Raw genomic sequence first — 57671 nt, 5'->3', positions numbered from 1 at the left:
TATACCGTAACGCCTGTTGGCGACTGGGCAGGCAACTCCCAGGTCGAATTGGCGGTATAATATTTTGGATAAGGCGGACTGTTCAACTTTTTGCATAGATAATTGGGGCTCGGCATGACGCGAGAGGGCTACTATTCGGGGAAAGGTGCTGGTAAGCGATGCTGCGCGTCGGTCTTCTTTTTCTTGCCTTCACGTTGTCTGGATGTGAAGGGGGCGCGAACGACCTGCTCAAAAGCGAAGAGCAGCAAACAATCGAAGCGGTAAACAAGGAGATGGGAGAGTTGAATCAGGCGTTGTTACAGGCTGTTCAAAATGGAGATCAAGATCAGATCAAGAAGCTTCTGGCAGATGGAGCAGATATAGATGCCACAGATGATAGAGGCAGAACTTCTGCCATGATCGCGGTTCACACCGACCAACTTGAAATTTTCCAATTACTGGTTGAAAAAGGAGCGAACATCAACATCCGGGATCAGCGTCTGGACAATCCTTTGCTATACGCTGGCGCAGAAGGAAAGATTGATTTCGTAAAAGCAGCGATCGCAGCTGGCGCAGATACGACGATTACCAACCGTTTTGGCGGCACGGCCCTGATTCCTGCAGCCGATCGCGGACATGTGGAGGTCGTTCGCGAGCTGCTCGCCAACTCCGACGTCGATGTAAATCACGTCAACAATCTGGGCTGGACCGCCCTGCTGGAAGCCGTGATTTTGGGCGACGGCGGAAAAAATCACCAGGAGATTGTGAAGCTGTTGATCGATCACGGTGCTGACGTTAACCTGGCTGATCACGATGGCGTGACTCCCTTGCAGCACGCGAAGAAGCGCGGGTATCAGGAAATGATCGAGCTGCTGACAAACGCTGGTGCGAAGTGACAGGGTGTATCCTGCAAGAACGAAAAACGGGTGCTCATCAGAAGCTGATCTTCTGTCGAGCACCCGTCTTTTCTGTGAAAAACGTCTCGACGTTTTTCACAAAAGTGGATGTGACCGCTTGCGGTCAAACAAAACGGTCATGACCGTTTTGTTATTGCTTGTTCACATCGATAAATGGCATGGCGCCGCCAGTGACATTCGGCATTTTGCCGTCCCATTTGCGGATCGCTTCCAGCTGCGCTTCGATCTGTCTGAGCTGGATCAGCTCCGGCGTTACTTCCTGCTTTTGCAAGCGGAGTGCTTCCGCCTGCGCTTGAGCTTTGGTAATCTCCTGCTCTTTCTCGATCTTGATGCGCTCGAGATCCAGCTTGGATTTGAGCGCTTGCTGCTCGGCGATCTGCTTGGATTCAATCGCACGGTTAAACTCTTCGCTGAAGGTAAATTCACGGATGTTGATTTCATCCAGCACAATGTAATAGGTCGAGAGCTTCGTGGTCAGCAGTTCCTTCACTTTAGCGCTCACTTCCGAGCGTTTGGAGATCAGTTCCTCGGCTGTATACTGAGCCGTCACCGCTTTGAGCGCCTCGGCTATGGCCGGGTCTACAATGCGGGTATTATAATCCAGGCCGACCTGCTGATACAATTTGTTGACGCTGTTGGCATCCAGGTGGTGGTTGACCGCTATCGTTGTCGATACGGTTTGCAGATCGCGTGATGCAGATGTCTGACTCGTCTCTGACTTTTGCACACGGACCTCGATCGGAATTACTGTTTGAATAAACGGAATCTTGAAATGAAGACCTTCTTGCAGCACTTTCGGCTGAACAGCCCCCAATTGCAGCACAATACCGCTATGGCCTGCTGAAATTATTGCAAAGGATTGTGTTCCCAACAATGCGATGACAGCAATCACTAAAATCGTAACAATCCATTTTCCTCCCTGTTTGAAGGAATTCATGTTGACTACATTATCGTCGCTCATATTCCGCCTCCCCTTCTGATGTTTCTGTACTCTAGTCTATACGGGAAAGGGGGACTGAAGTTTCAGATTCATTCGTATTTTTGTCCCATTGACTCAGAAAAGAAAGCAGTTCCCGATTTACCTGCTCGGAACCTTTGCCCAGCCATATCAAATGCCCCCAGGTATCGAGGAGACATAGCTGTGCGTTCGGCATGTGCTTAGATGCGCGATGGGCGTGTTCGAGCGGAACCGTTCCATCCTGCAGACTATGCATGATCAGTACGGGACACGTCACGTTCTGCAGATGCTGAATCTCAATCTGTCCGGGGTGTACAAGGTCAATCATGAAGCCATGCCCCGACCGCTGACGACGATTCATTGCACGAAATGCCTCCAAATCTTCGGGCAGGAGATAAGATTCGACTTCTCTCCAGGGCAGCTTCGTAAAGGACGAGGCCATCTGTTTGAACATGTAACGTGGGAAGCGGTCGGTCACGGATGCAAACAGCTTCCAGACATAGGCCTCCACTCCGGGTCGAAACAGAATTTTTGCCGCCTTGTACTCCTTGTCTTTTGAAGTCAGCCATGGGCCTGTCACCGCTGATTGCAGTGTCAGTGTACATATTCGCTGCGGGTATTGGGAGGCAAAGAATATGCCGCTTGGTCCGCCGGCAGAGACCGCGATGACATGGAGCTTTTTGATTTGCAAATGGCGAAGCAATTCTTCATACGCCTGACAGGCTGTCCTGAGGCTTTCTCCGAGCTCGCGGGAAGTCTCGCCATACCCTGGACGTGACGGCGTGATCAGGGAGTAGCCTGCATCCAACAGCGCCTGATAGCCAAACTCTTCTGTGCAATTGGAATGACCGCCATGCAGCACGAGGATTGGCTGCCCTTCTCCCCGAATAGAATATTGAAGTCTGGTTCCCTCTGACAGGGTAAGGAATTCAATTTTCAAAACGAACCCTTCTCTCTTTCTGGCATCATCGTGAGCAGATTGGATTGCGTCTATCTTACCTATTATTTGGCAATGCGAAAAGGAGAATGTCGATGAAAGAAAAGGTAATTTCCCTCATTGAGAAATATGGTTTGGAAGAGATGAAAGAAACCATCCTCGCTCATCTTCATCCCTGCATCTATCTGCTGCCGCAGCGAACCGAATTTCCTGAGTTAGCCAAGAGCCGATTAGGCGGATATCCCGATTTTCCTCCTGGCTGGAGCTACCCGTTGTACAATGGTGAACCGCTTGTCTTCATCGGTCAGCTCAACCTGGAGGAAATCCAAAACTTAGGCATAGCCAACGAACTGCCTGCGCGCGGCCTTCTCTACTTTTTCTACGAAGCCAAGGAGCAGTCGGTATTTGGGGAGCTCGAAAATAGGGACGGTTGGCGCGTCTTGTATTACGATGGCGATCTCTCCGCCGTACAGTCCGTTCCTTATCCCGGTACCGACCAGGAATACGGGGTACTTTACGCCAACCATCTGCAGATGAAAAAGGGACTGTCGCTTCACGGGGACGGGATCAAGGTTCCTGACGCCTTGTGGGACACGTATTACGACGAGTTTTTGCCCGCCTTTGCCGAGATCAACGGCTCGCATACATGGAACCACCAGGTGCTGGGCCACCCGAACAACATCCAGGGCGATGTCTTTGAGGAAGTAGACTACCTCCAGGGCAAGGAAAATGGCGGCCCTTACACCCTTTTGCTGCAGGTAGATACCGATGAGGATAACCTCGGGATTATGTGGGGGGATGTCGGTACGATCTACTTCGTCCTCTCTTTGGAAGATTTGAAAGCGAAGCGCTTTGAGAATGCGTTGTTTTCGTATCAATGCTGCTAAAGAGAAATGAAGGCTCCTGTTCTCTGAAAAGAGTATCTAGGACTCTACGTTTTAGGGTATAAAGTGCTTCTCAGACTGGGTTGACAGCTGGCGAAGTCAATGCTAGCATTCAATACATTAAACTGTAGGAGGATCGTTATCTATGCTACACTCCATGCGTATTCGATAAGCGGGCAATAAAAAAGCGATTTTTCCACAACTGTGGGCTTTTTTGAGCTGCTTATTTATACGTTTGGAGACATAGATGCCGATTTTAGATAGCTTATATTTGCTATGCTTTTTTCGCTGTGTCCGCACTCGTAATTTCATGCAGATCAAAGCCTGCTTTTGTGGGCTTGGATCTGCATTTTTTATTGCCAAAAACAACCCTCAATCAGAGATTTTGGACAGTAAAAGGAGAAAGGAACGAATACTATGCGACATATGCGTTGGAACTTCTTTATATAATCCTTCCTTCAAAAATCGCAGGCAATCCTGCGAACAGAAAACTGCGATTACTGAAGGAGGTTACAAATATGAGTGCATTGATAAAAGCAAAAGATATTCACGTAGAATTTATGGGTCGGGAAGTATTAGCGATTGATCATTTGGAAGTTCATGATTATGATCGCATCGGTCTGGTCGGTGCGAACGGAGCAGGAAAGAGCACGTTGCTGAAAATATTGCTGGGGGAGATTGCCTTGCCACAGGGGAAAATTGTGAGGGACGGTAATTTTGCCTATATTCCGCAATTGGATGATGTTGTCGTTCATGAGGAAGTGGATCCCGCATTGCTGGGCAAGCTTGGCGTAGACAGACTAGACCTGGAGCAAATGAGCGGCGGCGAAGAAACACGGCTAAAAATTGCACAGGCTCTATCAGAAGGAATGCACTGTATCTTTGCGGATGAACCGACGAGTCATCTCGATCGGGAGGGTATCGACTTTTTGATCAAGCAGCTCGCATTTTTCACGGGCGCTTTGCTCGTGATTAGTCATGACCGGTATTTTCTTGATCAGGTCGTCGATAAAATTTGGGAGTTAAAAGACGGAAAGATTAACGAATATTGGGGCGGATACTCTGACTACTTGTCACAAAAAGAAGAGGAAAGAAAAAACCAGTCTGCACAATATAGGCAGTTTATCTCTGAACGAGCCCGGCTGGAGAAAGCAATCACCGAAAAAAAGAACCAGGCCCGCAAAGTAGACCAAAAGGCGAAAGGAGCTTCAAGAAAAAACAGCTCTGAAAGCGGCGGCCGACTGAGCCATCAAAAAACGGTGGGCAGCAAGCAGAAGAAGCTCCATAATGCCGCAAAAAATATGGAGCATCGAATCGAATTGCTTGGTGATGTGAAACCTCCAGAGGTGATTCGTTCCGTCCATTTCCGTCAGAGCGAATCATTAGAGCTACACAACCCCTTTCCAATCGTAGGGAACGAGCTCTGCAAACAGGTAGGCAACAAGGTCATTTTCGAAAAGGCGTCTTTCCAATTTCCGCTGGGTGCCAAGATAGCGGTGACGGGTTCAAACGGAACGGGAAAAACAACCCTTTTCAAAATGATCATGAATTGTGAAGACGGCATCTCTCTATCACCAAAAGCAGCAATCGGATACTTCGCGCAAAACGGATACAAAGTTGACCGTCATCAGGGCATCATGGAGTTCATGCAGGAAAACTGTGATTATCAGATGTCGGAAATTCGCACTGTACTGGCATCTCTGGGATTTTCTCAGCATGACGTACGAAAAGAGTTGTCTGTTTTAAGTGGCGGGGAAATGATAAAATTACAGCTTGCCAAAATGCTGCTCGGGCGATACAACATCTTGCTTATGGATGAACCAAGCAATTTTCTCGATCTTCCTGCAGTGGAAGCACTGGAAAATTTGATGAAAGACTACGCAGGTACCATTATTTTCATAACACACGACGTCCGCTTGCTGGAGAACGTCGCGGATTTCGTATACGAGATCAAAGATAAAAAAATCATTCGGAAGTGCTAAGAAGTTGACTGGATGATTGGATCCGATAAAACAACGGCAGCTTCGGACCTTATTGTCTGTCCAAAGCTGCCGTTGTTTCTTTTGACCGATGTTATTCTAACGTTCGTGATGCATCGCGACGACGGCGGGTTTGGCTGCTTTCGCCAGGCTTGCCGCCAACAGCAGGGCGAGAAGCAAAAAGCCTGTGATCAAACCGACTACGCCAGCCCAACCATAGTCAGACCAGAAGACGCCTCCGGCCGTACCCGCTACACTCGAACCAGCATAGTAGAAAAACAGGTAGAGCGAGGAGGCCTGCGCCTTGTCCTCCAGCGCACGTCTGCCCACCCACGCGCTGGCGATGGAATGGCTGCCAAAAAAGCCGAAGACAAGGATCGGCAAGCCAAGCATTTTTACCCACAGATTCGATTCCAGCGTGATGAGTACGCCGATCAAGGTCAGTCCCAGGGCGACGATCAAGATTTTTTGCCGTCCATAGGCGTCTGCCAGCTTCGCCATCCATACCGAGCTGACCGTCCCCACGAGATAGATGATGAAAATCCAGCCGACCAGCGTCTGGCTGAGATGATAGGGCGGCGCCGTCAGCACATAGCCCAGGTAGTTGAACAGCGCGACATTGCTCCCCAGAATAAGAAAGCCAATCCCGTACAGGCAAAGCATCCCACGGTCTCTCAGATGATGCCCGAACGAGAGCAGCAGTTTTCGCGGCTCCGGAGAACGCGGGTGAAAATGGCGGGATGGCGGCAAGCTCAGCCAAAAGATCAGGCAAGCCAAAAAGCTGATGAAGCTGATCGTCCCCAACGCCACATGCCAGCTAAAAAAGTCCGTCATCATCCCGGTGAGAATCCGTCCGAAGACGGCCCCCAACGAGTTGCCGCTGATATAGAGTCCCATCGCGACTCCCAAGCTCTCGCCGTCCATCTCTTCTCCCAGATAGGCCATCGCAATCGAGGGCAAGCCCCCCAAAGCGATGCCCTGAATCATGCGCAGCCACAAGAGCGTCTCAAAGCTCGGACTGCAAGCAGTCAGGACAGACATGGCAGACGCAGCCAGCAAGGATGCCATCATGACAGGCTTACGTCCCCACACTTCAGACAAAACGCCAAAAAACAGCATGCTGACCGCAAGCGAGATCGTCGTCACCGACAGCGAAAGGCTCGCCATCGTCGGAGAGACGCCGAAATCTTTGGTAAACTCCGGCATCAGGGGCTGTGTGCTGTACAGAATGGCAAATGTATTAAAGCCAGCGGCGAAAAAAGCGATATTCGTTTTTCGAAAGGCCTTTGTCCCTTTCTTGATGTGTTCCACTTGGATGCTACCTCCCCAGCTCCACACTCTCTTGTTTGTATCGTATCACCCATCATTTATAATGTATAATTTATTATTAGTATCAAAATGATGCATGACAGTAATGATAAAACAGGAGGTTTTTCTATGGAGTGGCAGCAACTCGAGTATTTTCAGACGCTCGCACGCGTACAGCATGTGACGCAAGCCGCAGAGCTTTTATCCCTGTCGCAGCCTGCATTGAGCCGTTCCATTGCCCGATTGGAAGAAGAACTGGGCGTCCCGCTTTTTTCCCGTCAGGGGCGCAGCATCTCCCTGAATCGCTACGGCCAGCTTTTTTTGCAGCGCGTACAGCGTATTCTTGCCGAATTCGAGAGCGGGAAGCAGGAGCTGCAGGACTTGGTTCATCCTGAAAACGGAGAGATCGCCCTCGGTTTTTTGCATACGTTGGGTACGAGCCTGATCCCTGACTTGATCGGCACGTTCCGGCTGGACTCCCCCGCCGCCCGTTTTCAGCTGATCCAAAACCACAGCTACTCCCTGCTGGAACATCTCGATGCAGGCGTGCTGGATTTATGCATCATTGCGGAGCCTACCGAAACCAAGCTTCCGATTCAGTGGACTCCGCTGTGGAGTGAAGAGATTTTTGCTTATGTGCCTCCGGGGCATCGACTTGCTGGACAAAAAAGCATTGTCCTGGAGGACTTGGCGGGTGAACCTATGATTTTCTTGAAAAAGGGGTATGCGCTGCGCAGAACGACCGACTCGTTATTCCAGCAGATCGGCATGACCCCTCATGTGATGTTTGAAGGCGAGGAAGCTGCGACGGCTGCAGGGCTTGTCGGCGCAGGGTTAGGCGTCTCCCTCTTGCCCGAGCTTCGCGGGATCGACACGAGCAAAATCGTCCAGCTCCAGATCCGCGAACCCGCTTGTTACAGGGTGATCGGCATGGCATTGGTGGAAGGCAGATACATGTCGCCTGCGGCCCAGCGGTTTCGGGCATTTGTGCTGCGCTACTTCGGGGTGCCTACTTCTACGCCAGCGCCTTCCGACATTTGATGATGAGCGTCGTGGGGACAGCGGCAGCTTTTTCGGCGTTGTACCAGCCCTTTGCATGCTTCTCTTTTTCCTCGTCCGAGAGGGATACCTCCTCCACCACCCGCTCGATGACAAAGCCCGACTGGATGCAGGCATTGAGGTAGGTGCTAACACGAAACTGCTGCATAATGGCCGTCTCCGGCCACGCCTCGTGCTTGTACGCCCCCTCTTCGAGATAGGATTTGGTCAGCACCAGATTTCCTTCCTGCTCCACAAAAAAACTGTCCCTCATCCCTTACGGACAAAAGACAGTTTTCTGCTGGCTGTGGATTAATGGGCCACTTCCACGTTTTTAAACTGGTTGGAAAACAGCTTCTGGTAGCTACCGCGCTTTTCCATCAGCTCTTCGTGGCTTCCCTGCTCGGCGATCTGTCCGCCCTCCACCACCATGATCGTATCGGCATCGCGAATCGTATTCAGCCTGTGGGCGATGACGAAGCTCGTGCGGCCCTCCATCAGCTTCAGCAAGGCTTCCTGGATGTGAATCTCGGTCCGGGTATCGATGCTGCTCGTCGCCTCGTCGAGAATCAGGAGAGATGGCTTCGCCAGGATCACCCGCGCGATCGCCAGAAGCTGCCGCTGTCCCTGGCTGAGATTGCCGCCGTTTTCGTTAAGCATCGTATCATAGCGCTTCGGCAGACGGTTGATGAATGTGTCCGCATTGGCCATGGCGGCCGCAGCCTCTACCTCGGCGTCCGTCGCGTCCGGCTTGCCGTATTTGATATTGTCCTTGATCGTCCCGGAAAACAGATAGGTATCCTGAAGGACAAAACCAAAGCTGCTGCGCAGGCTGTCCCGGGTGTATTCCCGGATGTCGCGTCCATCCAGATAAATCGTCCCGCTCGTCACATCGTAAAAGCGGGTCAGCAGGTTGACGATCGTTGTTTTCCCCGCTCCGGTAGGGCCGACCAAAGCCGTGATGCTTCCAGCTTGCGACTCAAAGCTGACATTTTTCAAGATGAGCTGATCAGGCCGATAGCCGAAGCTGACATTTTCAAAGACCACATGCCCCTTCGGATTGGTCAGCTCGACTGCCCCATCCACATCGGCTGGCTCGTCTTTTTCATCCAACACTTCAAAAACCCGCTCTGCTCCTGCCACGCCTGACTGCAGCACGTTGAAAATATTCGCCAGATCATTGAGCGGCCGGACGAATTGCCGCGAGTAGGTCAGAAAGCTGGCGATCACCCCGACGGTAATCATCTCGTCAATCGCCAGCACTCCTCCGACGATAGCGACCAATGCGAAGCCCAGATTGTTGATCACGTTCATGATCGGCATGAGAAAGCCCGACCAGATTTGCGCCCTCAAGCCTACCTTGCGCAGCGAGTCGTTGATCTCATCGAATTCCTGAATCGCCTTTTGCTCGTGATTGAACGCCTTGACGACCATGATCCCGGAGATCGTCTCTTCGATATGTCCATTCAGCTTCCCCAGCTGCTTCTGCTGGTCCTTGAACAGGACACTGGTTCTGCGCGCAATCGTCCGCGTGAGCAGATAGACGAGTGGAACTGTGACCAGGCAGGTCAGCGTGAGAATCGGGCTTAGCACCAGCATCATGACCAGCGATCCGACAATCATCAATGCACCGGACATCAATTGCGTCGTAGACTGGGAAATCGAGTTGCTGACGTTGTCGATGTCATTGGTCAATCGACTCATCAGCTCCCCGTGCGTACGGGAGTCAAAAAAGGAGACCGGCAGCTTTTGGAGCTTATCAAACAGGGCTTGGCGCAGATTTTTCACGACCCGCTGCGAGATTCCCGCGATGATCCAGCCCTGCAAAAAGGTTAGGATTCCATCCGCGATATAGGCAATGAGGAGGACGAGGATGATGACGCCGAGCACGCCTGTCAAAGCTTCCCCGCGTGTCATCGCATCGATGGACTCTCCGATCAGATAAGGCGCCGAAAGCATCAGCAGGGCATCGATCAGGACGATGACAAACACGAGCGGCAGCACTTTCTTTTCCTTGCCAAAGGACTGCCAAAGCCGCTTCATCGTCGCCTTGAAGTTTTTCGGTTTGCTTTGCGCTCCTCTGGCTGCCATCCCGAAGCGGTTGCCGTGCCGCGGAGCCATGACTGGCTGTTCTCTTGGCTGTTGTTGCTGTGCCATGCTAGCTTACCTCCCGTCCGAACTGGGAGTGGTAGATTTCCTGGTACACTCCGCAGCTTTGCAGCAATGCCTCATGCGTCCCGATGCCGACGACCTCTCCTTTGTCCAGCACGACGATCTTGTCGGCGTCCATCACGGAGGTGATGCGTTGCGCAATCAGAATGCAGGTCAGACCTTTTGCGTACTTTCGCAGGGACTCCTTGATTCTTCCCTCTGTCGCCACATCGACGGCGCTGGTGCTGTCGTCCAGAATCAGGATCTGCGGCTTTCGCACCAGGGCGCGGGCGATGGACAACCGTTGCTTTTGCCCTCCGGAAAAATTGACGCCGCCTTGACCGACACGAGCCTCATAGCCGTTCTCCGTAGCCGCCACGAAATCATGCGCTTCTGCCATCCTTGCTGCCTGCTCCACCTCTTCCGGTGTCGCGTCCTCTTTCCCCCAGCGGATATTTTCCAGGACGGTTCCGGTAAACAAGACCGTCTTTTGCGGTACGATCGCGATCGTCTCCCGTAGCTTTTTCGGATCGGCCTGGCGCACGTCTACCCCATCGACGCGCAGCGTACCGGAGGTCACATCGTAAAAACGCGGAATCAGCCCGACCAGAGTGCTTTTTCCGGAGCCAGTCGAACCGATAATCCCTACTGTCTCACCCGGCAGACATGTAAAGCTGACCTTCTTCAGAACCAGCTCCCCTCCAGCTCCCTCGTAGGAGAAGCTGACCTCCTCGAAGTCAATCCTGCCTTTCTCGGCGCTTGTCTCCTGTAGCGAATCATCCCAGGTCATCTGATTCTCTTCCGCAAACACTTCCCCGATTCGCTGCGCGGATGCCTTGGCGCGCACGAACAGATTGAACACCATGGAGATCATCATCAGGGCGAACAGGATCTGCGTCATGTAGTTGGTAAAGGCGATGATATGCCCCACCTCGATGCTTCCCTCTTCGACACCGTGCCCCCCGATCCACAGCACCGCCACAATCCCGAGATTGACCGCCAGCATGATCGCCGGACCGAACACGGACATGATGCGGGTAGCAGAGATCGTCTTCGCTTGCAGCTCTTCGTTGGCTGCGTTGAATTTTTCACGTTCAAATGCGTAGCGGTGAAACGCTTTGACAACCCGCACGCCAGAGAGGTATTCCCGCATGGTCCCGTTCACGCGGTCCAGGGCGGCTTGTACCTTTCCAAAAAAAGGGAAACCAATCTTCATATTCAACACAATAAACAAACCGACAATCGGCACGACTACTGCCAGCACGACAGATAATTGCAGATTCAGCTGTGCGGCCATGATCAGCCCGCCGATGCACAGCAACGGCGCTTTGACGAAAATCCGCATCATCCCGTTGACGAAGACTTGCACCTGGTTGACGTCGTTGGTGAGCCGCGTGACCAGCGATGCCCGATCGAACTTGTCGACATTGGCGAAGGACAAGGACTGGATTTTGCGGAACAGATCGGAGCGCAGCAAAGCCCCGAAATTCTGGGACACGTAGCTGGACAAGAGATTTCGCATCGTCGCAGCGACCGCTCCCAAGGCGGTAATCAAAAGCATCAGCCCGCCCATCTGCAAGACGTAATCCATGTCGCGATTCGCCACGCCCCGGTCGATCATCATCGCCATAATGGTCGGCTGCAGCAGGTCGCTTATTGCTTCCACGGCGAGGAAAAAGAAGGAGACTGCGATCGCCACGCCGTATTTTTTCAGGTATGTCAAGGTAAAACGCATACACTCACCCCATTCAAGATGCCAGAAACCGATGATTATTCTTCAAATTTTATCCTTTCGCATGGGAAATGAAAAGAGCGCGAGCGTAGCCTGGGAAACAGGAACGATTGGAAATCGTTGAAAATATTGAAAAAAGCACAACCTTTCATACATGAAGGCAGTGCTTTTTTTGCAAGCTGATTATTTGGATTCGACGAGGATCAGCTCGATGACTTCCTTATGACTCTTCCCTTGATCATCCGTCCAGGTAATCGTCAACACGGGATTGCTTGTGAAGAATTGCTGGATATCAGCATCGTACAAGCCGTCCTTGAACTCTTGCTGATAAGTATCCGAATGGGGGATATCCTCAAAAATCTTGATCGGACCATGGTCGAATTCGGGGTTTTTCAGGTTGCCTCCACGGCTCCCGTTTTTTAACTCGATCTCATAATTCACATGCTGGATCTGATGCGTGGATCGCTGGTCCAGCTTCCCGATAAAGATGGCCCCCACGTCTTTATCCGGCACGACATCCAGGACGATCTGCCAGTTGGTGGAATTGCCTTCGTATTTATGCGACCAGGTCTGCATCGAGCATGCCGTGAGAAGGAACGAGATGCATAAGAAGAGCCAGAGGTTATGAGGTTTGGACATGGGAACGCCTCCAATCTTGCCGTTGATCTCGCTCCATTTTCCATTATATAGAAGGTTCGGTCAATCCCTCTCCCTTTTTCAGACCGCGTTATTTCCGAAGAACAAAACCATCAATACGCTCCCCGTCGATGTCATATGCTTCATACGCTAATGCATTTTCTTGGATCCGAATGCCGGCAAACATGGGCTTGCCGTTTTGCAGATGAACGCGATGATAGAACTGATCGTCTTTTTTCTTATTCAATTTCCTGCCAGATGCATTCGTAACGACGTATACCGTCCCTGTGCCCTCTTCTGTAATTTGATTGCCTTTCAATGGATACGAACGGGAATATTCATGATTATGTCCTTGCAGCACGAGGTCGACGCCAAATTCATCGAAAAGCGGGACCCAATGCTCCACGATGGATTTTTTCTGCTTGCCTCCGTATGGCCCTTGATGCAAGGCGACAATGATCCATGGCTGATTCGTAGCAGCCAAATCCGCTCTCAGCCATTCCGCTTGCTTTTTCACTTTTGACTCAGTGTTGAGGAAAACAAAGTGAACCGGTCCGTAATCGAACGAATAGCTCGTTCCGGGATTTGCGCTTTTTTCCCCATTCTCGGGCAGGTTGAAATGGGAAAGAAACGGTTCTGCCTTGCCGTCTATTTCATCGTGGTTGCCGGTAACAGGCATGAGGGCGGAGCTGCGCAACCACGGCTCGGCATGACGAAAGAAGGAATACCAGGCGCTTTCGTCCTCTGGATCTTCTGTCAAATCGCCGTTATGGATGATAAACTTCGCATCCGGGAAGGTCTCAAATGCCCTGCCAAGCGTTTGTCCCCAAAGCTTGAAATCATCATCGGTGATGCCTTGCGAATCGGTGACATTGATGAAGGTAAACTCCTTCGTTCCCATTGCCTCGGTCTCGAATTCTGCTGGTTGGCTCCAGCCGTCCTTCTCTCCGTTGCCCACCCGATAGGTGTAGCGAGTGCCTGCTGCCAGATCGGTCGCCTCCACCTTGTGAACCCCACGCAGGACGCCATCCTTTGCTCTGATCTGCGAAGTCGTCCCGTAAAAAGTCAGGGCGTCTTTCCCGTCAAAGCTCGCAACCCCGGACCCTGGAGCAAGCTGGAGTACAGTAGCGGCATCGTGGCTCTTTGTATGCCAGGTAAAAGCACGGCTCGTCTGCGGATTGCCTTTAAAATTCGTCACGATGGAGTGAGGAGCAATGGAAGATGGTGATGGACTGCCCTGAATCCACTGTTTGATGGCAATTGCCAATACGATGATTATCAGTACAGCACCAATCAAGAGATAAACCTTCATCTTGTCCATAATGACTCCTTTCTGTTGCGGGCAAGAAAACATCCCGCCCTCACTTATGTCTGTGAAAACGGGATGTCCATGCCAATCGTTCTGTTATTTCGCTTGAATCACACCTGCTTCAAGCAGCTCGTTGACATTCAGCGATTTTTCATATGGTACCTCGAGCTTGCCTTCGTTGACCATTTTGATCACTTCATCACGGTACGGGCTCTCGAGATTGATGCCGATAATTTCCCAGTTGTTGTCTACTTCAGGAGAAATCTCTTTTTGCTCCTGGATATATTCTACCAGATAATCGCGAATGCTGCGCGGAGATTCCCAATCGCGGTTCGCGCTCACCATTTTGAAAGCCTTCAACGCACTGCTGTAGCGGTAGTTATTGACTGCCAGAGTGAGCTCCTCGGTATCAGACAATGGCTTGCCTTTATACATCACGTCTACAATTCGCTCTCCGGCTGGCTTGGACAAATCGATTTTGTAATCCACGCCGGCAAACATGTCATACAGGTATCCCGGCACTTCCGGATCGAAGCTGATCGAAATGTCTCCTTCTTTCCACTGATTATAGTGCTTGGCGGACCATTCCATGTAGTTCTTCAGCTCTGCTCCAGTGACCTTGACGGTATAGAGCGTGTTATCGAATTTGTAGATGTCAAAGATGTTTGCATAGGTAATATTGCCTTGCTTCAGATCGGAGGTGTCTTTAAAGAGAGCCGCTGCAGAAACATCTGCGCCAGTCGCTTTCAACTGAACTTTGTTGATCAAATCTACGACAGCCGTATCCCGCAGCTTGCCTTCCGGAATGCCGTTGATTTCGTTGACAGGCTGGAAGTCGGCTGTCGCGATTCCGAAGAGACCGCCGGAAGCACCTGCTTCGCCAGCGCCACCGCCGCCTGCGATGAATTGAATCGTCGCTTCATGCGCGTCCTTGATCAGATCGCGAATGGCTTGGTCTGGCTCGTAGCTCGCCATGTCTACCACTTCTACCTTGCGATCCACTACCTTCGCTTGACCCGCTTCTTTTTTTACTTCAAGATCGAAGCGAACCACATCGCGGCCGAGGTTGCGCGGACCGCCGACAACGGTTTGGCCGATTTTCTCGTTCACGATAATATGCATATGACCGACGAGAAGAGCATCCAGATCGGGAACCATCTCTACGATTTTGGAAGCCGCATCCGACCCGCCATCTTCATCAAATTCCGCAATCAAGCCTGAGTGAGCGCTGGCGATGAGGACATCGACTTTTTCTACCTCTCTCAGCTCTTTTGCATATTTCTTAACGGTTTCGCCCATGTGTTGGAAAGAGAGGCTGTCTACCTTCTCGCCATCCCAGCGCGGAATGTTCGGAGTGGTAACGCCGATGATGCCCACTTTGATACCATCCACATTGACGATTGTATAAGGCTTGACGAACTGATCGCCTTGCTTCGTAGTCGTATTTGCGCTCAGAACAGGGAATTTCAGTTCCTTTTGAATGCGATCAATCAAATCAAGTCCAAAATTAAATTCATGATTGCCCAATACCATGGCATTGTAGTTCATCGCATTCATCGCAACCGATACAGGATGAGTCACTTCCGGTTTTTTTCTGTAAATGTCATCCGTCAAAATATTCCCTTGATAGGTATCGCCGTTATCGATGAGCAGCACATGGGGAGAGGTTTCCTTCACTTCTTTGACATAGGTGGAAATTCTCGCCAAGCCGTTGTTGGCTGTCTCTTTGCTGTCCTCATATGTATAGCCCCAGAGATTTCCGTGAACATCCGAGGTTCCGAGGATGGTGATCGTTGTGCTTGCAGCTTCCGGCTTTTCAGCAGGCGGCGCTGGAGTAGCAGCAGGTACAGGTGCTGGCACCGGTTTCTCAGCTGGCTTGGCTGCAGCTGCTGGAGCCGGTTTTGCTGGTTGAACGGGTTGGGCTGCCTGCACAGGCTTCGCGGATGCAACCGCTGCTGCACCCTCAGGCAATTGCAGCTTTTGGCCGATTCTCAAAAAGTTTACATCTGGCAGCTTATTCAGCTTTTGCATTTCAGCGACGGTTGTTCCGTGGTTTCTGGAGATCCGCCACAGGTTGTCGCCTTTCTTTACCGTATACGTTTGGGCAGCGGCGGTACTCGCCAGCATGGTGGTGAAAAGCAGCACAAACGCAACGATGAGCCTCAAGTGCTTTCCTTGCTTCATGTTTACCTCCTCTAGAAATGTAATTTTTCCTGCATTTTCTATTATAAAGAATTATGTCGAAAATTGTCTAAATAAAAAAACGACATTTCTGCCGTTTCCGCGGTGATTATTCGCTTTCCACAAACGTGATTTTTTTCATCAATTTTCTGATTCCTCGCGGCAAAAAATAGGCGGAAGGAAAGGCCAGCGCAAAGGCAATCGGCCACGCTGTCAGCCATTTCGCTAGAAGGAGGGAACTGAAACCGAAGTTGATGAGCATCATGACGAAAGAAATGAAACAAGACATCCCCAAAGCCATAAAAAAAGTAAACAGCACATGTTCGTATTTTTTCTTGATTTTCAAACCAATCACCCTATTCGCATATATGGATTCGCAGTTCGCTGCGTCTTCGTAGTTGTAAATAACTCGTAGCTTACTGGAAACCAAGGAAGGCGTCAACCTTTTAAGTGTATTCGAAAAGTCCTGGACAGGTGCCCGAGCATTTTTTGGGGAATCTTAATAGGAGTGCCAGATGATAAACCTTTAGCAGAAAGAAGTGATGAGATTGGCAAAGCTGACCCCGTATTTTTATTCGCAGGACGCAAAAGCACAGGCACAATTCTATGTGGATGCATTGGGAGGGGAAATCGGCCACTACATGACATATGGTCAAGCCCCCGGTACCGCTGAAGCCATGAAGGACAAAATCATTCACATGGTTTTTACTGCGGCAGGAGTGGATTTCTATATCGCAGACACCATGCACGAGCCTGCGGGACACAGCAGCGGGTATGATCTGAACCTCGAATTCAAAACGGAGGAAGAAGCCAGGCAGGCATTCACCAGGCTTGCAAAAGGCGGCAACGTGATCATGCCGCTGGAAAAGCAATTCTGGGGCAGCCTGTTTGGCCGCTTGGAGGACAAGTTCGGGATCAAGTGGCAAATCAGCACAGAAGGCAATGGGCAACAGGGGTAAAATAAATGAAAAGCTCCCCCTCATGGTTGAAGGGGAGCTTTTCTTATGTTAGGAAATTTTCACCAAGCTGTAGTTTTTCTTTCCTTTGCGGATGATGATAAACCGTCCGCCAATAGCCAAATCTGCAGTCACTTCCAGCTCCAGGTCGCTGATGCGCTCTCCATTCACATAGATCGCGCCTTTGGTCAGATCCTCGCGCGCTTGTCGCTTGGATGGCTCGATTCCGACCTCTACCAGCCAGTCGACGATATTTTTGGATTCCTTGGAAGCCTCGAATGTCGGCATGTCTTTAAAGCCTTGTTCGATCTCGTCGGCAGTCAGCGACTTGATGTCGCCGCTGAACAAAGCAGCCGTAATCCGTTGCGCCTGCTCCAGCATCTCCTCGCCGTGAACGAATCGGGTCATTTCCTCAGCCAGCTTTTTCTGCGCTTCGCGTTTATGCGGCTCTGTCTCCACTTTTTGCGCCAGCTCGTCAATTTCCTCTTTGCTCAGGAACGTGAAGTATTTCAGGTATTTCACCACATCGCGGTCGTCGGTGTTCGCCCAGAATTGATAGAATTCGAACGGCGTTGTTTTGTTCGGATCGAGCCAGATCGCTCCTCCAGCCGTTTTCCCGAATTTCGTCCCGTCCGCTTTGAGCATCAGCGGAATGGTCAGCCCGAACGCTTTTGCCTCCGGTCCTTCTTTTTTGCGGATCAGATCGAGGCCGCTTGTAATATTGCCCCATTGGTCGGAGCCGCCGATCTGCAGTTGTACGTCTTCATTTCGGTACAGATGCAGGTAATCCAGGGACTGCAGGATTTGATACGAGAACTCGGTAAAGGAAATGCCGCTCTCCAGCCTGCTTGCGACAACATCCTTGGCAAGCATCGCATTAATGCTGAAGTTCTTGCCGTAATCACGTAAAAATTCAATAACATTGATTTTATGGGTCCAATCGTAATTGTTGACCAAGCGGATTTGGTTGTCGCCTTCCGTCACGAACAGCTTTTTCATTTGTGCGGTCAGCGCATCCACGTTCGCCTGGACTTGTTCCAGCGTTTGCAAGGAACGCTCGGTTTGACGGCCGCTCGGATCGCCAATGGTCCCCGTTGCTCCTCCGATCAGAATGACGGGCCGATGTCCGGCAAGCTGGAAGCGCTTGAGCACCATGAATGGAATCAGGTGACCAATATGCATGCTGTCACCGGTTGGGTCCACCCCACAGTATACCGAAATCGATTTCTGCTCCGTCAATTCGCGAAGGCCTTCTGCGTCTGTCTGTTGGTTAATGGCGTCGCGCCACTCCAATTCGTCGATAATGTTCATTGCCAAACCACTCCCTCAATTCAAAAGTTGTGCTAGTAGAATCATGATTGCGCGTTGAAAAAAATAAAAAATCGCCCCTTGTCTTAGACATAGGGACGATTGCATAACCGCGTTACCACCCAGATTGCACCAATGGCCGTTGTGCAATTGCACGCCATGATGCCGCTCTTAAGCGAGGTATCGTTCGCCATTCCGCTCAGCATTACCCGAGATACTCCAGAGTGTAATTCGCCAGCTTGCGTGTGTACCGGGTTCCATCAACCCCCGGCTTTCTAGAACAGGGACGAAGCGGCTACTGGTCTCTTTCAACGTATGTCGCATATTTGATTTCAGATTCTTAGAGATAGGATAGTGAATTCCCTCCCCAATGTCAACCTCTCTCGAAAAATGTTGGCTGAGGGCATTCAACCCCCCAACGAATTTGAATGCCGTATTTATGTCAGGTTGGCAGCCTACACCAAAGAACCTAGATCCGCTGCCATTTGATGAACTGGTTTTTTCACTGATCGATCGAGGTGGTACAAAAAAGAAGGCCGCGGCTGTTCCGTTACGAGCTTATGGACCAATCCGTTGCCGTTCAGCTCGTCCAATCTTGTGGACAGCATGCGCGGCGTCACCTGTTGCAGAGCAAGGCGAATCTCTTGAAACCGTTCGTACTCAAAATCGAGTGCGAGCAGGATCGGAATATTCCAGGCTTTCGCGGACAAACGGCCAAATCCGATCTCCTCTTCCGCTGCTTGAACCACTTTGGCCGCCTCGCGATACAATCTGCCTTTCTCCGTCAGCACATATTCCGGAAGCAAAGGATGGCGGCGCTCGAAAGGAGACAGGTGCTGGATCAAGCCTGCTTCGACCATCCGTTTCAAGTTATCACTCAGACGAGCCGGTGTGATGCCAAGATTCTTCTGAAGCGGCGTAAAGCGGCCGCCGCAGGATTCCAGTGCGAGCAGCACAGGCACGGTCCACTGACCGGATATTTCCTGGGATAACCGCAGGACGCGATCCTCTGCAATCAAAGCGGGGCCAGTGTCTCCGCAAGCATCAGGTTATGCCCGTCTGGATCAGTGAATGTTGCCAATTTCACCATGTCAGGGATCGTTTCGACTCCACCGACAAACGAGACGCCTTGCTGCTGCAAATGCTGCATGGCTTCCTCGATGTTGATTACTTCAAAGACAGTCGAGGATGTGGAAGGGACAACCGTTTCGGCTTCGGAAAACCCGATCACACAATCCGGGGTATTCGTACTAACCATCGCCATGCCGGACCCGACATCGTGAAAAATCGTCTCGAAACCAAGCTTCTCCGTGTAGAACGCAATTGTAGCATCCAACTTTGAAACGTTGTACCAAACAGTAACTCCGGACTTATACATAGCACACCCCCAGGTTTTTATACCGAAATTATACTAAGTATCTTTTCGATAGTAAAGGATTTTGTTGGAAAAATAAAAAACGGCCAAACGATTCGGCCGTCTAATTCAATCGATGCACCATCTCATACTTATTCCCGCAAGGATCTTCAAAATAAACCGCATAATAGGTCGGACTTATCGGAAATAACCGGGGACCGTCGTTATTGGTTCCGCCGCATTCCTGGACCAGCTTCGCAATCTGATCCACTTCAGCTTGATCCTTCGCCCAAAAGCCGATCAAATTGGAATTCGGTTGATGCTCCTTGTCTTCCGTGATTGCAAAATAAGGCACGTCAGGCAGTTTTCCTTCTGCGGCGAACACTCTCCAATTGGCGCTGTGAAACGTTTGGGTAAATCCCAATTCGGACAGAATCTTTTCATAAAAAGGCATTACACGCTGCAAGTCATGTACGCGAAGATCAATATGGCTGAACTTATTCATATGTCATCTTCCCTCCTCTTTTTCATTGCCAGCATCACTTGTTTTTTGCCGCATCGTATTCAATACCGTCTCCCAATGCTGCTTCATTTGTTCCCGTGTATCCTGGTTGTCCAGATTCTCCTGATGAAAGCTGATCGTGGTTCGGTCCGGCTTGTCGGATAACAGGCGGATTTGCAGCGTGGAAGGTTTCTCCCATTCCTTCTTTCCCCACCTCAAGCGAAGTTGGCGGTACGGTTTTACTACCCTGAATTCCCCCGTGATTCCCTCCACGCATGTAAAGGTTTCCCCCTCCGAAATGGCAAGGGACGGTACGCTTCCGATCCATAATTTCACCCCTTCGTTCGACGTAAGAAATGCCCACGCCCGTTCAGGAGTAATCGGAAGCGTCCTGCGAACACCGGCTTGGAAGCCCGCCGCGGCTGTCTTGCCAACGATCTTGCCTGATTCAAAATGCTGTTTTTTGTTCATCCTACACACCTCGCCCCTAGACGTTTGTTAGCACTCACTACCTGATCATTCAAAAAAAGATGGGGTTAAAGCCCTAACGAATAATTCAACACTCGACTTGATAAAATCATGCATGGGTATTTTTGTAATTGATGATGCACCAAACAACTGCGACATGAACGCACCGTAATTCATCCACATGAAAGTGATCGCCTGCGTCTCCGCATCGGTTGCAACCATTTTTTTCATTTTCTGCATCTCCGTAAAATAATTCGTAAGCAGCTCCAAAAGGATTCGGGGATGCTTCTGTGCTTTTTCGCGGATCTCAAACAATTCATCATCCTTCAACACGATGAGGAACAATTTTCGATTACGCTCCATGATTTCAAAATACATGTGGCTTATCATCAGTAAATCCGTACGTAAATCCCAGATGATTTTCTCTTGAAACACATTGGTCATTTCTATCGAATAATGATAGTGGTCAACAGCTTTTTCCAGCAAATTCTGCTTGCTCCCAAAATTGCGGAATAAGGTCATCTCACTGACGCCTGCCGCTGCTGCGATCTCCTTTGTGGATACACCTTTGTAGCCTTTTTCCGCCATTAAATCGATTGCTGCCAGCATCAATTTGTTTTTATTGTCCACATCCTCGCCTTCCCTTCTACAAACCAGTACGTTAGTTAGTACACACTAACATCCCTTGCTTAGAGAATACCGTTATTTACCAAGCAAGTCAATAAAAACGGGATAAACCCGAAACAAAAGCTATCTCTCAATCGTATTCTCTCTAGTAGGATACAAAATTTTACATTGAATCGAGGTGCAAGAAAAGATGGAAAGCATCTCTATTGTCCCCTACCGTCCCGAACTCGCCGCCGCAGTAGCCGATATGTGGAATGCCAGCCGGGATAGCTGGGGAGGCGGCAATTCGATTACGACAGCCGAACAGATCCGACAGGAAGAAGCAAGCTCCGATGCCCTCGCTGTCTATCTGGCGATGGACGGCGAAGCAGTGGTTGGCTATTGCAGCCTGGCAGAGTACAGGGAGGACACCGGGGCCTTATACATCCCGCTCCTGAATGTACGGCCAGAATACCACGGCAAAAAGGTGGGACGCATGCTGCTCGGGCGCGTGCTGGAGCAAACGGTTCAGCTTGGCTGGCCGCGGCTTGACCTCTACACCTGGGCCGGGAACACGAAGGCTGTACCGCTCTATAAGAAATTCGGCTTTTTCTGGGAAGACCGGGACGATTCCACCCATCTGATGAACATGATTCCCACGGTTTTGCGTACGGAAGCGATCGCTTCCTATTTTGAGGAGCTTGACTGGTATCGGGACTCGACGCGGGAGATTGTGGTGGAACCGGACGGACGCAAGGAAAACGGATTTGATTACTTCACCTACTCGTGGGAAAAAGGAGATAGGAGCCTGCGCGTGGAGTTTGAGCGCAGAGGCCGAGGCATGAGCCTCATCGAGACGGAGAATTACCTGTTGTCTGCCGAGGTAGAGAAGCTGGACCTGGTGTTCGGCCGGGAATACCAGATACACTACCGGATTGTCAACAAATCAGGCAAGCCGTTGCACCTCTCTTTGAAAGGGGAATCCAACGAAACAATCCGCTTTGACTATCAGCAGGAGCTGGAGGTTACGGGGGAAACGACGCTGTCAGCCAGTTTTTTCGTCGGTGAGATCAGCGAAGAGCAGAGCGTCTGGCGCACCCATCCCCGTGTCAGCACACAGATTCTCATTAATGGAAAAAGCGCGCTGTTTCAGGTGGGGATTCTTCCCAAGTTCCCCGCTTCCCTTTCCTTGCATGTACCTGGCCTGACCTACCCGGGACAGCAGGTGCGTTTTTATCTGGATGTGGAGAACAACTTCACCGAAGAAGCAGCATTTTCATTCGATTTGCCCTCACGTTCCTTTCTCCACATCAAAGAGCAGCCCCGCACACTCCGATTGCTCGGCAAAGAACGCATCTCCTACCCTCTAGTGGCTGAGCTCTATGAACATGGCTTCTACGAGACGGATCTTCGTGTGGAGGCAAAGCTGCAAAATGGCACCTCTGTCTCTTTTGTCAAAAAAATCGGTGCCGCCTTTACGGGATTAGGAGCCATGCTGTCGGGGGAAACGGAACAAGCCTGGGAGATTCACCATGGACGTCACTCCCTCTATTTGAACAAGGACGATAACGAGATTACCGTTGCCAGCGATTCCTGCCAGGAGCCGACCTATTTCAACTACCCCAAGATCGGCAGACCGTATTCCAGCGAGTTTTCCAAAAAGCGTGCCGAACGAGTAGAATTCATCCAGGAAAAGGGAGCCATTGGCATTCGCGCCACCTATCACTCCGGCGCTTATCCTCAAATCGCGCTGATTGGAAAAACACTGCTGTATGGAGACGGTACGGTCGTATACAACGTAGAGCTGGAAAATCTTTCAGCAGAGCGGACATCGCCGGAGCTTTGGCTGAATCAGGGCATTTCGCATCAGCTTCAACGCCCCATTCTGCCCTATCAAGGCCGCTATGTCGAGACACCATCCTCCTACGGGAGCGATACCGATTATTGGGATGGCGAATCCATCACGGAAAACTGGCTGTTTTCGAGGGACGAACCCGCGCCTTGGGGAATGTGCTGGCCTGAGGAGTACCGCCTCGATTTCCAAGGCTGGTACATCACGCTGGAAGACAACCTCGGCATTCTGCAGCCGCAAGAGAAAAAATCGTTCGGTCCTGTCTACCTTGCACATGGAGGCTTTACCGACTGGAAGGAGTTCCGTGCGTTCGCCCGACAAGAAGCACTTCCTGCAGAATTGTCCTTGACCGCCCATCTGGAGCTTGCAGCCAATGAACACAACCCGTTTGTCGCGGGCGAAGAATTTGGCGTGCTCGTCAAGGAGTACAAGCAGCAGTATCTGGAGGGAGAATTGACAGCTCGCCTGTCGAGTGAATCTCTTGCTGAACACACTCAGCGCTATACCGAGGACGAGGAGGCGACGGAATCCAGCTTCTCCTTTGCTGCCCCAAGAATTCCGTATGAAATCGTACAGGTAGAGGGGCATTTTGCTACACATGAAACCTCCTTGCGCAGCACCGTTTTTCCAGTTGGACAAGACAAAATGACGCTGGAAGTAACCGAGGAAGAGGGACAAACGGTCTACCTTGCCGACAATGGACCGTTGCGCATCAAAGCAGCGCCGGACTTTTTCCCTACGCTCTACTCCCTTGCCAGCGATGGACAGGAATGGCTAGCCAGCTCCTTTCCTGAGCGGAGGCCCCAATCATGGTGGAATCCGTGGACAGGGGGAATCAGCAACCATATTGAAGAACTGAGCGGGTTTTCACTGGTCAAAGAAGAGCGAACAGCCTCCTTCGTCGAGCTGACCGATAACAGGCAAAATACATGGCGGGGAATCAAGCTGAGCTACGATGTGAAAAAACAGGAAAAATATCGCGGGTTGACATGCCATCAGTATTACCTGCTGCTGCCCGGAGTGCCAGTCCTTTGCCATACGGTAGAGATCGTGCAAAATACCGGAACGTATTTTGCTGACAAGGGCTGGACGACTGACATCTTTTTGCATACAGGGGAGTCGGGCGAGAACGTCTGGTTGAAAACCACCGGAGCGAACGGCGAGGAGTTGACTTACCAACTGGCGCAGGGAGAGTTGAGCATTAGCGAAACCTCCGATTATCTGATTGGTTCGGCTTCTCGAAAAGACCGGATGCAGATCGTGACGGACCTGGATTCAGCTCAGATGCATACCTACTCCAACAAGGAAGTGGCTGTCGCCTCGATCGTGCGCAATCTGAATCTTGCAGACAAAGGCATCTCCTTTACCCCGCCCGTCTTTTTCCTGTTCGCGGACAAGTTGATTCCTTCTGATTCCTTGTCTGCCTTGCGGGCGATTCGATTCACCAATCCATCGAAGGAGGGTGCAGATTGAAGATCATTGATGCGCACATGCATTTGTCACATATCGAGGAGTTTAAACGGACAGCAGCAGAAAAGTCGTTTGTCGATTACTCGGTCGCAGGCATCCTGCAGGAATATGCCGAAAACGGGGTGGTGCTCGGCATCGGCATGGGGTTGACGGAGACGCAGCAGGACGGCTTTCCCGACGCGGAGGCTGTCACTCCGATGGGACTCGACTTGACCGACGAGCTTCCCCCACAGCTCGTCTACTGCCTGGGAATCAATCCGTTCAAGCTGGATGAAGCGGCGATGGCAAGACTCGAAGAAGACCTGCAAAAGCCCAATGCGGTCGGATTAAAAATCTACCTGGGCTACTATCCCTTCTACGCCTATGACAGCGTCTATGATCCGGTCTATAAGCTGGCCGCAAAATACCAGGTGCCGGTAGTCTTCCACACCGGTGATACGTATTCGGAGCGAGGGCTGTTGAAATACTCCCATCCGCTCACACTGGACGAGGTAGCCGTGAAGCATCGGGACGTTACCTTCATGATGGCCCATTTTGGCGACCCGTGGGTGCTGGATGGTGCGGAAGTGGTCTATAAAAACCGCAATATGTTTGCCGATCTATCCGGCTTGATGGTAGGCGATGCGGCCAATTGCCAGCGGCTGAAGGACTCACCGCTCTTTTTCGCCCATCTGCGCCACGCCATCACCTATTGTGATCATTACGACAAATTTTTGTTTGGAACGGATTGGCCCTTGGCTCCGGTGAAGCCGTACATCGAGTTCGTGAAAGAGCTGATCCCGGTGGAGCATCACGAGGATGTGTTTTACAAGACCGCATTGAAGGTGTTCCCCAAGATCAAGCCGTTGGTGGAGTAAATAGATGAGGTAGCAGCTGGAATGGGAAACTGCTCAGGCAATGAAAAGCCTGAGCAGTTTTCTTGATTCAGGCCCTCTGCATCGCATTGGCCCTGTATTGCCCTGGTGTTAGTCCCGTCCACTTTTTGAAAGCATTTTGAAAGGCGCTTGGATCGGAAAAATGAAGCAGGTAGGCAATCTCGGTAATGGGATATTCCTTTTTGTTCAAATACCCCAATGCTATTTCCTTGCGAGCATTGGCAGACAGTTCATTGTAAGACGTGTTCTCTTCCTTCAGCCTGGCTTGAAGCGATCTCGTACTCATATAAAAGGAATCAGCCGTCTGCTGCAGGGTAGGAAAAAACACCGGCATGCATGACAGCATCCATTGAAAGACCCTGTCTGAAAATTCCCTTCCCCGGATCAGCTTTTCCCTGATCTCCTCAGCAACGGGTTCAAAAGCTCTGCGCATCCTGGGATCTGCATACAAGATCGGATATTGCAGCACATCTCTGCTAAGCCGCAACCAGGTATCTGTGCCGCCAAAGCGGGGCTCTACCCCAAACAGGGACAAATACGGCCTGGTATCAGCGGGAGCGGCATGGGCGAATTGCAGTTCTTTTACAGGAATTGCGCGATTGCTCATGCGAACGATCAAATGATACAAGGAGCTGACCATATCTTCCAAGCAATGACGGGACATTTGCGTCGGGGTCTGTTTCAAAAAATGAAGGTAGACATCGTTGCCCCGCTCCTCCCATTTCACCTGATAGCCGCTGCATAAGATCACGTTATACCGCTGATAGGCTGTCAATGCATCGACGATCTTTTCGGAATGCATCATCACATAACCCAGGATGCCCATGTCCGCTACGTCCGTTAGCTGCCCCTGATGCAAGCCGAAGTGATCATCCTTCGTGTAGGTCGCGGCCTCTTGCATCAGACGGACAAGTTCCTGCTCCTCAATGCGAGCCTCCACATCCTGCAGCAGGTTGCTGTCAAAGGAAACCTGGCGGCAAAAATGCTCAAAATCATACCCTTTTTGAACGATCGTTTTCATGATCGGGTACACCATGGAAATAGCAAATTCCTGGACACTGCTCACCGCCCAAGCCTCCTTCTCCTTATGCGCCATTCAGCATGATTTTTACGTGTTGGCGCATACATCTGTCGCAATTATCAAGGTATGCTGAAAATATCTCGATTCCCATCATATCACAGATCAATGCAAAGGGATCTGAACGATCCAAGCATTCTAAAAGGAGGATACAAATTTGAAAATTCTCGTTATCAACGGCCATCCTGACCCGGAGAGCTTTTGCTCGTCCTTGGCTCGCGCTTATATGGAAGGAGCAGCGATGGGATCCGCAAATGTTCGAACGATTGACTTGAGCCAGATCTCGTTTGAGCCAAATTTAAAATACGGGTACCGGAAAAGAACAGAGCTTGAGGATGATCTGATAGAAGCGCAGGAATTCATCCGTTGGGCTGATCACCTTGTCTTTGTCTACCCGACCTGGTGGGGGACGATGCCCGCTGTCCTGAAGGGATTTTTCGATCGCGTCTTCTTGCCCGGCTTCGCGTATCAATATCGTGAAAATTCTTCGTTGTGGGATAAGCTTTTAACCGGGAAAACCGCCCATCTGATCGTCACGATGGATACGCCAGCCTGGTACAACAGATGGATATACAGACAAGCCGGACATCAAGTCATGAAGCGGAACATCCTGCATTTTTGCGGAATCAAGCCTGTGCGAATCACCGAGATCAGTCCGGTCAACACATCCACAGAGGCAAAACGCGCCAAATGGCTGGAAAAGGTGAAGGTTTTGGGGTCAGGCTGGCATAAAAAACGCAGCCCTTATCGGCTGCGTTTCTCTGTTCATCTGGCTGAGGGAAATGACGCACCTGGTATGGATACGGACAATCGGACGGATTGAAATTGATCGCCATTCCACGTCATCAGGTTTTCGACATAGCCGAGCGTATCAGCATTGATCGTTCCAATAATCCGCTGAAGAGCCAAGAGATCGTATCCCATCCTGTTTTCATTTGTCACGATGGGATACAGCGCTCCTAGAGCAAGCACTTCTCCTGTCGCAGGTTGTTTCAGCTTGCCATTATCGTAGTAATACTGCGATAAATAGTCCCGTCCTTTCTGGCTGATATCAATCGTGAAGAACACGTTCAACCGACGACTCCCGACACTAACGTTGTAGTAGTCCTCGTAATTCACCTGGAATTGGTATGCTTGATTGTATTTATCAACGTCGAACATCTCGCGGAGCACATGATTTTTGAAGGAATACATGTAAAAGAATCCGTATCCGCCGCTGCCTCCCGAATCGATACTGACCAAGATGTCTGGTACGTGATCCTTTGAAAAATCCCCAAGGAACAGCCTCGCGTTATAGCCTGCATCGTTGGGAAACTCTACTCTTGTAGAGCGTTGGGAGACTCCATCTTGGATCACCAGCGTGATATGATCCGCGAAGTTTCCGGTTCCTGCCGATGTATCGCCGTACAAATAGATGTTGTCCGCCACGCCGTCCCCCGTCACATCCCCTTGCATCCAATCAAGCAAAGTAAGAGGAGAGGCATCGTTTTGATACACTTGCCCTCGAATTGGTCTGTACAAAGGAAGCATCCCCTATTCATCGGTTATATGCTGGATACCTTTTGACTATATGAGGTACCATATGTGGGTTCATAACCAGATGACTGTGCGGATGCCCAGGAAGACACTCATTTGCTTCAGTCTATTTGCTGTTGAATTTCTGCAGTAATTGCGCGAACTGCTGGCGCTCCTCAGAAGACCAGTTGCGCAATTTTTTCGTGACTCTCTCCAATCTCGCCTCTTTCGTATCAGCCAATTCCTGTTTGCCTAAATCGGTTATCTCAAAGGAACTCGCCCTCCCGTCCAATGGATCGGACATGCGCAGCACATATCCTTTTTTCTCCAAGGCGGCCATTTGTCTGCTTGCCGTGGATACATCCAGGCCAAATTCCTCTGCCAACGCTTTGACTCCTACTGCATCATGGGTCGCTATGTGGTGAAGAAAGAGATAAGCAGATCGTTCCAGTTTACCAATCGATTTTTCCGTTGTAATGGAAGTAATATGTCGGACCAATACTGCTAATTCTAGTTCTATGATTTCCAATGCTTTTTCGTCCATCTTTATCCCCCGAAATCAATTTGACATTCAAAAAAATAGTTGTATAATGCAATTATATTTTTAGATTACATTTTACTCAGAAAGGTGTCAAACTTCATGTCTTCTCAAAATCACTTGCATTCACCTCGAGAGGGGCAGAGTCTTTTACAGCAGCCTCGCTCGGTTTGGGCTGTATTTTTTGCCTGTATCATCGCGTTTATGGGAATTGGGCTTGTAGACCCGATTTTGCCCGCAATTGCCAAACAGCTTCACGCCTCTCAGAGTGAAGTCACCCTGCTGTTCACCAGCTACAATGCCGTTATGGCGGTGGCGATGCTGATTACCGGTACGGTTTCGTCCAGACTGGGAATCAAGCGGACCTTGCTCGCCGGTATTGTCATTATAGCCGTTTTTTCCGCTCTTGGCGGATTATCCAATGGAATTTGGGAGCTGATCGGGTTACGCGGTGGCTGGGGTTTCGGGAATGCCTTATTTGTGGCAACCGCTTTGACTGCTATTGTATCCTTATCATCATCGGGTACTGCGCAGGCCATTATTTTATACGAAGCAGCAATCGGCCTTGGGATTTCGGTGGGTCCCCTCCTTGGTGGAGAGCTGGGTGCCATTTCATGGAGAGGACCGTTTTTGGGAGTAGCTGTCCTGATGGCGGTCGCGTTTGTTGGCCTGTTCGTTATGATGCCTAACAAGCAAACGTCGCATGCTGCGAAGGCCAAAACATCGCTGCTCGATCCATTCCGAGCTATGAAACACCGTTCCCTGCTCGTCTTTGGCATTACAGCTTGTCTGTACAATTTTGGATTCTTCACCCTGCTGGCGTATGCTCCGTTCGTCATGGGCTTGGATGAGCATGGCTTGGGCTATGTCTTTCTGGGTTGGGGTGTACTGCTGGCGATTACCTCCGTATTCACGGCGCCCAAGTTCCAGCAAAAGTTCGGAACCGTTACATCCATGTGCATCATGCTGTTCTTGTTTGCGCTGGATCTGCTCGCCATCGGGATTTGGACATCGACGCAATGGGTTGTCATTGCAGCCGTCATTTTTGCGGGTGCCTTGTTAGGAAATAACAACACCTTGATTACGACGGCCGTCATGAACGCAGCTCCTGTAGAGCGGGCTACTGCGTCTGCAACCTACAGTTTCCTCCGGTTCCTGGGAGGTGCGGTGGCACCATTCATGGCGGGTAAACTGGCCGAGATATACAATCCCCATGTTCCGTTTATCGTTGGTGCAGGATTTGTTCTCCTATCCGTACTTTTCGTAATGGCCAATCGATCCCATGTGGGGCATGTGGATGAGGCGGGGGCTGCTCATTGAGATAAAACCGGGACGCGATCTCTTCGCTCCCGGTTTTTTCATAAAAAAATCCGGCAAAAGCAGCTTCGCTCTTGCCGGGTTTCCTCTTATTTCAGGTCAATCACCATGCCGGTAATGACACCTTTCTCATCCTTGTGGAATTGGAGCCCCAGATAATGACCATCGGCCTCGCTGAATTGTACCGAGTCCGAGAAACCGGTTTGGCCCTCTGCGAACAACATTTCAGGTGAGAGCTTTACACTCCAGCCGTCATACTCATAGTTGATCCTGCCCTCTTTGTCATAGGTTACTTCCTTGACGGATTCTGGTATGACCTTGCCATCCGCAAGTCTTTTCTTCAGTTCCTCGATCCGATTTGCCAGTTCCGTTTCAGCCGGATCAGTCTTGGTGCCGGATTCCGGTTCTTTCAACAGTTCTTTTAAGTAAGCCTCTGCCTTGGCAGGATCGGCCTTGGCTTTGTCCAAAGGCAGATCCATCAGCAGCGATACACCATCATAATCGGATTTGGCGGTTACTTCGCCTGTACTTTCATTGTAAGCGAACGCTTCACTGTTGTAGAAGGGGCTGCCGCTGCTGACAGCGAGATACACCCCTCTATCGGCAAACATTTCCACGTAGTCGCATTCGATCAGTCTGTACTGAATGCCGTTCAGCACAACCTCGCTGTAGCCGCCTCTCATCGAAGCAATATTTACCTGCCACGGTTTCAGGCCTTTTATGAGAGGTGAGATGAAGAATGATTCTTCTCCGTATTCCGGATCGCTCGTTTTCGGCATCGGGCGGCCATCTTGTCTGGCGATGGACACGACCGCATAGGTTCTTTCCGGATGGATCTCGTTCGTTGAGTTGGACTCGTTAAGTTCTTTCAGTCCCGCTCCTGAGACGATCCCGTGCAAAGTAAATTTGTAATCCCCGGAATCGACGGACTTGTTGACTTCAATCGCGTCGCTGCTTTCAAACGCCTTCGCCAAAATCTTCTCTCCCAGCTGCACAGCTACCTGATCGGAACTGAAGAACTGCGTAGCCGCAATCGCCGTTACAGACATGACAAGTGTCAGGATGGCAACCATCACTCCTGTGGATAGCCTTTTTCTATACACATGATTCATCGAATTCCTCTCCTCTACCCGATTGAGTATGCTTTGGTTCAGTTTCTCTTCCGGTTCGCCTGGAGAAGCAAGAGCTTGTCTGAGCATTCGTTCCCACTTGTCGGAATCATTCATGTGGACTCCACCTCCAACAGCTTTTTCATGTTACTTCTTGCCTTGAAAAGCCTGCTTTTGACTGTACCCGGCGGAATTCGCAATGCCTGTGCGATCTCTTCAATGGACATTTCAGCGGTATAGTGCATGTAGAGCGGAATTTTCAGCTTGTCATCCAGCCTTTCCGCAGCAGCTTGTATGAGGCCACGAAGCTCATGGGACAACACGGCATCCTCGGGAGTCGCTTCAATTTCTGACACGGAAGCATGATCTACAGCCTCGTTGAGCTCCGCTGTAGGAGCAATTCTCTGCCTCCAGGCGAACTTGCGGCGATTGTTTTTGCGCAAGCGGATGGCAATGGCGATGAGAAAGCTCTTGGGATTTTGGTTCGCGTCCATTTTATGGATGACTTCGATTGCTTTCAGGAAGGTTTCTTGATAGAGGTCATCTGCATCTTCCTTGTTTCCCGCAAGCCTGTAGCAAAACCCGTAGACCGCTTTGCCGTGTATGTTGATTAGATTGGTAAGCTCATCGATATCCAAGTAGGCACTCCTTTCTGAAGGATCGTTCACCTATATATTGTCATAACTTTGTGGTGGGTTCACAAAATGGCAGACGAAAAAACCACGCCTGAAGTAGCGTGGTTGCGATTCTCGCATGAAGGATATTTATTAATGCTCCATTTACGAGTATGATAATAGCTAAAAAAGAAAGAGGCTGTCATCATGGATTCATTTTCACCAAGAAACAGAACGAAAACACAAACATTGGTCATCAATGCACTTTTCATCGCTTTTACCCTTGCTGCTACCATGTTCGTCAACCTAAGGCTGCCGATCATGGGAAATGGAGGCCTCATTCATCTGGGCAACGTGCCTCTTTTGATAGCTGCCTTTGTTTTCGGCAGAAGAACGGGAGCCGTAGCAGGCGCCTTCGGAATGGGCTTATTCGATGTGATCTCCGGTTGGATGGCATGGGCTCCGTTTACTTTTGTCATCGTAGGGGCAATGGGCTATGCAGCCGGTCTCATTTCTGAATCGATGCCAGGCAAGAGAGCACTTGTATACACGCTGGCAGTTGCAGTAGCACTGGTTATCAAAGTCGTGGGCTACTACTTTGTCGAAGTCATCCTCTACGGCAACTGGATACAGCCATTCGGCTCCATCCCAGGAAACGTTCTTCAGATCGTAATCGCCGCTATCATTGTCATCCCTCTTGCAGGACGATTGAAGAAAATTTTTGGATAATCCGCGGGACAAGTCCCCCCTTTATCTTTTTAAGAAGAATAGAGGGGGGATCTTTTCGTTTTACTTCATGTTCTCCTGCCACTTCTTCAGCAAAGCTTCAGCATGGGTTTTCAGGGATTGATACGCATCCTCGGATACTGCCCCCGCCTTTTTATGATCATCGAGCAACTGGTTAAAGCTTTGCATGTGCTTCACAACCTGTTCGGATGCCACCTGTTGTTCAAAACGGGCCGCTGTGTCCAAATGGGCTTGCAAGGAACGGGCCGCCCCATGGTTGGAAAATTCCCCAGCCTTTTCGAATTGCTCGACAAGTGTTTGCAGATAGGATACGTCAATAAACGTAAGATCACGGAATACTTCCTTGCCCTCAAACAAAGTCAACAAGACCTTCGCTTGATTAATCTCCGTTACGGGAAGCTCGAAAAGATTTTTATCCACAACCACCAGGTCCGCTTTTTTGCCTACCTCTATAGAACCTCTTTCATCCTCCGCGAAAATCAAATGGGCTCCGTTGATTGTATAGCTGGCAATCATATCCTCGAGAGAAGCTCTTTCCTTCGGCCATGCTGCCTTGTCCAGATCGGCTTCGACGGCTTTGTCCCGATCTAATCTGGTTACCCCTACCTCGAGCCCTGTAAAAGGTATGAAGTCGCTAAGAAATTGAGCTGTTGAAGGATAATCACTTGATGAAGCAACCGGTATTCCAGCTTCAAAATAGCTGTTCATCCGACGAAGATCCTTCAAATTTTCCTCACTTAAATCATAATCACTCTTCCTGCTGGCAAACCAGGCAGGCTGTGGAACAGGAATTACTCCCAGATCCTTAAACCGGGCAACATCATCTTCCCGAACCCAGCTTATATGAGTAATGGCATGCCGGGAATCTCTTCTTCCATTTACTTTAACAGCATATTCAAAAGCGTCTAAAGCATTGCCACTAGGGTAAAATCCTTGAATGCCAATCGCATGGACATAGACGCGGAACCCTTCTTTATCTAAGGCAGCCACAGTTTCCTCTAATACATCCTGATCCCAAACCAACAGATCGTCGCCGACACCGTCCGCAAATATTTTAACGGAATCTACCTTGTAAAGCTCTCCTTGATATTTGTCGCGCAGTTCCTTAAACATACTGATCTGCTCTGTCCCTCTATTTTCATCAGCCCACAATGCTAAATCGTATCGCATAGTCAATTTGCCTGCATTGTCCATTTCTTCAAATGCTTTCAACAGGTTTTCGGTTGGGTAGTGAATAGGCACGAATACGCCGGTAACACCATTTTTAGCTGAAAATTCCTGCCACGCCAAAATCGTCTCTTTATATTCCTGCACCGTAAAGTCCGATTGGGGAAGAGCGTTAATCACAAGGTTATGGGCGGAAAATTCTTGTAAAATTCCTGTCGGCTCTCCTGTTTTCGGATCGCGTTCAATCATTCCTCCTTTTGGATCAGGGGTGTTTTTGTCTATCCCTGCATTCGCAAGGGCCTTTGAGTTCACCCATAAATCGTGATGGCTGCTCGAGATAAAGACAGCAGGTATATCAGGGACAACCTGGTCGAGCCATTCATTAGGAGCGAGCCCGCTGGATTCGATCAAATCTCGTTTCCAGCCTACGCCACGCAGTTGCTTACTATCGGGATGCTCCTTCAGGTAATCCTTGATGGCCTGTTTGTATTCATCCAAGGTCGAATAATTCGTAATATCCAACCAAAAAAGACTTTCCGCCATCAGGTAAGCATGGGCATGGCTGTCGATAAATCCGGGCAAAAGCATTTTTCCCTTCAGATCAATCACTCTGGTGTTGGAACCTTTGAAAGCGGCGGCTCCTTTGCTGTCACCGACGTAGAGAATCTTGCCATCCTTGACCGCAACCGCTTCAGCTATGCTGCGATCCTTGTCAACCGTGTAAACGCTACCATTTTCAAAGATCAAATCAGCCGCTTGCTTGGCCTTATCTTTTGCCAGCGCACTTCCGGTAAATACCGAGCTCATCAGCAAAACGATGAATAAGAGGAATGAACATACTCTCATCGCAATCAAACCCTTTCTCTTGGATTTTACCTCTCTACTCGCTTCCTTTGGAAAAGCTCAGTCCCCCCATTTCCCTGCACGATTTCATTGAACCCGAAAATCACCACCTCGTTGTACGGAGAGTTGGGATGCCATCAAGTTCTGTATGATGTGTTGTGCATTATGTGTTGTGTATACATTGTATGGAACGAAGAATCCATGAGTCAATATATTTTTTCAATTTTTAGAAAGTTGTATCCTTTGTAGGATAACAAACGGCCTCTATCTGCATCCTGTACACGTATTGGCCTAGAATCCAGCCCCCAATCTGCATAGCCTTGAAGGGACCGTAGACTTAGGTCTCCTGAAAGCCGCAGCTTGGGGGCTGGTCTGTCATATAGGCAGGCGTTGATGCTATAAGCTTAACTTCTCAATGGCTTGTTGTTCCGTCGGCAAGAAAAAAATCGCGTTGCCTTTATTCGACTCATAGATGAAATCCTTTAGGCTTTGACTGGAATACACAGAGAAGTCTCCGACAATGGCAAGCTTCACGCGATAATTGATGAACTTCTGAAGGATCTCGCCTGCCAGACGTGTTTTCAAATCGAAGAAGCGCTCGCTGATCAGGGATTTGTTTATGATGATCCGATCGCAGTCAGCCTCATAATGTACCGTTGCCATAAGATCCAATGCTGACTGGACATCCTCTATCAGGATTTCGTTGTTGCTCACGACGGCTATAGGAACACCGTTTTGCTATCTTCATCATCATCCTCCTCGTTTTCCATCCTCTGTAAATCTTCTCACTAAGCCTTACAAATGTATACAAAAAAACGGCGTTTCTGCCGTTTCCTGTATAGACATCCACGTGTTCAAGGCATCTGTTCGATCGGCTTTGCTTTTATCAATTCCCCGACAATCTCTTGCTGCTGCGGAATGTCTTCTAAAAACGTCACCTTGTAGCAGAGATCGTTCTCTACCCAAAAATAACTGATATTGTCATCCTCATCTGGCGAGCTAAATCGTCCATCTCTTTTATATTTGGCCGTTTTGAATACTTCCTTCCCCTCTATTTGCAAAGGAGTTGTTTTGACGATGTTATAGTCAGGTCTGAGGATCTCGTAACGATAGGTGCCCGTCTTCCTGATCTCTTCATAGATGCTGGTGTCTTTCCTTTGATCAACATAGAAGCTTTGTTTCTTGTCTCCTGTCTGGTTGGTCCTTTCATAGGCTACGATAAAAGATTTTGAGATTGGTTACCATCAGCTTTGCCGCTCCGCCAAACACTCTGGATAAAAAGGATCTGCTTTCCGCTTTGATGCATTCTGTTTCCGAAACCGCAGGGTAGTACAGGTAGCTTCTTCCCGCCTTCTCAAATCTGATCGCCTTTTTTTCAGCAGCCTGTTCAAAAAGGTGCGAACCGTCTGATCACTCCACTCAATTTCAGCCGGCAGTTGAGCAGCGATTTTCTCAAACGAACCTTATATTTAGCCTCATAAAAAAACAAAACGCTCGGGAAACCAAGCGTTTTCACGTATTTGATATGCGAAGCAAGCTGCATTATGCGTTTTTCGTTGATTCAAAAATTTCCCATATTTTTCTCTCATTCCAAAGCAAATGCTCCCTCATGCTTTTCGAGGCAGCTTCCGAATCTCTCTGCAAGATGGCTTCCAAAATCGTCTGATGCTCATCATAGGCTTGCATAAAGCGGTTCGGTTCTTTCATGGAATGCATTTTGCTAATTCGAATGACTTCTTTGATTTTTGTTGAAACGGCTTTGAAAAAGTCTATATAGATTGAGTTCTGTGAAGCTAAAATAATCGAGTAATGGAACAAATAATCCTCTTCCAGTCCAGTGGAGCCATTTTGGACCGCTTTCAATAGATCCTCATTGCACTCCTTGATTTTTAATAGATCCTTTTTCGTCCCTTTTTCAGCAGCCAAACCTGCTGCCTCTACTTCAAATCCTCGCCGAAATTCAAGGACTTCGTTTAGCTCTCTTTTTTCCATCAAGTTGGAAGTAACACGCAGGATGATCGAATCGCCATGGATATCTTTTAGAAAAATTCCTGATCCTGGACGGGTTTCAATAATTCCGTTGGCACTCAAGACGCTCATCGCTTCTCTTACAGCGGTTTTACTTACATTAAAAATAGAAGACAATTCATTTTCTGACGGGAGTCTTCCTCCAGGTTGGATATTTTCTTCCTGAATATATTGTTCAATAGCAAATATAATCTCTTCAAATAATCGTTTCTTTTTGATTGGCTTTAAAGCCATAGAATCAACTCCTTTACAAATATGGTGGTCTGACCAATGTTCAAGTCAAAGTATATCTATTATTAAAAGTGTTTAGTCGTATGGTTTTCTTATGGTTAGACCAATTTAGGTCTGAGAAAAAACATCTATCAGATACGATTATGATCCACTGATTCCCACTAAATCTAGCAAATAAAAAATTTTTTGTAAATCTCTTTTTTGAATTGCTGTATCCAGCTCACTCCACTCAAAAGGCTGTTGTTTCCTTTCAAAGTATTGATTTGCCGTCAAGAGTTGATAGGATTCTTCCCAAAGAGAATGAAAATAAGGGTTTGGAAGCCTTTTTCCGAATGAGGAAACCACCTGATAAAAGTTTTCCCAAAACGAATCACGTTCCTGTTGATCCGGCAAGGGTTCCTCTGATTTCAGAAAAGAAAGGATGATCGTTTTTGCACACATGAGAGCAACCTCAAAATAATGCTCCAGCTCTGGCATGGGAATTGTTTTGTTGATTACACGACTCGGAATCATATAAGGCGGCGAGCTGGCGACAAAGGTCCCTTCCCCTTGTTTGGAGTCGAGAAAGCGCAATAGCTCCAAGACCTTGATACCTTCCCGTACTGAAGAACGGCTTACTTGCAATAGTTCACTAAGCTGTCTTTCCGTTGGCAGTTTTTGTCCGGGTTCCAACGGGGTGCTGTCGATATGATCGATGATTTGTTGCGTAACCTGCTCAAACATTCTAGGAATGGATTTAATATGCTTATTGGTGTTCTTCACCATGGATTCTCCTCCCGAAAATGGCTAAATAAATTTTATCAAATAAAAAAGAAAATGACTAACGAAACGACCCGGAATGCTTGAATGGAAGCATGCTGTTTTGAGGCAGACTAAAATTGTTAGAAATATCTAAAGGTATTGACTAATGAAAAACTCTACCATATACTGACTCTATCAAATTTAGTAGTTTTTTTCTTCACATTGGTCTGACCATCATTAATTAACTAGATAAGATAGGTTCGATGTTGTTTCTACGAATTGGTCTGACCATAAGAATATACTAAGAAAGGAGAATTGCATTCATTTCGTATTTTGAAATCGCTTACTCTTTGTCCTGATCCCAAAATAGTGAGGAGTGCTGTCATGCAGAAATTCATTCATTTCGTGAATCGACTATCCGTTCTATTGATATCCCTTCTCCTGGCGTTGATGTGTATCCTCGTATTTGGAAATGTTGTGTTGCGTTATATGTTCAACTCCGGAATTACTTGGTCCGAAGAAATGGCGAGGTTCCTGTTTGTATGGATGATCTTTTTGGGAGCCATTCTCGGGTTGAAAGACAATGAGCATTTGGGTGTCGATATGTTCGTAAAGAAAGCATCCCCAAAATTCAAAAAAATTCTCTATGTCATTTGTAACCTATTAATCCTGTACAGTCTGATCCTGCTATTGAACGGAAGCTGGAAATTAACCCTGCTCAGCGTCGATTCAGTCGCACCTGCAACAGGCTTGCCCTACTCCTATTTTTATGGCATTGGCATCATCGCAAGTATCGGGATGGGAATGGTCATTTTCAGAAATCTGTATAAAGTGATCGTAAAAAAAGAAACCGACAGTTTAATCATGACGATAGATTCTGAGGAGATGACAGAACCGTTACCGAAGGAGGAGGGGAAATGACCTTAACCATTTTCGTTGGCTCCCTGCTCGCAGCGATGGCGATTGGTGTGCCGATTGCCTACGCTCTCCTGCTTAGCGGAATCGCCTTGATGTTCTATCTCGATGTTTTTGATACGCAGATTATTGCCCAAAACCTGATCAGCGGTGGAGATAACTTTCCGCTGATGGCCATCCCCTTCTTCATTTTGGCTGGAGAATTGATGAATCGAGGCGGTATCTCCAATCGAATTGTCGCCTTCGCATTGGCACTCGTCGGGCATCTTCGCGGAGGACTGGGATATGTAGCCGTTATTGGCAGCGTTTTATTTGCAGGCCTTTCCGGTTCGGCTGTCGCGGATACCGCCGCATTGGGCGCCATTTTGATCCCGATGATGGTAAAAGCGGGCTACAATAAAAATTCTGCCAGCGGTCTCATAGCAGGCAGCGGCATTATCGCACCTGTCATTCCCCCTAGCATCCCGATGATTATATTTGGCGTAACGGCAAACGTTTCCATTACCAAATTATTTATGGGTGGTATAGTACCCGGATTGTTGATGGGCGTGGGGATCGCGATCGCCTGGTGGATACTCAGCAGAAAGACCAAGGTAGAAGTTCTGCCTCGAAAATCAATGAAGGAGATCTTGAAGACAACCCTGCAAGCTTTTTGGGCGCTTCTGTTGCCTGTGATTATTATCGTCGGGATGCGAGGTGGTATTTTCACTCCGACTGAAGCCGCCGTTGTTGCTGTTTTCTATGCCCTGTTCGTAGGTTTTGTCATCTACAGGGAGTTGACCATATCGGCTTTAGTAGAGGTGCTGGTTACATCGGCGAAAACCACGAGCACCGTTATGTTTCTAGCCGCTGCGGCAATGGTGTCCGCTTGGCTCATCACGATTGCCAATATTCCAGCAGATCTCGTGAATCTGCTTAGTCCTTTCATGGAGCATCCGACCCTGCTGCTTTTGGTCATTATGGCGTTAGTGCTTCTCATCGGTACCGCGATGGATTTAACACCGACGCTTTTAATCCTCACTCCTGTATTAATGCCGATCGTTCTGCAAGCTGGAATCGATCCTGTCTATTTCGGCATTTTGTTTATCTTCACGAACTGCATTGGATTGTTGACTCCTCCGGTGGGAACGGTCTTGAATGTGGCTTGCAGCGTAGGAAAAACAGATATGCAGGGAATTATGAAAGGGGTATGGCCATACTTAATCGTCCACCTGATTATTCTCTTGGTATTAATTCTGTTCCCAGCCATCATTACAGCACCGATTGCGTTTTTAAGTCGCTAATCAATCAAAAGGAGATAAAAAATGGCTACATATAAAGTCGTGATCACAGATTGGGAATTTGCGGATCTTCGTTATGAAGAGCAGGTCTTGCAGCATCCAGACGTAGAAATGGCAGCTTTTCAATGCCGCACAGAAGAAGAAGTCATCAAAGCTTGCCAAGGGGCCGATGCGATTATTAATCAGTATGCCCCCATCACACGAAAAGTAATTGAATCTTTAGAGAAATGCAAAGTCATTACTCGTTACGGGATTGGATTAAACACCATTGACCTGGATGCAGCTACTGAAAAGGGAATTTGTGTTGCGAATGCGCCCGATTATGGAATCGATGAAGTATCCAACCATGCTTTGGCGCTGCTCATGGATGTAGCGCGTAAAATCACATTCGCGAACCAGGATGTCAAACAAGGAAAGTGGGATTTCAAACCCCTTCAGCCCATTTTCCGACTGACTGGCTTAACGCTGGGCTTGGTCGGATTTGGAAATATAGCACAAAGATTGGCGGAAAAGGTCGTGCCTTTAGGGCTAAAAGTAATCGCTTACGACCCGTATATTCCCGAGGAGGTGGCGAAAAATCGAAATGTCGCTTTGGTATCTTTGAATGAACTTTGCCGAAAATCAGACTTTATCTCTGTTCATGCCCCCCTTCTCCCCTCCACAAAGGGGATGATTGGAAAAGAACAATTTCAACTAATGAAAAAAGGAGTATCGATCATCAATACTTCACGAGGTCCCGTGATAGATGAAGCGGCATTCATTGAAGCATTGAAAGCTGGAATTGTCGCGGGAGCCGGGCTGGATGTGGTGGATCAAGAACCGATTGCATCCAATCACCCTTTCCTTTCCATGAACAATGTCGTCTTGACGCCACACTCCGCTTGGTACTCGGAGGAGGCGGCTGTGGAAGTCCGATCCAAAACAGCCTTGGGGGTTGTAGATGTGCTCGTATATGGGGAATATCCGAAATACCTGGCGAATCGGCAAGTCATGGAGAAGACAAATCTCCGTCCACACCTTGCGCATGAACGCTACAACTTTGACCGAGACGCGATCTTGCAGAAAATGAAAGCAGCAAATCAAGACTAAATAAGGGGATGGTAACCATGAAAAAGTTCATGAAAAAAACGATGAGTGCTCTTTTGACAAGCAGTTTGGTATTGAGTCTGGCAGCGTGTGGGGGAACAACAACATCTACAGAACAACCGCAATCAGCGCAACCCGCCGCAGATGGAATCAGTCAACGGACGATCAAAATCGGATCCGGAGCTACAGAGAATTCCCCTGTAGGACAGGCCATGGTTGAATTCAAAAAAATCGTCGAGGAAAAAAGCGGTGGAAAAATCAAGGTGCAAACCTTCCCCAGCAGTCAGTTGGGTGATGACAAACAAATGATCGACGCCCTGAAAGCCGGCACTCTGGAAATGTCTACTCCGACAACGGCTCCATTGGTCGGGACAGTAAAAGATTTTGGGATTTTCGATTTGCCTTTTACCATTAGCAATGCGGAACAAGCGGATAAAGTTCTTTCCAGTCCCGTTGGACAAAAACTATTGGACAAACTGCCGGACCACGGTTTGATCGGTCTTACTTATTGGGAGTACGGCTTCCGAAACCTGACCAACAAAAAAAGACCGGTTGCGAAAGTGGAAGATTTTGCAGGGCTTAAAATTCGTACCCAGCAAAACAACATTCATATTGATGTTTTTAACGCTCTAGGCGCCAATGCTACTCCAATGGCATACAGTGAGGTCTTTTCGGGGCTTGAAAGCGGGGCAATTGACGGGCAAGAAAATCCTGTCGGAGCGATTGAAGACAACAAGTACAACGAAGTACAAAAATACCTGTCGCTGACAAACCACATCTACTCTCCTATCGCTCTTCTAATGAGTAAAAAATTCTGGGATCAACTGTCTGATGAAGAGAAAAAAATCATCCAGGATGCGGCCGTTCAAGCTGGAGCAAATGAGAAGAAAAATGTCCGTGAACAGGCTCAACAATCCATTACGAACTTGAAAAATGCAGGGATGGAAGTAAATGAATTTAGCGAAGAAGAAAAAGCGAAAGCCATAGAGATTATCAAGCCAGTGATCGAAAAGCATACGCAAGAGCTTGATCAAGAGATCGTTAACGAGTTTTTTCAAGTAGTCGGCGCAGCAAAATAATAAGACAAAGGTGAAAAAAATGACGAAACTATCAGGTAAAACTGCGGTAGTAACAGGAGCGGCTCAAGGGATCGGCAAGGAGATTGCTCTTAGGCTCGCAAAAGAAGGAGCAAATGTTGCAGTCGTCGATCGCAATGAAGAGAAAGTCATGCAAACGGCAAATGAAATCAAGGATCTGGGAAGGGATAGCAAAGGGTATGGGCTAGATTTGAAACATACAGAAGCGATTGCCCCCTTATACGAAACGATCGCCAAAGATTTTGGAAAAATCGATATTGCCGTGCACGCAGCAGGAGTAGCGTTGACAAAGGAGTTTATGGAAATAACAGGAAGCGATTGGGATTTCGTCATGGACGTCAATGCCAAAGCTCTATTCTTCTGCGTACAACAAGCTGCTAGACAGATGATGGCAACAGGGGGCGGAAGAATCATCAATTTCGCCTCGATCGCAGGAAAGCAGCCTACAAAGCCTGACCTCTCTGTCTATGGGGCATCCAAAGCAGCGGTTCTGAGTATTACCAAAACGGCCGCAGCAAACTTTGCAGCTTCGAAAATATCGGTTAACGCAATCTGCCCGGGAGTTGTGCACACGGCGATGTGGGATCAGATCGACAGTGATCGTGCCCGAATCTACAACCAGCCGATCGGGAAAGCCATTGAAAATATTACCGGCCTGATTCCTTTGGGCAGATTGGCTGAATTGGACGAAATTTCCGGACTGGTAGCCTATCTGAGTTCTTCGGAAGCAGAGTATATCACCGGACAGTCCATTAATATTTGCGGCGGTTTGGTCATGAGCTAGCGTTTCTTACATCTAAGCAAAGGGTGATCACAAATGGGCAAAAGAGTACCTTTAAAGCAATTGCTTCAAAGAGAGGGAATCGTCGTCGCACCGGGCTGCCATGATGCATTGGGAGCCAAAGTGATTGAAAGTGCCGGGTTTGATGCGGTTTATATGACAGGGAACGGGACTTCCGCCAGTGCGATCGGAAAACCGGATTTGGGTTTCCTCACCATGACGGAGATGGTTTCCAGGGCGAGAGGAATAGTTTCTGCCGTGGATATCCCGGTGATTTCCGATGCTGATACGGGATATGGGAACCGCAATAATGTCACTCGTACGGTTGAGGAGTATGAGGCCAGCGGCGTTTCGGCGATTCACCTGGAAGACCAGGTAACTCCGAAAAAATGCGGCGCCATGAGCGGGATCGAGCTCATCTCCATTGAGGAGCATGTCGATAAGATTCAAGCAGCGGTTCGGGCACGCAAGGATGAAAACTTCCTGATCATCGGGCGAAGCGATGCCAGAGGAACAAAAGGATTGGCGGAAGCCATTGAACGGGGAAAAGCTTATGCTGCTGCCGGAGCAGACCTCATACTCATTGAGATGCTGGAATCGGTGGATGAGATGAAAGAAGTCGCCCGGAAAATCGATGCGCCATTGATGTTCAACTATGTGGAGCACACGAAAATCCCCAATCTGACCATTCAGCAATTTCAGGATCTAGGATTTAAATTGTTGGCTTATCCCCTGTCCTCTACGTTTTACTATGCAAAAACAATGATGGATTTGATGAGGACGCTAAAGGAAACAGGGTCGACAGAAAGCTTCCAGGAAAGTATGTTAAAAATCCATGAGTACGAAACATTCTTGGGAATCGAGAAGTATAGGTAAGGCAGTGACTGTCAGGAGGAGAACTCCCTCTGCGATAATGGTCAGACCATAATAAGTTGATAAATAGGGGAAATTTTCCGGTCGAGAGGAAAATTTCCGCCCACTCTCTGCCTCGTTAGCACCAATGACTAAGGGGAAGGATTTCCCCTTCCCCTTAGTCGCATTCTATTTTGTTGTATTCTCCCACTCTTTTTATAGCTTGTAATGAAGCAATACGTGGGGAGTGAAGCGACTAAACAAGCTTCATAAAATCCTCCGTAGTCATAACGTGAGCCGTTGATACATTCAGCAGCGCAAGCGTGACCCGGTGTACTTCTTCTGCTGGGACTGGACCAAACCCTGTATCCGGATAGTCATACGTTCCGGTCGCATCAGAGAGAAACGCGACCCGATACCCCAGGTACATCGCATCGCGGGCGGCGGCATGGCAGCAGTTTTCCGTGGTTACTCCTGTTATGACTACCGTCTCAATCCCTTTGCTTCTCAGAATGATGTCCAGATCTGTACCGAAGAACGCGCTGTAGCGGTGCTTTTTTATGACCGGCTCATGCGGCAGAGGAGCCACATCCGGGTACATGTCTGTACCAGGTGTTTCATCTATGAGAGCGGCCCCTTCAGCAATCGAGGGATAAATATCGCCAAACCGGCCAAGATCCGAACCATCCTCGCGGTGAACATGCGCCGTATAGATCACCGACATCCCTTTTTCCCGGGCAAAGGCCAGTAGGCGCTGCAAGGTCGGCAGGATGCGGCGTCCCATCGGTGTCTCAAGCGGCGCACCTTGTGCAATAAAGTCGTTTTGCATATCAATGACAAGAATTGCCGTCTTTTTCGGATCAATTTGTTTTATCCGCATACCCATGAACAACGCCTCCCCATCTTTTATCCGGCGCTTCCGAATCGTTCACTTCAGCAGCACCAGCTTGTCGATCTGATGGAATCAATCTATCAAAAATACCTCTGTCTGGATGTATTCCGGTTAACATTATTCTGATTTTTCCATCTATTTGTTCGGATGCGATTCCTCTACTTGTAACAAAAACGGAGACGCTTCACCTGAATATGTAAGGGTGAGTCTATGCATTGCCCTGGTGCAGGCGATATACAGCAAGCTTCGGTCCATGTCTGTTTTATAGTTCTCCGCGTCGACGAAGGGCACGATGACTTGATCAAATTCTAGGCCTTTTGCCAAATGGGGCGAAGTGACAATTATCCCCTCATGGAACTGGGCACTGCTGAAATCTAATAAATGGACTGCTTTGCTGCTAGTCACGATCTCTTGATACAGTGTTTCCGCCTGGGGTTGCGTTTTGCAGACGATGCCTAACGTACGATTCTCCGATCCCTTGAACCTCGCGATGATTTTCTTGATCTGTGCGATCTCATCGCTTCTCTTATTCGCTTTTTTGATCTTAGGGCACGGGCCATGACGTTCAATCGGGATGATTCGACTGTTCCGGTTTATTTTCTGAGCAAACTCGATAATTTCAATGGTCGAACGGTAGCTCTTTAACAATTCAACGGTATCCGCTTCTGGAAAAACCTTTTTTATCTCTCTGATCCAAGAGGATGAGTAAGGATTCACGGATTGATTGTTGTCCCCGAGAATGGTCTTCTTGCATTTGAATAAACGGGACAAAACAGCGGGGCCGTGGATTGCTTTTAGCCTAAGATTTACCTGTATTGATCCCCAGTTACTTGCTTCGAATTCCCTATTCAATGCCTCAAAGTGTATCCTTTACTTAGAAAGTTACTTAACAGTCAGCTGTGAGAAACAATAATTCATTAAGTATGATAGATTTCCAACATTTTTTACGAATATATAGGTGAACCCACTTAGAAAGGAGGGTATATGTTGGAACTTAATGATAAACGGATGATTAAGTTGATCAAGAAAAAAGATGAAGCTGGTATAAAGCTCTTGCTTCAAACATATGGAGGCATAATGAAAAGCGTTGCACGTAGGCATTTATATGATTTAGATAGTCATGTTGACGAGTGCATGAATGATGCTTTGTTAGCGGTTTGGCATAATATTGAAGACTTTGATCATGCACAATCCTCTTTCAAAAACTGGATGTTAACTGTCACTCGCTTTAAAGCCATTGATTTATTACGCAAACATGCAAAAGAACGAGATAACACAACATTTGATGAAGCGCATCAAGTTGTTTATGAAGATAAGCATGAAACATTATGGCAAAGTGAGTGGGCGGATTTGATTAAAAACTTAAATGAAAAGGACCAGCAATTGCTGACGCTTATTTATGTGGAAGGCTATTCAGCCGAAGAGGCGGCTCAAATCATGCAGACGAATAGAAACAATGTATATAACCGAATTTCAAAAGCAAAGAAAAGGTTAAGGAGGTATAAAAATGAACAAAATATATAAGCACCTAAACCGTATTAATATTGAAGAAGATTATGAAGGCGAGGCACTTAGTAATGATGAAGTGAACGCTTATTTTCAGCAGTTTAAATCAAATAATAGGATGAAGAAAAAGCCGAAAAAAGCCCGTAAATCTTTATTTGTCACAGCCGCGGCAATCTTATTATTCATGACATCTGCTGCACTGAATGATGATATTCAAGCAAGGGTTTCAACATTTTTAGATGATTTCAGCTATAATTTATCCAACATCATTTCTCCAAATGCAACAGAATATGCGACAGAAGTAAATCAAGTAATCAGGTTTGAAAATGCGGATCTTAAGCTCACTGACATCGTCATAGATGACCAATTCGTGACGTACAATGTGTTAATTGATGCACATGATGATATTAAAGTGAACGGTTTATACTCAAAGCCACTTAAAATTAACGGAAAAACATACACAGGCGGTGGTTCAGGACAACTTGGTTTGATTGATGAAGTAAATAATGTTTACTCTCTGGTTATGACTGAACGATTAGAAGATGCCATTCCTGAAGGAAATTTGAATATTAGACTTGCCTTCACTGAGCTATCTTATTTTAAAGAAGGTACAGAGTTAAGAAATAAGATGAATGCAGTATACGAATTTACAGCATCTAAATCATTACTTGCGCAGAACACAAATCAAGTTGCGTTAAACCAAACATTTAGTATTGGTGATTTTGAGATTACCCTTGAAGAATTTATCATTAACCCAGTGACAGCACGATTTGAATCATACGCTTTCAACGCAAATTTAGTGTATGATATTCTCTTAATCGATCAGGAAGGGATGACATACCTTTTTAATTTAACAAGCAAAAGACCAAGTGAAACAAGCGAAAGGTTTGATGCAATATTGAGTTTTAATCCAGACTTTTCAACCGGTACCATCGATGACTTGAAAAATGCTGAATATTTAATCCCTGAGTTTAAGCTCTCCTATACACCAGAGAAAAGCGGTGAAGTACAAAATCTGGAAAGTCCGTCGGGTGAATACGAAAAAATCATTTTAAAATAATTCTGGTGTCACTCCCTGAAAAATCTTGTTTCAGAGAGAAATGTTCCACGAACTAAAGTGAGATTCAAAATAAAATAAAGGTTCGTCCTGTACAGAATTTACGGGACGAATTTTTTTATTTTCTGAAATAATTCTGTTTCTTTACTTTTAATAGTCAGGATCGGAGGGTTATATTGTACGGGTGTATAGTCCTGCATTTCGTCCACCAATACATGCTTCACTTCATCAAAACCCGTTGTTCCGTCCACATGAATTTTTAGATAAACCAGAGGAAAAACATCGGAAAACTCCAGCGGCTTTGTTTTTTTATACTGGAACAATTCAGGTCTTCCCATCGTTTCATAGAAATCCTTGTAGATCACCAGCAAAACATCTTTTTGATAGCCGTTTCACTTTTTTTGCTGTGGCTGCCGTCAATCTGTCTCCATGTTCATCCCTTGTGTTTACCGCCAGAACCGACGCTGCTTTCTCGAGTCTTTTCCTGATGGGCAGATTCACCGCTTTTTGATAAGCCTGCAAGATCTCCTCTTTTGCGATATGCACGCCATCGAATGTTAGATCTACCGGGACAAAGTAAGATTCGCTCAAATCAGCCAAAAATCGGTCCAATCGTTCTACCATCTCTATACCCGATTTCCATTGGATACACTCGATTAGCGATGGGTCGTCTGAAGCTGCCAGCTCTGACACCTGCTGGCTAAAGGACAGAAATTTGCTTACACCTTTCAGTTCCTTGGCCGCAATTTCTTCGATACCAATCTCCATAATCTTTTCTTCGCCCAGCTCAGGCAAGATGTTGGAAATATAGTCGGAAAACACTTTATTCGGGGAGATGATCCATATATTCTGGTAAGTTAATGTACCTTTATTTCTGTACAATAAAAAGGCTACCCGGTGAAGCGCGACAGAGGTTTTACCCGATCCCGCAACCCCTTGAATGATCAGCTCATGAGAATGCTCATTTCGAATAATGGCGTTTTGTTCCTTTTGAATGGTAGCGACGATATTTTTCATCTTCTCGTTCGATGTCTGACTGAGCTCTTTTTGGAGGACCTCGTCATTGATGTTCATCGAGCTTTCAATCATATGATTTTGAGGTAGGCAAAGCTTCCTATTCCTCACCTGCAGGGCGGATTGAAGGAGAAATCTGTTTGAAGAGGCAGTATAAGATCAAAGATGCTCGCTACAGGGGAACGCCAATCATAGATAAGATTCTTTTGGCTGTCATCCTCGCAAAAAGCATGTACCCCTATATAATGACTATCGCGTCTACTTTGTCTATCAGCGACCAAATCCACTCTTCCAAAGTACGGGGATTCCACTAGCTTTTGAAGTTTTCTTCTTTTCTCGACCGCCTTCTCCCCTTGATCAATCCTGAGCATGATGTCCACTTTGTTTGCTGCTGTCTCAGCCGGGTCAAGCTCAGACCTGTTCTCCCAGAGATATGTTTTGGCATCGATAATTTCATGATGTGCTGAATCGAGCGTAGTGTCTATCTTGCGAAGCGCTTCTCGCAGCCTGGACATCAGATTCGCCAAATACGCTCCTCTTCCCTTTCCGTCTGATTTACGATCATGATACGCCCTCTTTCCTTTTGAGAATACTCATAAGTATAGAGAGCTGGCTTATCGCGGGTCCAAAAAACAACATACAAAAGCGCCTTACATAATAGCGTAAAAAGGTAAAACCAAGTTCCTGAGATTCAGGACTTGGTTTTTTTTGGTCTTTACTGTCAGCTTTTATTCTTTGCCCACTCCTCAAAATGATCGAAACAAGCTTGTTGCAATCCCTGCAATTTGGTTATGAGTCCCTCTAAATCACAAGTATGTATGGTATCGATCAATACGTTATCTTCTTCGGTTTTTGATCGTATGTGTATTTCCATACACCCGTCCCATCTCACATTCGCATCAAAAGTGCCATCTTCATCTTGTAGCTCCAACGCAATCGTTCTTTCTTCCTCATTCTTATGTTTTGATTTCAGAACCCACTTCATGCTCGGGACCACCTTGGATTTTAGTCTTCAGTTTTCCTCTGCATTACAGAATTATACGGAGATTCTTTTGCACAAAAAAAGAAACCCTTGATTTCCCAAGGGTTTCAGCAATCACTTCGCCAGAAAAAACTCAGACTTAACCATGTGATTGAAAAGAGAGGATCCAATTCCACTCCCCATCTTTTTTCTCGGCTATATTCCCATTTTCGTTCGGCTTCAAGCAAAGCAAGCGAATATTCCTTCTCAAGCATGCCAACAAGGACTCGCTCGGGTGGATGTATTAATTACAAGACAGACTGGGAGGAGAAGATTACGATTTATTGAAACGGAGGGGGCCGAACCGCTGCCCCCTATTCATCCGTACAAGGCAAGCTGATCCTAAAAAGGGTGGTATACCGATCATCCGTTACAAGTTCAATCGTACCTTGATGCAAGGTAATGATTTTCTTGCAAATGGCGAGACCTAATCCAGTGCTGTCTTTTACTGAGCTTGTTCCTCGTATAAAATCTTCAAAAACGTGTTCCCGGATTTGATCCTGAACGCCAATCCCATTGTCCCCAATCCATAACACAGCATTTCCGTCCTTTTTCTCACACGAAGCATACAGCACCGTCCCTGCCGGATTGAACTTCAGCGCATTGCCAATCAAATTCGCAACGACACGGTTCATATGCCTGTTGTCCAGCTTCACAAACAGCGGTTCTTCTGAAATTTGCGCTTCCAGACGAAAGCCTTTATCCTCCACTTCAGGATAAAATTCTGCCACAAGCTGTTGAAACCACTTTGTGATATTCACTTTTTCCCGGCTCAGCTTTAGATGCTGGTCATCCAGCTTCGCCAACTCAAACAAATCTTGAATCAAATGGGCCATATACGACGATTTGTCGTGAATGTATTGGATGTATTTCTGACTCTGCTCCACACCAGGATTCTCCAGCAAGAGCTGAGAATATCCCAAAACAGAAGTAATCGGCGTTTTCAAATCATGAGACAAATGCAACAGCATGTTTCTTTTGTTAGTCTCCGCCGCTTCCTTTTCGGCAGATGTGCGCTGCAAACGCTCCGCCATTTCGTTAAAAGCTTCTTGAATTTCCGCAAGCTCTTTTTCATCAGAGACATGAAGCCGCTGCTTGTAATTGAAGCGTTCCATCTCTCTGATCCCTTCCACGATTTGCTGCAGCGGCCGCTTTACTTGCTTGACTGAATATTGGGCATAAATATAGAGGGCGATAAACAAAAAAACAACAAACAATGCGGCAAAAATTGCGAGAAACAACGTAATATCTTCCGGCCGTTCGGGATTTTTCCAGAGCAGCAGATACCCGTTGCCGTCCGGTGCCTCTACAGGATAGGCATGATACAAAGTAGAATCATCATTTCTCGTGATATCCAATTTGGCATAGAGCTGCTCCTTGGTATACTTGACGATCTCATCTTCTTTATGGCCTTTGACAAATATCACTTCACCCGATTTATTGACAACCTCGAACCAACCGCCGTACTCTTCCAACAGCTGATTATTCATGCTCTCAAACGGGTATTCGTATAGATCCGTCCCTGTTATTTCGGTTAAATCCGGCGACTTGTCAAAATAACGATTCATCAGTATGTCGGCCCCAACGAGAGACAAAGCAATTGCGCTTAGCAACAGTGCGCAAATCACAGCATAATGACGGAAAAACAGCCGTTTCAGCGAGACCAACGTCCTGATAACGCTGCGGCTCAGGCATTTTTAGGCCCCAGCTGTCTGATTTCAGATCGTAATAAAAGGCTGCCACATTGCCGGTTTCGTTCAATTTGAAAGCGGCTTTTGCCCCTTGCTCATCTTGAAACAACAGCGGCTCGATTTCATGCAGCACATGCTCTCCAAGCGGATCTTTCACAATGAGCTTGCCGCCTTCCGCGTGAATGCGGCTCGTCCACATCCGATTCCGCAAGTCGCTGTAGATCCCTTCAAACTTTGCCAAAGACTGTTTCGAAGACCCAGTAGGTTCCTTTGGTCCATCCTCGCCTGGATAGTAATGATCCATAAACGCTTCAAACAACGGCTGGCGAATCTCAAAATCTTTATTTACCGTGACAAACACGCCGACCTTTTCATCCGGAATCAGCCACATGCCAGAATGAAACCCTTCCAAATCACCCGCTTTTTCTATTATATAGCGTCCCTTGTAATTTTGCTGGTTGGAGTATTCAAAGCCATAGGCCATGTTCGGCAGCTTCGTATGGATGGCAAGCTTGGGCGCATGCATGTCTGCCACCGTTTCTTGTTTCAGAATCGCTGCATTCCCCAGCTTTCCGCCATTGAGATGAGCTATCATAAATTTTGCCATGTCAGAACTGGTGGAGAGCATTCCGCCGCCCGGTAGTTCTGTCGGAACGGTCGCATAGGTAGGAATCACTTCGTCGATCAGGTTGTAGGGGACGGCCAACTGCTTCACCATCTGCGGGGTGAGTCGGAATTCGCTGTTTGCCATGCCCAACGGCTTAAAGATGTGATCCTGCACATATGCGTCGAATGATTTGCCTGTCACTTCTTCAATGACATATCCTTGAATCGTAAACCCCAGGTTGTCATATCGGTAATACTCTCCCGGCTTTCGAATCACAGTAGGCAAATTGTCCAAGACGTATTGCTTCAAAGAAGCATCACGTGCCAGGTCTGTCGTAGTAGATTCGGGTGTATCTCCGTAATCAAATCCGGTGGAGTTCGTCAAAAGATGTTTCATCGCAAGTGGTGCGTCCGTCTGATTCGGAATACGGGCATCCCCCAAGTATGCTGACAAATCTTCGTTCAAATCGATCTTCCCTTGCTCTGCTAGTTGCATGACTGCCGTAGCGGTGATGATTTTGGAAATAGAGGCGACACGGAACACCGTCCGATCAGGGTCGACCGGCAGTTTTTTCTTCACATCCGCATAGCCATATCCTTTGTTTACGAGCACTTTATCGCCTTTCACCACAGCAAATGCAGCTCCGGCCATATTTTCCTTTATTACCGGCCTGTTAAAAAAATCATCTGCGAACTGCTCCACTTCTTTTAGATCCTGCGGACCTGCCGTCTGGGATGCCGCTGATGCTTGGGGTGGGGAGACAGCCACACATGATGACCCGGTTAACAGAGCTATAACCAGTGTAATCACGTTGAAACAGCCAAACCTTCCAAATCTCTTCATATTTTGCTCACTCCTTTGACTTGATTGCTTATGATCATCAGAGTATACGAGCAAGCTTAACTCAGTTTTTATGCAACCTTAATGGAATGTGAAATGTGCAGCAAAAAACCCCTGATTTCTCAAGGGCTTCACGAACCAGTCTATCTCCCTTTATTGTCCCCTACCCAAACGGCCACCATCTATATTTTTGCCATAAAATATCTCGTCCATTTCCCTTTTCAAAGCGTCCGTGATCCTCTCCTCCTCCTCCCCGCTTAACTCTTTTGTGGTATATCCAAATAAATAGTTGTCCAAATCGAATGCTCGCAACTTGCATTTCGTATGAAAAATGTTCTCTTGATATACGTTGACATCAATCATGTCATATTGTTCCCGAACATCATCAGGAATGTAGTCCTGGATCGAACTGATTTCATGGTCAATAAACAATTTTCGTCCATCGATGGCCCTTGTGAAGCCTCTTACCCGATAATCGATCGTCATAATATCGGTATCGAACGAGCTAATTAAATAGTCCAGTGCTTTTAGCGGTGAAATCTCTCCGCATGTAGACACGTCTATATCCGCCCGGAAGGTACAGATTCCGTCATCAGGATGATATTCAGGATACGTATGAACGGTGATATGACTTTTATCCATCTGTATGACGACAGAATTCGGGAGTGATTCATTTATCGTTTTTGGAGAAACCTCGTCAATCGGCCCCTCCGATACCAGCATGGTTACGCTAGCGCCTTGAGGTACGTAGTCTTGCTTGGCGATATTAATGACATGCGCTCCAATGATATCGGATACATTCGTTAAGATATGGGTTAAGCGATCCGCATTGTACTGTTCATCGATATAGACTAAGTACGCTTCCCTTTCTTTTCGGGTTTTCGTATAACAGATATCAAACATGTTGAAGCTCAAGGTTTTCGTCAAGTTGTTAAAACCGTGTAAAATGATTTGTTGTTCCGATAATTGACTCATCGTCTTCAACCCCATTTTTGTTGAGATTAGCTCAGACCGTATTCTAACCAATTGACGTGAAGATTACACTTTATCCAAAACACGGCCATCAGATTCAACGACGGGTAAATGCCCAAAACAGCAAAGCTAAGGCGCTCACCGAGGCACCCAGCAAGCATACTCCGTTCCAGCCTGCGTAGGCGTAAATGGTGGTTGAAGCGATTGAACCAGCAGCACTTCCAACGGAATAGAAAATCATATAGCTGGCAGTAAGACGACTGCGAGATTCCGGATGCTTCCGTAAAATCATGCTCTGGTTCGTAACGTGGACAGCCTGAACTGCGAAGTCCAGAACAATCACCCCAACGATCAATCCCCACAAAGAATAGTCAGCGTAACTGATCGGCAGCCAGGATAGAAGCAGCAAGGTTAACGCAACGCCGGTAGTCCGCTGTCCCAAGCCACGATCTGCGAGACGCCCTGCCTTCGCTGCCGCTAATGCTCCAGCTACTCCAGCCAGACCGAATGCCCCAATCTCGCTATGAGAAAGAGATAACGGCGGTGCGCTCAGCGGCAGCACCAGCGAAGTCCAAAGGATGCTGAATGCCGCAAAAATAAGCATAGCCAATATCCCGCGGACACGAAGTATCCGTTCCTGTACTAATAAAACAATCACAGAGTGAAGCAGTTGCCAGTACGACAATGATGTCCTTTCACGGTCTACATTCGGCAACGTCCGAAATAAGATACCTGCTAGAAGAAGCGTTATCCCTGCCGAGACAAGATAGACTGCACGCCAACCAGCAAAATCTGTAATAATGCCTGCAACGGCTCGAGCAAGCAGAATCCCGATCACAATACCGCTTGTGACGATGCCAATTACACGTCCGCGTTCTGTCGGATCAGCCAACGTCGCGGCAAACGCGACGAGAGTCTGTGTCACGACTGCAAGCAAGCCAACCGCAGCAATGCCCATAAGCAGTACCTTGATACTCGGGGCATTGCTCACCACAATGAGTGCCACTACAGATAACAGCATTTGACACACGATCAGTTTTCGTTGATTCAGCAAATCACCGAGCGGGACCAACAAGAGCAATCCCAAAGCATAACAAATCTGTGTAACAGTAATGATGATCCCGATCGTCGAATGGTCAATCGCCAACTCGCTTGCCATGGCATCGAGAAGCGGTTGGGAATAATAGATGTTGGCTACCGCCATCCCGCTTGCAACTGCAAACAACAGCGCCATATAGCGAGACATGGAAAAGGCTGATTCATTACTCTCTTTCCAACGGTTATCGGCTATGGCAGATAATTCTTCGTCCCTCTTCATCATTTTTTCAAACATCTCCTTTTTTAAAATTACGTCCGACATAACATACTGATCAGTACAAAATTAATCTGGTTTAAAAAGTAACTCACCTTTACCCTTCCTGTCAATGAAATGATTTTCATTGACTTGGCTTTATTTAGCTCTTAGAATGTTTTTCATACCGATCATTACAAAAACAATACCGAATAAAGAATCAGGGAACAAAAATGTTTTGTGAAAGAGGGCATTTATGATGGTTCGACCACGTGAATTCGATGAGGAACAAGCATTGGATGCAGCCATGCGGCTCTTTTGGGAGAAGGGATATGAGGCGACATCATTAAGTGATTTGACGTCCAGAATGGGTATACAGCGGCCGAGCATTTACTCCGCCTTTGGAGACAAGAAAGAATTATTTGAATCCGCACTTCGCAAATATACAAAAATGCATGCTTCACAAATCCGAAATAAGCTCCAACACAACGAATCCGTAAAGGAGGCGTTTCGCTCACTTTTTACGGGCTTGGTCAATGATGAATACAATCAAAGCCCGAATAAAGGATGCTTTTGCATCAATACGATGGTGGAACTTGCGCCTCACGATGAAAAATTCGAAATCCTGACAAGGGAACATCAGATGTATCTTTCCGCTATCTTTCAGGAAGCCCTTGAACGCGCCATACATTCAGGAGAACTTACAACCAATATGAATCCCAAAGCATTGGCGCAGACACTGGTTGTTTCGTTAATCGGTCTAACTGTGCTCCTGAAATCTCGCCCCAATCGTTCATTTGTGGATCATTCCATAGAGACCATTCTTACCTTGCTCAAATGAGATCAAAAAGCAATCGAAAAGAAACGGTAAATCCTTCCTTATGGTAGAATCGAAAACAATATGTAGATCATTACTATAAGGGAGGAATTTTCATGCAACCCATCACCCCGCATTTGTGGTTCGACAAGGAGGCAAAAGAAGCCACGGAGTTTTATTGCTCCATTTTCCCGGATTCCCAAATCACAAGCAGGACGACCTTGCACGATACGCCCTCGGGTGATTGCGATCTCGTATCATTCCTTGTTTGCGGGCATCCGTTTATGGCTATCTCTGCGGGGCCTTTCTTTACATTCAATCCTTCTATCTCGTTTATGGTTAATTTCGATCCATCCCGGATTGTTAACGCTAGAGAAAAGCTCGACGAGGCGTGGAACAAGTTGTCTGAAGGCGGCACTCCGCTTATGGCGCTTGATAAGTACCCATTCAGTGAACGGTATGGCTGGATTCAGGACAAGTACGGTGTAACATGGCAGCTCATTCTGACGAATTCGGATGGGGAGCCTAGGCCCTCGATTATCCCTTCTCTCTTGTTCGCGGGCGACAACTGCGGCAAGGCGGAAGAGGCACGCGAGTTCTACCTTTCCATCTTCCGAAATGCCAAACCTGGCTCCCTCTTCCGGTATGGCCCCGGCATGGAGCTGGACAAAGAAGGGATGGTCATGTTCAGCGACTTCATGCTGGAAAACACCTGGTTTGTAGCAATGGACAGCGCGCAAGAACACAAGTTCCATTTCAACGAGGCGATTTCCCTGTTGGTCAATTGTCAGACGCAGGAGGAAATCGACTACTACTGGGAACATTTATCCGCCTCGCCCGAAGCTGAGCAGTGCGGCTGGCTGAAGGACAAATTCGGCGTTTCGTGGCAGATCTCCCCCGCCGCAATGGACGAGATGATGGCCATGGGCACGCCGGAACAACGCGAGCGCGTTACGCAGGCCTTTTTGAAGATGAAAAAGTTTAACATTGCAGAATTGGAAAAAGCATTTATGGGAGATTAATCAAGGGAAGTAATAATGAGTAACGCCGCCCACTTGTTGGACGGCGTTATGTGATTTATACATGGTGGTTCATATTTATATTTGGTTCTCTATTATGCTTGCCTTTAGCAATCCGCTAGCGCTACTCGCAGTATCTTTCAGGCATTGAATATCACCGAATACAAAAAAGTGATCTTTTGCCCTGGACACAGCAACATTCATCAAGCTTTTGTTCGTATCTATAAAAAAACATCCTTCGTGTTTTCCGTAGACGGTAGATAGTACTATGATATTTCGTTCCCCACCCTGAAATGTATGAACGGTACCAACACTTATCTTCGAACGTAGATGAGGGGCCCGCTTTCTAATTTCCGCTTGGATGCAGCTGACCTGAGCCTTAAATGGAGTAATGATCCCGATAAGATTCTTTTCTGCTTCTTTGGGGTAGGAATCCAGGATGTATGCGAAATGCTCGTCCAGCCATTCAGCGATCTGGATCGCCTCTCTACGATTGTATCTACTTGTTCCCTTCCTATTCGACGTCTCTGAATCGATCTGCCGATACCCTAATTGTGGCCATTTCGCAACGGCTTGCTTTGGATCTGTTTGCCCTCTTCCTCGCATTGGTTTTAAATTCCCTTTGTATACCAACTTATTGCAATAGTCAATGATTTCGTCGTAACAGCGGCGATGCTCTGATAAAAATAATCCTCTTTCCTCATATTTTTTATATTTACAACTTTTGGCAGCCACCTTCATTACGCTTGAGCCGTATCCATGCAGTCCACAGCTTTCGAGTTTCTCATATTGCTCCAGATTTTTAATGGCCCCGGCTGAAAGTGCTAGCGCCTTATCCAGGGCTCGATTAATACTCCAGACAGGTTCGATCTGATAAACATCCCCAACAACGATCGCTTTTTTGGCAAGTGAAAAGGCCCCAGCTGCTGTTTCCGGAGATACTTGACCTGCTTCATCCACAATGAGCAAATCAATGAAGTTGTAAAGATAAAATTTACTTTGATCACCATACGCTAGAAATTGCTTAGGAAGAACGAAAAAAGTCATCACCAAACAAGGAGTGATCATTGCAAGCCTGCTATAGAACTTCTCTAGCACATTCTGAAATGTAGTTCCTACTTGTTTTTCGGTCAATGCATCTTCCCCATTTGCCCATCTGCATTCAAAATAATGGACTGCGAGCCAGAACTCCACATAACGTATCTTTTTATCCAGAAGTTCATTTACCTTATCGATGGCAACCTCATATTTATCTTCTTCTTTATCATGCAATACAACACAGTGTTCTCTTAATTCCTCCAATTCGTTATCGTATAACTCTACCCATTCCTTTATAGCGTCACGCTTTTTCTTGAGCTCGACCAGTTTCTTCTGGAGATCGGTAAAACGAAGGCTATATGCTTCCTTAATCTCATTGAGTTTCATTGTTTCCTTTAAGAAAGACAACTCTTCTTCGTTCATAAACAACCTAAATTCGGTTCGAACTCGCTTTGAAAACCACCTTAAGAAAAAGGGGATATTTTTATAACAATTCTCCCATTCTCTCAGCCTTGAGTGAATGTTTTGAAGCGATTTTTCTAGGTGTTGTAACCGTCAAGTAGTTTT

The 57671-nt window shown here is 47.7% G+C and carries 56 protein-coding genes, 2 pseudogenes and 1 other annotated feature (1 of these 59 running past the window's edge); of the genes and pseudogenes, 21 read left to right on the top strand and 37 right to left on the bottom strand.

Annotated elements, in window-relative coordinates; genetic code table 11:
* Both EDM58_RS24165 and EDM58_RS24160 read left to right on the top strand, forming a co-directional pair.
* Positions 1–60, top strand: the 3' end of a protein-coding gene (locus tag EDM58_RS24165) for an S-layer homology domain-containing protein (protein ID WP_122915598.1). 1416 nt of this gene lie to the left of the window's left edge; 60 of the gene's 1476 nt are visible here — the last part of the coding sequence; its start codon lies off the left edge, out of view; the stop codon is at positions 58–60.
* Between the two features lie 98 nt (positions 61–158).
* Entirely contained in the window at positions 159–875 is a 717-nt protein-coding gene (locus EDM58_RS24160; RefSeq protein ID WP_122915597.1) for an ankyrin repeat domain-containing protein, read from the top strand.
* Between the two features lie 151 nt (positions 876–1026).
* On the opposite strand, the gene EDM58_RS24155 is transcribed toward EDM58_RS24160, so the two are convergent.
* Entirely contained in the window at positions 1027–1857 is an 831-nt protein-coding gene (locus EDM58_RS24155; RefSeq protein WP_122915596.1) for a prohibitin family protein, read from the bottom strand.
* Positions 1858–1888: 31 nt separating this feature from the next.
* Complete coding sequence (locus EDM58_RS24150; RefSeq protein ID WP_122915595.1) at positions 1889–2794, bottom strand: alpha/beta fold hydrolase; 906 nt, start codon at positions 2792–2794, stop codon at positions 1889–1891.
* A 92-nt stretch (positions 2795–2886) separates the two neighbouring features.
* Between EDM58_RS24150 and EDM58_RS24145 the strand changes: the two genes are divergently transcribed.
* Together EDM58_RS24145 and EDM58_RS24140 are read left to right on the top strand one after the other, a co-directional pair.
* Complete coding sequence (locus EDM58_RS24145) at positions 2887–3678, top strand: YwqG family protein (protein ID WP_183187615.1); 792 nt, start codon at positions 2887–2889, stop codon at positions 3676–3678.
* 515 nt (positions 3679–4193) lie between these two features.
* Entirely contained in the window at positions 4194–5657 is a 1464-nt protein-coding gene (locus tag EDM58_RS24140; RefSeq protein WP_122915593.1) for an Msr family ABC-F type ribosomal protection protein, read from the top strand.
* A 96-nt stretch (positions 5658–5753) separates the two neighbouring features.
* Here the strand turns inward: EDM58_RS24140 and EDM58_RS24135 are convergent, their stop codons facing one another.
* Positions 5754–6965: an MFS transporter gene (locus EDM58_RS24135; RefSeq protein WP_122915592.1), complete on the bottom strand. Its 1212-nt coding sequence runs from the start codon at positions 6963–6965 to the stop codon at positions 5754–5756.
* A gap of 126 nt (positions 6966–7091) precedes the next feature.
* On the opposite strand from EDM58_RS24135, the gene EDM58_RS24130 reads away from it, so the two are divergent.
* Positions 7092–8003, top strand: coding sequence for a LysR family transcriptional regulator (locus EDM58_RS24130; RefSeq protein ID WP_122915591.1), 912 nt, complete (start codon positions 7092–7094; stop codon positions 8001–8003).
* Here EDM58_RS24130 and EDM58_RS24125 read toward each other — a convergent pair.
* The 7 genes from EDM58_RS24125 to EDM58_RS24095 form a co-directional block, all read right to left on the bottom strand.
* On the bottom strand, positions 7978–8274 hold the full coding sequence (locus tag EDM58_RS24125; RefSeq protein ID WP_148039355.1) for a hypothetical protein: 297 nt from the start codon (positions 8272–8274) through the stop codon (positions 7978–7980). The genes EDM58_RS24130 and EDM58_RS24125 overlap by 26 nt on opposite strands.
* A gap of 38 nt (positions 8275–8312) precedes the next feature.
* Positions 8313–10121, bottom strand: a complete 1809-nt coding sequence (locus EDM58_RS24120) for an ABC transporter ATP-binding protein (protein ID WP_246001034.1) — start codon at positions 10119–10121, stop codon at positions 8313–8315.
* A gap of 37 nt (positions 10122–10158) precedes the next feature.
* Positions 10159–11886: an ABC transporter ATP-binding protein gene (locus EDM58_RS24115; protein WP_122915588.1), complete on the bottom strand. Its 1728-nt coding sequence runs from the start codon at positions 11884–11886 to the stop codon at positions 10159–10161.
* 180 nt (positions 11887–12066) lie between these two features.
* Positions 12067–12522, bottom strand: a complete 456-nt coding sequence (locus tag EDM58_RS24110; RefSeq protein ID WP_122915587.1) for a hypothetical protein — start codon at positions 12520–12522, stop codon at positions 12067–12069.
* 88 nt (positions 12523–12610) lie between these two features.
* Positions 12611–13840 (bottom strand): purple acid phosphatase family protein, encoded by a 1230-nt coding sequence (locus EDM58_RS24105; RefSeq protein ID WP_122915586.1) that lies wholly within the window; start codon positions 13838–13840, stop codon positions 12611–12613.
* An 84-nt stretch (positions 13841–13924) separates the two neighbouring features.
* The gene (locus tag EDM58_RS24100; protein ID WP_122915585.1) at positions 13925–16012 is read right to left on the bottom strand and encodes a 5'-nucleotidase C-terminal domain-containing protein; all 2088 of its coding nucleotides are present in this window, start codon (positions 16010–16012) and stop codon (positions 13925–13927) included.
* A gap of 106 nt (positions 16013–16118) precedes the next feature.
* A complete protein-coding gene (locus EDM58_RS24095) occupies positions 16119–16364 on the bottom strand; it encodes a DUF2798 domain-containing protein (protein ID WP_246001033.1) in 246 nt (81 codons plus the stop codon).
* Positions 16365–16557: 193 nt separating this feature from the next.
* On the opposite strand from EDM58_RS24095, the gene EDM58_RS24090 reads away from it, so the two are divergent.
* Positions 16558–16968, top strand: coding sequence for a VOC family protein (locus tag EDM58_RS24090; protein ID WP_122915619.1), 411 nt, complete (start codon positions 16558–16560; stop codon positions 16966–16968).
* Between the two features lie 48 nt (positions 16969–17016).
* Here the strand turns inward: EDM58_RS24090 and tyrS are convergent, their stop codons facing one another.
* The 6 genes from tyrS to EDM58_RS24060 all read right to left on the bottom strand — a co-directional run bounded on the left by tyrS (position 17017) and on the right by EDM58_RS24060 (position 21206).
* Complete coding sequence (gene tyrS, locus EDM58_RS24085; protein WP_023555759.1) at positions 17017–18276, bottom strand: tyrosine--tRNA ligase; 1260 nt, start codon at positions 18274–18276, stop codon at positions 17017–17019.
* 88 nt (positions 18277–18364) lie between these two features.
* Positions 18365–18594: a binding site (T-box leader), on the bottom strand.
* A 134-nt stretch (positions 18595–18728) separates the two neighbouring features.
* Positions 18729–19292 (bottom strand): winged helix-turn-helix transcriptional regulator, encoded by a 564-nt coding sequence (locus EDM58_RS24080; protein WP_122915583.1) that lies wholly within the window; start codon positions 19290–19292, stop codon positions 18729–18731.
* Positions 19289–19651, bottom strand: a complete 363-nt coding sequence (locus EDM58_RS24075; RefSeq protein ID WP_122915582.1) for a VOC family protein — start codon at positions 19649–19651, stop codon at positions 19289–19291. The genes EDM58_RS24080 and EDM58_RS24075 overlap by 4 nt, the downstream gene beginning before the upstream one ends.
* Before the next feature lie 100 nt (positions 19652–19751).
* Complete coding sequence (locus EDM58_RS24070) at positions 19752–20132, bottom strand: VOC family protein (protein ID WP_122915581.1); 381 nt, start codon at positions 20130–20132, stop codon at positions 19752–19754.
* 3 nt (positions 20133–20135) lie between these two features.
* Complete coding sequence (locus EDM58_RS24065; RefSeq protein ID WP_122915580.1) at positions 20136–20600, bottom strand: SRPBCC family protein; 465 nt, start codon at positions 20598–20600, stop codon at positions 20136–20138.
* 45 nt (positions 20601–20645) lie between these two features.
* Complete coding sequence (locus EDM58_RS24060) at positions 20646–21206, bottom strand: TetR/AcrR family transcriptional regulator (RefSeq protein WP_122915618.1); 561 nt, start codon at positions 21204–21206, stop codon at positions 20646–20648.
* Positions 21207–21414: 208 nt separating this feature from the next.
* Between EDM58_RS24060 and EDM58_RS24055 the strand changes: the two genes are divergently transcribed.
* On the top strand, positions 21415–24528 hold the full coding sequence (locus EDM58_RS24055) for a GNAT family N-acetyltransferase (protein WP_122915579.1): 3114 nt from the start codon (positions 21415–21417) through the stop codon (positions 24526–24528).
* Complete coding sequence (locus EDM58_RS24050; protein WP_023555765.1) at positions 24525–25382, top strand: amidohydrolase family protein; 858 nt, start codon at positions 24525–24527, stop codon at positions 25380–25382. The genes EDM58_RS24055 and EDM58_RS24050 overlap by 4 nt, the downstream gene beginning before the upstream one ends.
* Before the next feature lie 67 nt (positions 25383–25449).
* On the opposite strand, the gene EDM58_RS24045 is transcribed toward EDM58_RS24050, so the two are convergent.
* Positions 25450–26436 carry an AraC family transcriptional regulator gene (locus EDM58_RS24045; protein WP_122915617.1) on the bottom strand — a complete coding sequence of 329 codons (987 nt, stop codon included), beginning with the start codon at positions 26434–26436 and terminating at the stop codon, positions 25450–25452.
* Between the two features lie 199 nt (positions 26437–26635).
* Here EDM58_RS24045 and EDM58_RS24040 point away from each other — a divergent pair.
* Positions 26636–27196, top strand: a pseudogene (locus tag EDM58_RS24040) (NAD(P)H-dependent oxidoreductase); the annotation flags it as partial.
* A 47-nt stretch (positions 27197–27243) separates the two neighbouring features.
* On the opposite strand, the gene EDM58_RS24035 reads toward EDM58_RS24040, so the two are convergent.
* A complete protein-coding gene (locus EDM58_RS24035; protein ID WP_425455637.1) occupies positions 27244–28008 on the bottom strand; it encodes a VCBS repeat-containing protein in 765 nt (254 codons plus the stop codon).
* Positions 28009–28120: 112 nt separating this feature from the next.
* Complete coding sequence (locus EDM58_RS24030; RefSeq protein ID WP_023555768.1) at positions 28121–28537, bottom strand: MarR family winged helix-turn-helix transcriptional regulator; 417 nt, start codon at positions 28535–28537, stop codon at positions 28121–28123.
* Positions 28538–28633: 96 nt separating this feature from the next.
* Here EDM58_RS24030 and EDM58_RS24025 point away from each other — a divergent pair, with 96 nt between their 5' ends.
* Positions 28634–29851 carry an MFS transporter gene (locus EDM58_RS24025; RefSeq protein ID WP_122915576.1) on the top strand — a complete coding sequence of 406 codons (1218 nt, stop codon included), beginning with the start codon at positions 28634–28636 and terminating at the stop codon, positions 29849–29851.
* A gap of 86 nt (positions 29852–29937) precedes the next feature.
* On the opposite strand, the gene EDM58_RS24020 is transcribed toward EDM58_RS24025, so the two are convergent.
* Positions 29938–31074 carry a hypothetical protein gene (locus EDM58_RS24020; RefSeq protein ID WP_122915575.1) on the bottom strand — a complete coding sequence of 379 codons (1137 nt, stop codon included), beginning with the start codon at positions 31072–31074 and terminating at the stop codon, positions 29938–29940.
* A complete protein-coding gene (locus tag EDM58_RS24015) occupies positions 31071–31595 on the bottom strand; it encodes an RNA polymerase sigma factor (RefSeq protein WP_122915574.1) in 525 nt (174 codons plus the stop codon). The genes EDM58_RS24020 and EDM58_RS24015 overlap by 4 nt, the downstream gene beginning before the upstream one ends.
* A 183-nt stretch (positions 31596–31778) precedes the next feature.
* Here EDM58_RS24015 and EDM58_RS24010 point away from each other — a divergent pair, with 183 nt between their 5' ends.
* Entirely contained in the window at positions 31779–32300 is a 522-nt protein-coding gene (locus tag EDM58_RS24010) for an ECF transporter S component (RefSeq protein WP_122915573.1), read from the top strand.
* 60 nt (positions 32301–32360) lie between these two features.
* Here the strand turns inward: EDM58_RS24010 and EDM58_RS24005 are convergent, their stop codons facing one another.
* The 5 genes and pseudogenes from EDM58_RS24005 to EDM58_RS23980 form a co-directional block, all read right to left on the bottom strand.
* A complete protein-coding gene (locus tag EDM58_RS24005; protein ID WP_246001032.1) occupies positions 32361–34331 on the bottom strand; it encodes an amidohydrolase in 1971 nt (656 codons plus the stop codon).
* A 393-nt stretch (positions 34332–34724) separates the two neighbouring features.
* The gene (locus EDM58_RS24000; RefSeq protein ID WP_122915571.1) at positions 34725–35051 is read right to left on the bottom strand and encodes a DUF4180 domain-containing protein; all 327 of its coding nucleotides are present in this window, start codon (positions 35049–35051) and stop codon (positions 34725–34727) included.
* Positions 35052–35534: 483 nt separating this feature from the next.
* Positions 35535–35776, bottom strand: a pseudogene (locus EDM58_RS23990) (BlaI/MecI/CopY family transcriptional regulator).
* 94 nt (positions 35777–35870) lie between these two features.
* Positions 35871–36590: a FadR/GntR family transcriptional regulator gene (locus EDM58_RS23985; protein WP_122915569.1), complete on the bottom strand. Its 720-nt coding sequence runs from the start codon at positions 36588–36590 to the stop codon at positions 35871–35873.
* A gap of 138 nt (positions 36591–36728) precedes the next feature.
* Positions 36729–37352, bottom strand: a complete 624-nt coding sequence (locus EDM58_RS23980; protein ID WP_122915568.1) for a FadR/GntR family transcriptional regulator — start codon at positions 37350–37352, stop codon at positions 36729–36731.
* 360 nt (positions 37353–37712) lie between these two features.
* Here EDM58_RS23980 and EDM58_RS23975 point away from each other — a divergent pair, with 360 nt between their 5' ends.
* Genes EDM58_RS23975 through EDM58_RS23950 form a run of 6 tightly spaced genes read left to right on the top strand, consistent with a single transcriptional unit; the run spans position 37713 to position 43363 of the window.
* Positions 37713–38249: a TRAP transporter small permease gene (locus EDM58_RS23975; protein WP_122915567.1), complete on the top strand. Its 537-nt coding sequence runs from the start codon at positions 37713–37715 to the stop codon at positions 38247–38249.
* Positions 38246–39526: a TRAP transporter large permease gene (locus EDM58_RS23970; RefSeq protein WP_122915566.1), complete on the top strand. Its 1281-nt coding sequence runs from the start codon at positions 38246–38248 to the stop codon at positions 39524–39526. Before EDM58_RS23975 ends, EDM58_RS23970 begins: the two co-directional genes overlap by 4 nt.
* Before the next feature lie 21 nt (positions 39527–39547).
* Entirely contained in the window at positions 39548–40612 is a 1065-nt protein-coding gene (locus EDM58_RS23965) for a C-terminal binding protein (RefSeq protein WP_122915565.1), read from the top strand.
* A gap of 29 nt (positions 40613–40641) precedes the next feature.
* Positions 40642–41688 carry a TRAP transporter substrate-binding protein gene (locus EDM58_RS23960; protein WP_246001026.1) on the top strand — a complete coding sequence of 349 codons (1047 nt, stop codon included), beginning with the start codon at positions 40642–40644 and terminating at the stop codon, positions 41686–41688.
* Positions 41689–41707: 19 nt separating this feature from the next.
* Positions 41708–42490, top strand: coding sequence for an SDR family NAD(P)-dependent oxidoreductase (locus tag EDM58_RS23955; protein WP_122915563.1), 783 nt, complete (start codon positions 41708–41710; stop codon positions 42488–42490).
* Positions 42491–42523: 33 nt separating this feature from the next.
* Positions 42524–43363: an isocitrate lyase/PEP mutase family protein gene (locus EDM58_RS23950; RefSeq protein WP_122915562.1), complete on the top strand. Its 840-nt coding sequence runs from the start codon at positions 42524–42526 to the stop codon at positions 43361–43363.
* 232 nt (positions 43364–43595) lie between these two features.
* On the opposite strand, the gene EDM58_RS23945 is transcribed toward EDM58_RS23950, so the two are convergent.
* Positions 43596–44225, bottom strand: a complete 630-nt coding sequence (locus EDM58_RS23945; protein WP_122915561.1) for a cysteine hydrolase family protein — start codon at positions 44223–44225, stop codon at positions 43596–43598.
* Positions 44226–44366: 141 nt separating this feature from the next.
* A complete protein-coding gene (locus tag EDM58_RS23940; protein WP_246001025.1) occupies positions 44367–45083 on the bottom strand; it encodes a 3'-5' exonuclease in 717 nt (238 codons plus the stop codon).
* A gap of 135 nt (positions 45084–45218) precedes the next feature.
* Here EDM58_RS23940 and EDM58_RS23935 point away from each other — a divergent pair, with 135 nt between their 5' ends.
* On the top strand, positions 45219–45755 hold the full coding sequence (locus EDM58_RS23935) for a sigma-70 family RNA polymerase sigma factor (RefSeq protein WP_183187614.1): 537 nt from the start codon (positions 45219–45221) through the stop codon (positions 45753–45755).
* A complete protein-coding gene (locus EDM58_RS23930) occupies positions 45739–46797 on the top strand; it encodes a hypothetical protein (protein WP_122915559.1) in 1059 nt (352 codons plus the stop codon). Before EDM58_RS23935 ends, EDM58_RS23930 begins: the two co-directional genes overlap by 17 nt.
* A gap of 98 nt (positions 46798–46895) precedes the next feature.
* Here the strand turns inward: EDM58_RS23930 and EDM58_RS25950 are convergent, their stop codons facing one another.
* The 8 genes from EDM58_RS25950 to EDM58_RS23900 form a co-directional block, all read right to left on the bottom strand.
* Entirely contained in the window at positions 46896–47159 is a 264-nt protein-coding gene (locus tag EDM58_RS25950; protein WP_183187613.1) for a hypothetical protein, read from the bottom strand.
* Positions 47137–47811: a helicase domain-containing protein gene (locus EDM58_RS25945; RefSeq protein ID WP_183187612.1), complete on the bottom strand. Its 675-nt coding sequence runs from the start codon at positions 47809–47811 to the stop codon at positions 47137–47139. Before EDM58_RS25945 ends, EDM58_RS25950 begins: the two co-directional genes overlap by 23 nt.
* A 104-nt stretch (positions 47812–47915) precedes the next feature.
* Positions 47916–48335 carry a hypothetical protein gene (locus EDM58_RS25940; RefSeq protein WP_183187611.1) on the bottom strand — a complete coding sequence of 140 codons (420 nt, stop codon included), beginning with the start codon at positions 48333–48335 and terminating at the stop codon, positions 47916–47918.
* A 194-nt stretch (positions 48336–48529) separates the two neighbouring features.
* Positions 48530–48793 carry a hypothetical protein gene (locus EDM58_RS23920; RefSeq protein ID WP_122915558.1) on the bottom strand — a complete coding sequence of 88 codons (264 nt, stop codon included), beginning with the start codon at positions 48791–48793 and terminating at the stop codon, positions 48530–48532.
* Between the two features lie 350 nt (positions 48794–49143).
* Complete coding sequence (locus EDM58_RS23915; RefSeq protein WP_122915557.1) at positions 49144–50397, bottom strand: HAMP domain-containing sensor histidine kinase; 1254 nt, start codon at positions 50395–50397, stop codon at positions 49144–49146.
* On the bottom strand, positions 50381–51970 hold the full coding sequence (locus EDM58_RS23910) for a serine hydrolase domain-containing protein (protein ID WP_122915556.1): 1590 nt from the start codon (positions 51968–51970) through the stop codon (positions 50381–50383). Before EDM58_RS23910 ends, EDM58_RS23915 begins: the two co-directional genes overlap by 17 nt.
* A gap of 150 nt (positions 51971–52120) precedes the next feature.
* The gene (gene speD / locus EDM58_RS23905; protein WP_122915555.1) at positions 52121–52942 is read right to left on the bottom strand and encodes an adenosylmethionine decarboxylase; all 822 of its coding nucleotides are present in this window, start codon (positions 52940–52942) and stop codon (positions 52121–52123) included.
* Between the two features lie 94 nt (positions 52943–53036).
* Positions 53037–54185, bottom strand: coding sequence for an MFS transporter (locus EDM58_RS23900; protein WP_246001031.1), 1149 nt, complete (start codon positions 54183–54185; stop codon positions 53037–53039).
* Between the two features lie 304 nt (positions 54186–54489).
* On the opposite strand from EDM58_RS23900, the gene EDM58_RS23895 reads away from it, so the two are divergent.
* Both EDM58_RS23895 and EDM58_RS23890 read left to right on the top strand, forming a co-directional pair.
* Positions 54490–55071 carry a TetR/AcrR family transcriptional regulator gene (locus tag EDM58_RS23895; protein WP_122915616.1) on the top strand — a complete coding sequence of 194 codons (582 nt, stop codon included), beginning with the start codon at positions 54490–54492 and terminating at the stop codon, positions 55069–55071.
* Positions 55072–55163: 92 nt separating this feature from the next.
* Positions 55164–56069: a VOC family protein gene (locus EDM58_RS23890; protein WP_122915553.1), complete on the top strand. Its 906-nt coding sequence runs from the start codon at positions 55164–55166 to the stop codon at positions 56067–56069.
* A 75-nt stretch (positions 56070–56144) separates the two neighbouring features.
* On the opposite strand, the gene EDM58_RS23885 is transcribed toward EDM58_RS23890, so the two are convergent.
* Positions 56145–57527, bottom strand: a complete 1383-nt coding sequence (locus tag EDM58_RS23885; protein WP_246001023.1) for a DEAD/DEAH box helicase — start codon at positions 57525–57527, stop codon at positions 56145–56147.
* Positions 57528–57671 lie beyond the last annotated feature (144 nt).

It is taken from the genome of Brevibacillus panacihumi (assembly GCF_003710985.1).
Lineage (GTDB): Bacteria > Bacillota > Bacilli > Brevibacillales > Brevibacillaceae > Brevibacillus > Brevibacillus panacihumi.
This window is presented reverse-complemented; position numbering and strand designations above follow the sequence as displayed.

Excerpts from the sequence above, each read along its gene's own strand:
- EDM58_RS24160 (WP_122915597.1), top strand. The coding sequence starts at position 159 with ATGCTGCGCGTCGGTCTTCTTTTTCTTGCCTTCACGTTGTCTGGATGT.
- EDM58_RS24155 (WP_122915596.1), bottom strand. The coding sequence starts at position 1,857 with ATGAGCGACGATAATGTAGTCAACATGAATTCCTTCAAACAGGGAGGA.
- EDM58_RS24145 (WP_183187615.1), top strand. The coding sequence starts at position 2,887 with ATGAAAGAAAAGGTAATTTCCCTCATTGAGAAATATGGTTTGGAAGAG.
- EDM58_RS24140 (WP_122915593.1), top strand. The coding sequence starts at position 4,194 with ATGAGTGCATTGATAAAAGCAAAAGATATTCACGTAGAATTTATGGGT.
- EDM58_RS24130 (WP_122915591.1), top strand. The coding sequence starts at position 7,092 with ATGGAGTGGCAGCAACTCGAGTATTTTCAGACGCTCGCACGCGTACAG.
- EDM58_RS24125 (WP_148039355.1), bottom strand. The coding sequence starts at position 8,274 with ATGAGGGACAGTTTTTTTGTGGAGCAGGAAGGAAATCTGGTGCTGACC.
- EDM58_RS24120 (WP_246001034.1), bottom strand. The coding sequence starts at position 10,121 with ATGGCTCCGCGGCACGGCAACCGCTTCGGGATGGCAGCCAGAGGAGCG.
- EDM58_RS24115 (WP_122915588.1), bottom strand. The coding sequence starts at position 11,886 with ATGCGTTTTACCTTGACATACCTGAAAAAATACGGCGTGGCGATCGCA.
- EDM58_RS24110 (WP_122915587.1), bottom strand. The coding sequence starts at position 12,522 with ATGTCCAAACCTCATAACCTCTGGCTCTTCTTATGCATCTCGTTCCTT.
- EDM58_RS24105 (WP_122915586.1), bottom strand. The coding sequence starts at position 13,840 with ATGGACAAGATGAAGGTTTATCTCTTGATTGGTGCTGTACTGATAATC.
- EDM58_RS24100 (WP_122915585.1), bottom strand. The coding sequence starts at position 16,012 with ATGAAGCAAGGAAAGCACTTGAGGCTCATCGTTGCGTTTGTGCTGCTT.
- tyrS (WP_023555759.1), bottom strand. The coding sequence starts at position 18,276 with ATGAACATTATCGACGAATTGGAGTGGCGCGACGCCATTAACCAACAG.
- EDM58_RS24075 (WP_122915582.1), bottom strand. The coding sequence starts at position 19,651 with ATGTATAAGTCCGGAGTTACTGTTTGGTACAACGTTTCAAAGTTGGAT.
- EDM58_RS24070 (WP_122915581.1), bottom strand. The coding sequence starts at position 20,132 with ATGAATAAGTTCAGCCATATTGATCTTCGCGTACATGACTTGCAGCGT.
- EDM58_RS24065 (WP_122915580.1), bottom strand. The coding sequence starts at position 20,600 with ATGAACAAAAAACAGCATTTTGAATCAGGCAAGATCGTTGGCAAGACA.
- EDM58_RS24060 (WP_122915618.1), bottom strand. The coding sequence starts at position 21,206 with ATGCTGGCAGCAATCGATTTAATGGCGGAAAAAGGCTACAAAGGTGTA.
- EDM58_RS24055 (WP_122915579.1), top strand. The coding sequence starts at position 21,415 with ATGGAAAGCATCTCTATTGTCCCCTACCGTCCCGAACTCGCCGCCGCA.
- EDM58_RS24045 (WP_122915617.1), bottom strand. The coding sequence starts at position 26,436 with ATGGTGTACCCGATCATGAAAACGATCGTTCAAAAAGGGTATGATTTT.
- EDM58_RS24035 (WP_425455637.1), bottom strand. The coding sequence starts at position 28,008 with ATGCTTCCTTTGTACAGACCAATTCGAGGGCAAGTGTATCAAAACGAT.
- EDM58_RS24030 (WP_023555768.1), bottom strand. The coding sequence starts at position 28,537 with ATGGACGAAAAAGCATTGGAAATCATAGAACTAGAATTAGCAGTATTG.
- EDM58_RS24025 (WP_122915576.1), top strand. The coding sequence starts at position 28,634 with ATGTCTTCTCAAAATCACTTGCATTCACCTCGAGAGGGGCAGAGTCTT.
- EDM58_RS24020 (WP_122915575.1), bottom strand. The coding sequence starts at position 31,074 with ATGAATGATTCCGACAAGTGGGAACGAATGCTCAGACAAGCTCTTGCT.
- EDM58_RS24010 (WP_122915573.1), top strand. The coding sequence starts at position 31,779 with ATGGATTCATTTTCACCAAGAAACAGAACGAAAACACAAACATTGGTC.
- EDM58_RS24005 (WP_246001032.1), bottom strand. The coding sequence starts at position 34,331 with ATGAGAGTATGTTCATTCCTCTTATTCATCGTTTTGCTGATGAGCTCG.
- EDM58_RS23985 (WP_122915569.1), bottom strand. The coding sequence starts at position 36,590 with ATGGCTTTAAAGCCAATCAAAAAGAAACGATTATTTGAAGAGATTATA.
- EDM58_RS23980 (WP_122915568.1), bottom strand. The coding sequence starts at position 37,352 with ATGGTGAAGAACACCAATAAGCATATTAAATCCATTCCTAGAATGTTT.
- EDM58_RS23975 (WP_122915567.1), top strand. The coding sequence starts at position 37,713 with ATGCAGAAATTCATTCATTTCGTGAATCGACTATCCGTTCTATTGATA.
- EDM58_RS23970 (WP_122915566.1), top strand. The coding sequence starts at position 38,246 with ATGACCTTAACCATTTTCGTTGGCTCCCTGCTCGCAGCGATGGCGATT.
- EDM58_RS23965 (WP_122915565.1), top strand. The coding sequence starts at position 39,548 with ATGGCTACATATAAAGTCGTGATCACAGATTGGGAATTTGCGGATCTT.
- EDM58_RS23960 (WP_246001026.1), top strand. The coding sequence starts at position 40,642 with ATGAAAAAAACGATGAGTGCTCTTTTGACAAGCAGTTTGGTATTGAGT.
- EDM58_RS23955 (WP_122915563.1), top strand. The coding sequence starts at position 41,708 with ATGACGAAACTATCAGGTAAAACTGCGGTAGTAACAGGAGCGGCTCAA.
- EDM58_RS23950 (WP_122915562.1), top strand. The coding sequence starts at position 42,524 with ATGGGCAAAAGAGTACCTTTAAAGCAATTGCTTCAAAGAGAGGGAATC.
- EDM58_RS23945 (WP_122915561.1), bottom strand. The coding sequence starts at position 44,225 with ATGGGTATGCGGATAAAACAAATTGATCCGAAAAAGACGGCAATTCTT.
- EDM58_RS23930 (WP_122915559.1), top strand. The coding sequence starts at position 45,739 with ATGAACAAAATATATAAGCACCTAAACCGTATTAATATTGAAGAAGAT.
- EDM58_RS25945 (WP_183187612.1), bottom strand. The coding sequence starts at position 47,811 with ATGAAAAATATCGTCGCTACCATTCAAAAGGAACAAAACGCCATTATT.
- EDM58_RS23920 (WP_122915558.1), bottom strand. The coding sequence starts at position 48,793 with ATGAAGTGGGTTCTGAAATCAAAACATAAGAATGAGGAAGAAAGAACG.
- EDM58_RS23915 (WP_122915557.1), bottom strand. The coding sequence starts at position 50,397 with ATGAATCGTTATTTTGACAAGTCGCCGGATTTAACCGAAATAACAGGG.
- EDM58_RS23910 (WP_122915556.1), bottom strand. The coding sequence starts at position 51,970 with ATGAAGAGATTTGGAAGGTTTGGCTGTTTCAACGTGATTACACTGGTT.
- speD (WP_122915555.1), bottom strand. The coding sequence starts at position 52,942 with ATGAGTCAATTATCGGAACAACAAATCATTTTACACGGTTTTAACAAC.
- EDM58_RS23900 (WP_246001031.1), bottom strand. The coding sequence starts at position 54,185 with ATGTCTCGCTATATGGCGCTGTTGTTTGCAGTTGCAAGCGGGATGGCG.
- EDM58_RS23895 (WP_122915616.1), top strand. The coding sequence starts at position 54,490 with ATGGTTCGACCACGTGAATTCGATGAGGAACAAGCATTGGATGCAGCC.
- EDM58_RS23890 (WP_122915553.1), top strand. The coding sequence starts at position 55,164 with ATGCAACCCATCACCCCGCATTTGTGGTTCGACAAGGAGGCAAAAGAA.
- EDM58_RS23885 (WP_246001023.1), bottom strand. The coding sequence starts at position 57,527 with ATGAACGAAGAAGAGTTGTCTTTCTTAAAGGAAACAATGAAACTCAAT.